Source organism: Streptomyces sp. NPDC029044 (assembly GCF_040637495.1).
Taxonomy (GTDB): Bacteria; Actinomycetota; Actinomycetes; order Streptomycetales; family Streptomycetaceae; genus Streptomyces.
On the sequence record NZ_JBEZWN010000001.1, the window covers coordinates 338,345 to 394,240 of the forward strand.

The 55,896-nt window shown below is 72.0% G+C and carries 54 protein-coding genes (2 of these 54 only partly in view); 26 read left to right on the plus strand and 28 right to left on the minus strand.

Translation table 11 applies throughout. The annotated features are described in order from the left end of the window. From AB0E85_RS01590 to AB0E85_RS01610, 5 genes are all read right to left on the minus strand, one after another. Positions 1-902, minus strand: the beginning of a protein-coding gene (locus AB0E85_RS01590) for an FAD-binding and (Fe-S)-binding domain-containing protein (protein ID WP_361921308.1). The gene continues 2,002 nt to the left of window position 1, outside the view; 902 of the gene's 2,904 nt are visible here — the first part of the coding sequence; the start codon lies at positions 900-902; its stop codon lies beyond the left edge, outside the window. 55 nt (positions 903-957) lie between these two features. Further along, positions 958-1,800 (minus strand): carbohydrate ABC transporter permease, encoded by an 843-nt coding sequence (locus tag AB0E85_RS01595; protein WP_361921310.1) that lies wholly within the window; start codon positions 1,798-1,800, stop codon positions 958-960. Between the two features lie 7 nt (positions 1,801-1,807). Continuing rightward, a complete protein-coding gene (locus AB0E85_RS01600; RefSeq protein WP_361921312.1) occupies positions 1,808-2,800 on the minus strand; it encodes a sugar ABC transporter permease in 993 nt (330 codons plus the stop codon). A 101-nt stretch (positions 2,801-2,901) separates the two neighbouring features. Then, on the minus strand, positions 2,902-4,245 hold the full coding sequence (locus tag AB0E85_RS01605; protein WP_361921314.1) for a sugar ABC transporter substrate-binding protein: 1,344 nt from the start codon (positions 4,243-4,245) through the stop codon (positions 2,902-2,904). An 82-nt stretch (positions 4,246-4,327) separates the two neighbouring features. Then, a complete protein-coding gene (locus AB0E85_RS01610; protein ID WP_361921316.1) occupies positions 4,328-5,341 on the minus strand; it encodes a LacI family DNA-binding transcriptional regulator in 1,014 nt (337 codons plus the stop codon). A 207-nt stretch (positions 5,342-5,548) separates the two neighbouring features. Here AB0E85_RS01610 and AB0E85_RS01615 point away from each other — a divergent pair, with 207 nt between their 5' ends. Together AB0E85_RS01615 and serC are read left to right on the plus strand one after the other, a co-directional pair. Next, positions 5,549-6,898, plus strand: a complete 1,350-nt coding sequence (locus AB0E85_RS01615; protein ID WP_361921318.1) for a mucin-1 — start codon at positions 5,549-5,551, stop codon at positions 6,896-6,898. A gap of 72 nt (positions 6,899-6,970) precedes the next feature. Continuing rightward, positions 6,971-8,089 (plus strand): phosphoserine transaminase, encoded by a 1,119-nt coding sequence (gene serC, locus AB0E85_RS01620; RefSeq protein WP_361921320.1) that lies wholly within the window; start codon positions 6,971-6,973, stop codon positions 8,087-8,089. Between the two features lie 59 nt (positions 8,090-8,148). On the opposite strand, the gene AB0E85_RS01625 is transcribed toward serC, so the two are convergent. Then, positions 8,149-8,820, minus strand: a complete 672-nt coding sequence (locus AB0E85_RS01625) for a formylglycine-generating enzyme family protein (protein ID WP_361921454.1) — start codon at positions 8,818-8,820, stop codon at positions 8,149-8,151. 110 nt (positions 8,821-8,930) lie between these two features. On the opposite strand from AB0E85_RS01625, the gene AB0E85_RS01630 reads away from it, so the two are divergent. Continuing rightward, on the plus strand, positions 8,931-9,176 hold the full coding sequence (locus AB0E85_RS01630) for a hypothetical protein (RefSeq protein ID WP_361921322.1): 246 nt from the start codon (positions 8,931-8,933) through the stop codon (positions 9,174-9,176). An 86-nt stretch (positions 9,177-9,262) separates the two neighbouring features. Here AB0E85_RS01630 and AB0E85_RS01635 read toward each other — a convergent pair whose 3' ends face one another. The 4 genes from AB0E85_RS01635 to AB0E85_RS01650 all read right to left on the minus strand — a co-directional run bounded on the left by AB0E85_RS01635 (position 9,263) and on the right by AB0E85_RS01650 (position 14,532). Then, complete coding sequence (locus tag AB0E85_RS01635) at positions 9,263-10,870, minus strand: alpha/beta hydrolase (RefSeq protein WP_361921324.1); 1,608 nt, start codon at positions 10,868-10,870, stop codon at positions 9,263-9,265. 227 nt (positions 10,871-11,097) lie between these two features. After that, entirely contained in the window at positions 11,098-12,609 is a 1,512-nt protein-coding gene (locus tag AB0E85_RS01640) for a cellulase family glycosylhydrolase (protein ID WP_361921326.1), read from the minus strand. A 148-nt stretch (positions 12,610-12,757) separates the two neighbouring features. Further along, a complete protein-coding gene (locus tag AB0E85_RS01645; protein WP_361921328.1) occupies positions 12,758-13,576 on the minus strand; it encodes an ABC transporter permease in 819 nt (272 codons plus the stop codon). Continuing rightward, positions 13,573-14,532 carry an ATP-binding cassette domain-containing protein gene (locus tag AB0E85_RS01650; RefSeq protein WP_361921330.1) on the minus strand — a complete coding sequence of 320 codons (960 nt, stop codon included), beginning with the start codon at positions 14,530-14,532 and terminating at the stop codon, positions 13,573-13,575. Before AB0E85_RS01650 ends, AB0E85_RS01645 begins: the two co-directional genes overlap by 4 nt. Positions 14,533-14,640: 108 nt before the next feature. Between AB0E85_RS01650 and AB0E85_RS01655 the strand changes: the two genes are divergently transcribed. After that, complete coding sequence (locus AB0E85_RS01655) at positions 14,641-15,414, plus strand: TetR/AcrR family transcriptional regulator (protein ID WP_361921332.1); 774 nt, start codon at positions 14,641-14,643, stop codon at positions 15,412-15,414. Positions 15,415-15,426: 12 nt separating this feature from the next. Here the strand turns inward: AB0E85_RS01655 and AB0E85_RS01660 are convergent, their stop codons facing one another. Further along, positions 15,427-15,891, minus strand: coding sequence for an ester cyclase (locus AB0E85_RS01660; protein ID WP_361921333.1), 465 nt, complete (start codon positions 15,889-15,891; stop codon positions 15,427-15,429). An 80-nt stretch (positions 15,892-15,971) separates the two neighbouring features. On the opposite strand from AB0E85_RS01660, the gene AB0E85_RS01665 reads away from it, so the two are divergent. Beyond that, complete coding sequence (locus AB0E85_RS01665) at positions 15,972-16,439, plus strand: MarR family transcriptional regulator (protein WP_361921336.1); 468 nt, start codon at positions 15,972-15,974, stop codon at positions 16,437-16,439. A 16-nt stretch (positions 16,440-16,455) separates the two neighbouring features. Here the strand turns inward: AB0E85_RS01665 and AB0E85_RS01670 are convergent, their stop codons facing one another. Then, on the minus strand, positions 16,456-17,433 hold the full coding sequence (locus AB0E85_RS01670) for a WD40 repeat domain-containing protein (protein WP_361921338.1): 978 nt from the start codon (positions 17,431-17,433) through the stop codon (positions 16,456-16,458). A 133-nt stretch (positions 17,434-17,566) separates the two neighbouring features. Here AB0E85_RS01670 and AB0E85_RS01675 point away from each other — a divergent pair, with 133 nt between their 5' ends. After that, a complete protein-coding gene (locus AB0E85_RS01675; RefSeq protein ID WP_361921340.1) occupies positions 17,567-18,256 on the plus strand; it encodes an SGNH/GDSL hydrolase family protein in 690 nt (229 codons plus the stop codon). On the opposite strand, the gene AB0E85_RS01680 is transcribed toward AB0E85_RS01675, so the two are convergent. After that, the gene (locus tag AB0E85_RS01680; protein WP_361921342.1) at positions 18,229-18,996 is read right to left on the minus strand and encodes an aminoglycoside adenylyltransferase family protein; all 768 of its coding nucleotides are present in this window, start codon (positions 18,994-18,996) and stop codon (positions 18,229-18,231) included. The two genes, AB0E85_RS01675 and AB0E85_RS01680, sit on opposite strands and share 28 nt — an antisense overlap. An 84-nt stretch (positions 18,997-19,080) precedes the next feature. On the opposite strand from AB0E85_RS01680, the gene AB0E85_RS01685 reads away from it, so the two are divergent. After that, a complete protein-coding gene (locus AB0E85_RS01685) occupies positions 19,081-20,073 on the plus strand; it encodes an aldo/keto reductase (protein WP_361921344.1) in 993 nt (330 codons plus the stop codon). A 313-nt stretch (positions 20,074-20,386) separates the two neighbouring features. Here AB0E85_RS01685 and thpR read toward each other — a convergent pair whose 3' ends face one another. Then, positions 20,387-20,959 carry an RNA 2',3'-cyclic phosphodiesterase gene (gene thpR / locus AB0E85_RS01690; RefSeq protein ID WP_361921346.1) on the minus strand — a complete coding sequence of 191 codons (573 nt, stop codon included), beginning with the start codon at positions 20,957-20,959 and terminating at the stop codon, positions 20,387-20,389. A gap of 25 nt (positions 20,960-20,984) precedes the next feature. Between thpR and AB0E85_RS01695 the strand changes: the two genes are divergently transcribed. Together AB0E85_RS01695 and AB0E85_RS01700 are read left to right on the plus strand one after the other, a co-directional pair. Further along, entirely contained in the window at positions 20,985-21,506 is a 522-nt protein-coding gene (locus AB0E85_RS01695; RefSeq protein ID WP_361921348.1) for a GNAT family N-acetyltransferase, read from the plus strand. Positions 21,507-21,605: 99 nt separating this feature from the next. Further along, positions 21,606-22,193 (plus strand): Uma2 family endonuclease, encoded by a 588-nt coding sequence (locus tag AB0E85_RS01700; protein WP_361921350.1) that lies wholly within the window; start codon positions 21,606-21,608, stop codon positions 22,191-22,193. A gap of 17 nt (positions 22,194-22,210) precedes the next feature. On the opposite strand, the gene AB0E85_RS01705 is transcribed toward AB0E85_RS01700, so the two are convergent. Further along, on the minus strand, positions 22,211-23,590 hold the full coding sequence (locus AB0E85_RS01705) for an MFS transporter (RefSeq protein ID WP_361921352.1): 1,380 nt from the start codon (positions 23,588-23,590) through the stop codon (positions 22,211-22,213). Positions 23,591-23,617: 27 nt separating this feature from the next. Continuing rightward, positions 23,618-24,055, minus strand: a complete 438-nt coding sequence (locus AB0E85_RS01710; protein WP_033312219.1) for a MarR family transcriptional regulator — start codon at positions 24,053-24,055, stop codon at positions 23,618-23,620. Between the two features lie 155 nt (positions 24,056-24,210). Here AB0E85_RS01710 and AB0E85_RS01715 point away from each other — a divergent pair, with 155 nt between their 5' ends. Beyond that, positions 24,211-24,438: a ribbon-helix-helix protein, CopG family gene (locus tag AB0E85_RS01715; RefSeq protein ID WP_161366632.1), complete on the plus strand. Its 228-nt coding sequence runs from the start codon at positions 24,211-24,213 to the stop codon at positions 24,436-24,438. Here AB0E85_RS01715 and AB0E85_RS01720 read toward each other — a convergent pair. After that, the gene (locus AB0E85_RS01720) at positions 24,408-25,859 is read right to left on the minus strand and encodes an NCS2 family permease (RefSeq protein ID WP_361921353.1); all 1,452 of its coding nucleotides are present in this window, start codon (positions 25,857-25,859) and stop codon (positions 24,408-24,410) included. The genes AB0E85_RS01715 and AB0E85_RS01720 overlap by 31 nt on opposite strands. A gap of 117 nt (positions 25,860-25,976) precedes the next feature. Between AB0E85_RS01720 and AB0E85_RS01725 the strand changes: the two genes are divergently transcribed. The 3 genes from AB0E85_RS01725 (at position 25,977) to AB0E85_RS01735 (ending at position 29,971) form a co-directional block, all read left to right on the plus strand. Then, positions 25,977-26,252, plus strand: coding sequence for a DUF2530 domain-containing protein (locus AB0E85_RS01725; protein WP_361921354.1), 276 nt, complete (start codon positions 25,977-25,979; stop codon positions 26,250-26,252). A 346-nt stretch (positions 26,253-26,598) separates the two neighbouring features. Next, the gene (locus tag AB0E85_RS01730; RefSeq protein WP_361921356.1) at positions 26,599-27,444 is read left to right on the plus strand and encodes a class I SAM-dependent methyltransferase; all 846 of its coding nucleotides are present in this window, start codon (positions 26,599-26,601) and stop codon (positions 27,442-27,444) included. Between the two features lie 133 nt (positions 27,445-27,577). Then, the gene (locus AB0E85_RS01735; protein WP_361921358.1) at positions 27,578-29,971 is read left to right on the plus strand and encodes an HAD-IC family P-type ATPase; all 2,394 of its coding nucleotides are present in this window, start codon (positions 27,578-27,580) and stop codon (positions 29,969-29,971) included. A gap of 6 nt (positions 29,972-29,977) precedes the next feature. Here AB0E85_RS01735 and AB0E85_RS01740 read toward each other — a convergent pair whose 3' ends face one another. From AB0E85_RS01740 to AB0E85_RS01755, 4 genes are all read right to left on the minus strand, one after another. Then, the gene (locus AB0E85_RS01740; RefSeq protein ID WP_361921360.1) at positions 29,978-30,832 is read right to left on the minus strand and encodes a hypothetical protein; all 855 of its coding nucleotides are present in this window, start codon (positions 30,830-30,832) and stop codon (positions 29,978-29,980) included. A gap of 217 nt (positions 30,833-31,049) precedes the next feature. After that, complete coding sequence (locus tag AB0E85_RS01745; RefSeq protein ID WP_361921362.1) at positions 31,050-31,958, minus strand: hypothetical protein; 909 nt, start codon at positions 31,956-31,958, stop codon at positions 31,050-31,052. A gap of 184 nt (positions 31,959-32,142) precedes the next feature. Beyond that, positions 32,143-35,277, minus strand: coding sequence for a molecular chaperone Hsp90 (locus AB0E85_RS01750; protein ID WP_361921364.1), 3,135 nt, complete (start codon positions 35,275-35,277; stop codon positions 32,143-32,145). A 553-nt stretch (positions 35,278-35,830) separates the two neighbouring features. Beyond that, positions 35,831-36,757, minus strand: coding sequence for a DUF3027 domain-containing protein (locus tag AB0E85_RS01755; protein WP_361921366.1), 927 nt, complete (start codon positions 36,755-36,757; stop codon positions 35,831-35,833). A 272-nt stretch (positions 36,758-37,029) separates the two neighbouring features. On the opposite strand from AB0E85_RS01755, the gene AB0E85_RS01760 reads away from it, so the two are divergent. From AB0E85_RS01760 to AB0E85_RS01775, 4 genes are all read left to right on the plus strand, one after another. Next, entirely contained in the window at positions 37,030-38,463 is a 1,434-nt protein-coding gene (locus AB0E85_RS01760) for an MFS transporter (protein WP_361921368.1), read from the plus strand. Between the two features lie 76 nt (positions 38,464-38,539). Next, positions 38,540-39,013 (plus strand): DUF2771 domain-containing protein, encoded by a 474-nt coding sequence (locus tag AB0E85_RS01765; RefSeq protein WP_181361449.1) that lies wholly within the window; start codon positions 38,540-38,542, stop codon positions 39,011-39,013. Further along, complete coding sequence (locus AB0E85_RS01770; RefSeq protein ID WP_361921456.1) at positions 38,983-39,693, plus strand: futalosine hydrolase; 711 nt, start codon at positions 38,983-38,985, stop codon at positions 39,691-39,693. Before AB0E85_RS01765 ends, AB0E85_RS01770 begins: the two co-directional genes overlap by 31 nt. Continuing rightward, the gene (locus AB0E85_RS01775) at positions 39,683-40,570 is read left to right on the plus strand and encodes a 1,4-dihydroxy-6-naphthoate synthase (protein WP_361921370.1); all 888 of its coding nucleotides are present in this window, start codon (positions 39,683-39,685) and stop codon (positions 40,568-40,570) included. The genes AB0E85_RS01770 and AB0E85_RS01775 overlap by 11 nt, the downstream gene beginning before the upstream one ends. Positions 40,571-40,575: 5 nt before the next feature. Here the strand turns inward: AB0E85_RS01775 and AB0E85_RS01780 are convergent, their stop codons facing one another. Further along, positions 40,576-40,959 (minus strand): cold-shock protein, encoded by a 384-nt coding sequence (locus AB0E85_RS01780; RefSeq protein ID WP_033312231.1) that lies wholly within the window; start codon positions 40,957-40,959, stop codon positions 40,576-40,578. Between the two features lie 164 nt (positions 40,960-41,123). On the opposite strand from AB0E85_RS01780, the gene AB0E85_RS01785 reads away from it, so the two are divergent. Then, positions 41,124-41,372, plus strand: a complete 249-nt coding sequence (locus tag AB0E85_RS01785; RefSeq protein WP_031110609.1) for a hypothetical protein — start codon at positions 41,124-41,126, stop codon at positions 41,370-41,372. Here AB0E85_RS01785 and AB0E85_RS01790 read toward each other — a convergent pair. Then, the gene (locus AB0E85_RS01790) at positions 41,351-41,974 is read right to left on the minus strand and encodes a haloacid dehalogenase-like hydrolase (protein ID WP_361921373.1); all 624 of its coding nucleotides are present in this window, start codon (positions 41,972-41,974) and stop codon (positions 41,351-41,353) included. The genes AB0E85_RS01785 and AB0E85_RS01790 overlap by 22 nt on opposite strands. A 100-nt stretch (positions 41,975-42,074) precedes the next feature. Then, on the minus strand, positions 42,075-43,064 hold the full coding sequence (locus AB0E85_RS01795) for a hypothetical protein (RefSeq protein WP_361921375.1): 990 nt from the start codon (positions 43,062-43,064) through the stop codon (positions 42,075-42,077). Positions 43,065-43,218: 154 nt separating this feature from the next. Between AB0E85_RS01795 and AB0E85_RS01800 the strand changes: the two genes are divergently transcribed. The 3 genes from AB0E85_RS01800 to AB0E85_RS01810 all read left to right on the plus strand — a co-directional run bounded on the left by AB0E85_RS01800 (position 43,219) and on the right by AB0E85_RS01810 (position 46,365). Continuing rightward, positions 43,219-45,759: a helicase C-terminal domain-containing protein gene (locus tag AB0E85_RS01800; RefSeq protein ID WP_361921377.1), complete on the plus strand. Its 2,541-nt coding sequence runs from the start codon at positions 43,219-43,221 to the stop codon at positions 45,757-45,759. Positions 45,760-45,946: 187 nt separating this feature from the next. Continuing rightward, a complete protein-coding gene (locus AB0E85_RS01805; RefSeq protein ID WP_257784341.1) occupies positions 45,947-46,078 on the plus strand; it encodes a hypothetical protein in 132 nt (43 codons plus the stop codon). A gap of 98 nt (positions 46,079-46,176) precedes the next feature. After that, positions 46,177-46,365, plus strand: a complete 189-nt coding sequence (locus AB0E85_RS01810) for a hypothetical protein (protein ID WP_361921379.1) — start codon at positions 46,177-46,179, stop codon at positions 46,363-46,365. On the opposite strand, the gene istB is transcribed toward AB0E85_RS01810, so the two are convergent. Further along, complete coding sequence (gene istB, locus AB0E85_RS01815; RefSeq protein ID WP_361921381.1) at positions 46,343-47,563, minus strand: IS21-like element helper ATPase IstB; 1,221 nt, start codon at positions 47,561-47,563, stop codon at positions 46,343-46,345. The two genes, AB0E85_RS01810 and istB, sit on opposite strands and share 23 nt — an antisense overlap. Positions 47,564-47,753: 190 nt before the next feature. On the opposite strand from istB, the gene AB0E85_RS01820 reads away from it, so the two are divergent. Next, on the plus strand, positions 47,754-49,397 hold the full coding sequence (locus tag AB0E85_RS01820; protein WP_361921383.1) for a DNA repair helicase XPB: 1,644 nt from the start codon (positions 47,754-47,756) through the stop codon (positions 49,395-49,397). Positions 49,398-49,416: 19 nt separating this feature from the next. On the opposite strand, the gene AB0E85_RS01825 is transcribed toward AB0E85_RS01820, so the two are convergent. Continuing rightward, positions 49,417-49,605 carry a hypothetical protein gene (locus AB0E85_RS01825; RefSeq protein ID WP_161366646.1) on the minus strand — a complete coding sequence of 63 codons (189 nt, stop codon included), beginning with the start codon at positions 49,603-49,605 and terminating at the stop codon, positions 49,417-49,419. 297 nt (positions 49,606-49,902) lie between these two features. Between AB0E85_RS01825 and AB0E85_RS01830 the strand changes: the two genes are divergently transcribed. Further along, the gene (locus AB0E85_RS01830) at positions 49,903-51,942 is read left to right on the plus strand and encodes a UvrD-helicase domain-containing protein (RefSeq protein WP_361921385.1); all 2,040 of its coding nucleotides are present in this window, start codon (positions 49,903-49,905) and stop codon (positions 51,940-51,942) included. Between the two features lie 99 nt (positions 51,943-52,041). Then, the gene (locus tag AB0E85_RS01835; RefSeq protein WP_361921387.1) at positions 52,042-52,710 is read left to right on the plus strand and encodes a maleylpyruvate isomerase family mycothiol-dependent enzyme; all 669 of its coding nucleotides are present in this window, start codon (positions 52,042-52,044) and stop codon (positions 52,708-52,710) included. Positions 52,711-52,830: 120 nt separating this feature from the next. Here AB0E85_RS01835 and AB0E85_RS01840 read toward each other — a convergent pair whose 3' ends face one another. Together AB0E85_RS01840 and AB0E85_RS01845 are read right to left on the minus strand one after the other, a co-directional pair. Then, positions 52,831-53,523: a copper homeostasis protein CutC gene (locus AB0E85_RS01840; RefSeq protein WP_361921389.1), complete on the minus strand. Its 693-nt coding sequence runs from the start codon at positions 53,521-53,523 to the stop codon at positions 52,831-52,833. A 127-nt stretch (positions 53,524-53,650) separates the two neighbouring features. Continuing rightward, positions 53,651-54,331 (minus strand): maleylpyruvate isomerase family mycothiol-dependent enzyme, encoded by a 681-nt coding sequence (locus AB0E85_RS01845; RefSeq protein WP_361921391.1) that lies wholly within the window; start codon positions 54,329-54,331, stop codon positions 53,651-53,653. 47 nt (positions 54,332-54,378) lie between these two features. On the opposite strand from AB0E85_RS01845, the gene AB0E85_RS01850 reads away from it, so the two are divergent. Together AB0E85_RS01850 and AB0E85_RS01855 are read left to right on the plus strand one after the other, a co-directional pair. Next, entirely contained in the window at positions 54,379-55,041 is a 663-nt protein-coding gene (locus AB0E85_RS01850) for a hypothetical protein (protein WP_361921393.1), read from the plus strand. 34 nt (positions 55,042-55,075) lie between these two features. Continuing rightward, positions 55,076-55,896: the 5' portion of a GNAT family N-acetyltransferase gene (locus tag AB0E85_RS01855; protein WP_361921458.1), read on the plus strand. Its footprint extends 238 nt past the window's final position; only the first 821 of its 1,059 coding nucleotides appear in the window; its start codon is at positions 55,076-55,078; the stop codon falls past the right edge of the window.

A 55,896-nucleotide genomic window follows, 5' to 3' on the forward strand; every position in this document is an offset into this window, starting at 1 on the left:
CGCGGCAGCGCCTCCGGTCGGGGCACCAGGTCCGCCGCCATGCCCTCCACCGTCAGCGGGCCGAGGGGCAGCAGGCCGGCCGCCGCCTCCGCCGCCGCGCTCTCGTCGGCGTAGCCCAGCACGGCCAGCGCACGCGCGCGGGGTGCCTCGACCAGGCGGACGACCGCCTCCGTCAGCACGCCGAGGGTGCCCTCCGAACCGCAGAAGGAGCGGGCGACGTCGGCACCGCGCTCGGGCAACAGCTCGTCCAGGGCGTAGCCGGAGATGCGGCGGGGCAGGTCGGGGAAGCCGGTGCGCAGGCGCGCCAGTTCCCCTTCGGCCAGGGCGCGCAGCCCGTCCGGGGCCCCGGCCCAGTCCCGCCCGAGCCGCAGCCGCTCGCCCCGGGCGGTTATGACGTCCAGCTCGCGCACGCTGTCCGCGGTCGTCCCCCACGCCACGGAGTGCGAGCCGCACGAGTTGTTGCCGATCATGCCGCCGAGCGTGCAGCGGCTGTGCGTCGACGGATCGGGCCCGAACCGCAGACCGTACGGGGCGGCGGACTCCTGGAGCCGGTCGAGCACCAGCCCCGGCTGCACGACCGCCGTGCGCCCCTCGGAGTCCAGCGACACGAGCCGGTTCATGTGCCGGGTGAAGTCCAGCACCACGCCCGTCCCCGTCGCCTGCCCGGCGATCGACGTGCCACCGCCTCTCGCGACGACCGGGACCCCCCGCTCCCGGCACAGCTCCAGCACGGCCGTCACGTCGTCCGCGTCACGCGGAGCGACCACGCCCAGCGGCACCCGCCGGTAGTTGGAGGCGTCCATGGTGAGCAGTGCCCGGGAGGTGACGTCGAACCCCACGTCACCCCGGACCGCCCGGCGCAGCTCGGCCTCCAGGGCGGCCGGATCCCCGACATCCGTCATGCGTCCAGCATGCACCCGGCCACTGACAGTGACGGACCGGGGCGCACCGGGTGGCTCAGCCCTTGACGGCGGAGCTGGCCACGCCCTCGACGAACCAGCGCTGGAAGAACGCGAAGACGATCAGCACGGGCAGCACCAGCAGCACGCCGAAGGCGAGGATCTGGCCCCAGTCCGGGGGCTGCTGGCCCTGGAAGACGCTCATCTCCAGCGGCAGGGGGCGCACGGACGGGTCGGACACCATCAGCACCGGCCACAGGAAGGAGCCCCACTGGATCAGGAAGGTGAGGATCGCGACCGAGGCGAACACCGGGCGGGACATCGGCACGATGATCGCGAAGAAGGTGCGCCAGGGCCCCGCGCCGTCCAGCCGGGCCGCCTCCTCGATGCTCGGCGGGATCTTCTTGAAGAACGTGTGGAACTGGTAGATCGCGAAGGCGTTGGCGACGAACGGCAGCGCCTGGATGAACAGGGTGTTGCGCTGGCCGTTGAACATGTAGAACAGCGGCACCGCCACCGACTCGAACGGGATCAGCATCAGCAGCAGGACGAGGGTGAACACCGCGTTCTGCCCACGCCACTTCAGCCGGGTCAGCCCGTAGGCCGCCATCGAGTTGACGATCAGGCCACCCGTCACCACCACGAACGACAGCAGCACCGACACGCCCATGAACTGCCAGAAGTAGCCGGTGCTGTCGGAGTTGAGGCTGTCGAGGACGGCTGTGTAGTTGTCGAAGGAGAGGTGGGTGGGCAGGAAGCCGGACAGGCCGTTCAGGACCTGGTCGGACGGCTTGAGGCTACCGAGGAAGAGGTAGAGCGCGGGGAGGGCGAAGACGAACGCCAGGACGCTCAGGACGGTGTAGTCGAGGACGCGGCGTACGGGGGTGCGGGCCATGGCCATGGTGGAGTCAGTCCTCGTTGTCGGGCCGGACGACGCGGCGCTGGACGATCGTCAGGGCGACGACGATCAGGAAGAACACCACCGTCACGGCCGAGGCCTGGCCGATGTTGTTCTGGTCGAAGGCCGTGGTGACGGCCTGGTACATGACCGTGCGGGTGGCGTCCTCGTCGAGGCCGCCGCCGCGGATGAGGATGTACACCTGGTCGAAGACCCGGAAGGACAGCACCGAGGTCAGCATCGCGACGAAGACGAGGGTGCCGCGGATGCCGGGCAGGGTGACGTGCCGGAACTGCTGCCAGCGCGAGGCCCGGTCCAGCTCGGAGGCCTCGTAGAGCTCGCCCGGGATCTGCTGGAGACCGGCCAGCAGGATGACCATCTGGAAGCCGACGCCCTGCCACACCGACAGCACGATGATCGAGCCCATCGCGGTGAGGCCGTCGCCGAGCCAGTCGAAGGCGCCCCAGTTGCCGAACGTGACCACGTCCAGCGCGGAGTTGAGCATGCCCTGCTCGCTGCGGGCGAGGATCAGCCGCCAGATCACGGCGACCAGCGCCATCGGGAAGACCACCGGCATGAAGAAGAAGGACCGGAACACGCCGATGGCCTTCAGCTTGCGGTTGAGCAGGATCGCCAGCGCCAGCGCGAGCCCCGTCTGGAGCGGTACGACGACCACGGCGAAGGTCAGGTTGTTCAGCAGCGCCCGCAGGAACGGGCCGGACAGGTCGGGGTCGGTGAACAGCCGCCGGTAGTGCTCCACACCGAAGAAGGCGGGCTCCAGCGGCGAGCCGAGGCGGACGTTGTAGAAGGAGAGCACGACGGCGTAGCCGAACGGGATGCCGACGAAGGCGATCAGCCCGCCGACGGCCGGAGCGGACATCAGCAGCCCGTGCAGCAGGTCACGGTTCCCGCGCGAGGGACGTGCGGGCTTCGCGGAGGGCGCGGACGAGGCGGCCTGCGCCCGGCCAGGGGGCGCGGCGTGCGCGGGTTCCACGGTTTTCACGGGAGGGTCCTTCCGGGCGGGGCGGGCGCGGTCGGTACACGGCCGCGTCTTCGCGCGGCCCTGTCACCCATCGGCCCGCCCGGGCCGATACGTCCTGCGGGTTACGGGATCTCGTAGCCGGCGTTGTCGGTGAAGTCCCGGTCGATGGCGCGGGCGGCCTTCTTCAGGGCTTCCTCGGGGTCGGCGCCGCCGTAGATCGAGTTCAGGGCCGTGTTGAACTTGGCGGTGACGGTGGGGTACCCGGCGGTCACCGGGCGGGTGACGGCGACACAGGAGGAGGTGATGTCGCTGTCGCCGCAGGGCTTGGCCAGCTGGTCGGCGAAGAGCTGGAGCGGGCCGCCCTTCTTGTACAGCTCGCTCTTGGCCAGCGCGGTCTTGGTGGCGGGCACCGCGCCGTTGGCCTTCGTCATCGCGCCGACGTTGGCGTCGTTCAGCAGGTAGTCCAGGAAGGTGCCGGCGGCCTTGCCGTTCTTGCTGTCGGCGCCGATGCCCCAGGCCCACGAACCCTGCCCGGTCTTGGGCCCGTCGCCGAAGTCCGGCAGCGGCAGCACGGCGAGGTCGTCACCGAGGGCCTTGCTGTAGGCGGGGTAGTTCCAGTGGCCGACCCAGCTCAGCGCCACCTTGCCCTGGGCGAAGGCGTTGCCGTCGGTGTTGGGGTCGACGTAGGGCTTCCAGGACTGGAAGGTCTTCATCGCGGAGACGGCCTTCGGGCTGTCGAGGGCGCCCTCGGCCTTGCCGTCCTTCAGCAGACCGCCGCCGGCCGACCAGACGATCGGGGAGAAGCCGAAGGTGCCCCACTCGGAGGCCAGGCCGTACTGCTCCGACAGGTCGAGGACCTTGCCGTCGGAGTCCTTGCCCTTCAGCGCGTCGAGGGCCTTGCCGAACTCCTCGGCCGTCCAGGCGTCGTCCAAGCTCGTCGGGTACTTCACACCGGCCGCGTCCAGCAGCTTCTTGTTGGCGTACATGCCGAGGCCTGCGTCGAACATGCCGAGGCCGTAGTGCTTGCCGTCGATCTCGCCCTGCGCCTTGATCGCGTCGGTGGCGTTGCCGAGGGTCTTGGCGGAGACGTGGCCGTCGACGGGGGCGAGCTTGCTGTTGTAGACGAAGTTCGCCATCGTCGGGCCGTCGAACTCCAGCACGTCCGGCAGTTCGGAGGCGTCGGTGGCGGTGATGGTCTTGGTGTAGTCCTTCTCCGGTATGAGCTTCAGCTCGGCCTTGACGTCGCTCTGCGAGGAGTTGAAGGACTTCACCGCGTTCTGGAGCGCCGTCGCCTCGCTCGCCTGGCCCTGGTGGGCCCAGACGCTGATGGTGCCCTTGCCGCTGCCCTGTTCGGCGGAGGTGTCGCTGCCGCCGCTCCCGCCGCCGCAGGCGGCCAGCGCGGCCAGGGGCAGCAGGGCGAGGGCCGTCAGGCCCGTACGGCGGTGTTTTGCGTGGCCGGTGATCATGGTGGTGCCTCCGAGCGGGTGTGCGGTGGGAGCGCGGGCGTGGGGAGGAGCAGGGGGAGGAGAAACGGGTGGGGAGGTACCGCTACCGGCCGGTGTGCGGCGGTGCGGTGGTCTCGCGGAGGATGAGGCGGATGGGCATCTCGACGGGGCGCGGCGACACGGCGTCCCGCCCGTCCAGACGCACCAGCAGCAGCCGGGCCGCCTCCCGGCCCTGGGCCGCGACCGGCTGGGCCACGGTGGTCAGTCCGACCACCTCGGACAGCTCGTGATCGTCGAAGCCGACCACGGACACGTCCTCGGGAACCCTCAGCCGGTGCCGGCGCAGGGCGCGCAGCGCGCCCATCGCCATCTCGTCGGACTGGGCGAACACGGCGGTCGGCGGGTGGCGCAGCGCCAGCAGCTCGGTCATGGCCCGCTCGCCGCCCTCGACCGTGTAGCCGCCGTCGGCTTCCAGGGCGGAGTCGGGCTCGATCCCGGCGTCGGCCAGCACGTCCAGGTAGCCCTGCCGGCGGTCCAGGGGTGTCGTCCAGTGCAGCGGCTCGCTGGCGCCGGAGATCATGCCGATCCGGCGGTGGCCCAGGTTCACCAGGTGCCGTACGGCGCTCTTCGCCCCGCCCCGGTCGTCGATGCCGACCACCGTGAAACCGGGCCGGGCGCCGCCGACCGTGGTCGCCAGCGGCACGCCGAGGGAGCACAGGGCGGCGGCCTCCTCCGGGTCCGGGATCAGCAGGGACAGCACGGCGTCGACCCGCTTGCGGATCGGCAGCTTGGTGAAGAAGCGCTTGCGCGCCTCCGGTGAGCCGAGGTTGTACAGCAGGACGTCGTACCCGGCGGCGGCGAAGACCTTCTCGGCCGCGTCCAGCACCGTGCCGAAGAACCAGCGGCCGACGTACGGGACGACGACGCCGATGGTGTAGGTGCGTCCGCTGGCCAGGCTGGAGGCCGAGCGCGAGGCCGTGTAGCCCAGTTCGGCGGCGGCCGCGACGATCCGGGCCCGCATCTCCTCCGACACTCCCGAACGGCCGCGCAGGGCGCGGGACACGGTGGACGCCGAGACGCCGGTGGCCTCGGCGACATCGGTGATGCTGACCGTCACGGGACGCTCCTTGATCGGGTGCACGCCGCGTGGCCGGGGGTCCTGAGCACGTCGGCGGGAGTGGGAGTGACGAGACCGTAAACCCGCTCACCTGGTTGCGCAAGCGTTTGCGTTCAGATTTACTTCGGCTGACTCTCAGAGGAGCTATCCCCAGCAAGATCACAGCGCACGCGTTTGAGTGCCGCTGTCGGCAGACAGGACCTGTCCATGCGATACGCGCCGCCCGGCCTCTGCGTGAACGACTTCGACCTCCTGCGCCACGCGGACGGCACCTACACCGTGCTGCACCTCCAGGGCCCGTGGACGGCCGAGTTCGACCACCTGCGCATGGAGACCTCCTACGGCCGGGCCACCTCCACCGACCTGGTCCACTGGGCGCCGCAGGGCACGGCCTTCGGCAACGGCCTGCCGGGCCGCTTCGACCAGCAGGCGGTGTGGACGATGCACGCCTTCCCGCACGGTCCCGGCATGGCGATGCTCTACACGGCCGTCTCCGGACTCACCCCGGAAGGCTGGCCCCTTCAGTCGATCGGCCTGGCCCGCTCCGGGCGCACCGACGGCACCGGCTGGCGCCGCCACGGCACGGGTCCGGTCGTCGAGGCGGACGGGCGCTGGTACCGCACGGGCGACCGCATGGGCTGGCGCGACCCCTTCGTCGTACGCGACGACGAGTCCGACGGCTGGGTGATGGCCGTCTGCGCCGCCGACGCCTCCCTGCCCGTCGAGGTCAGCGGCTGTGTCGCCTGGGCCACCTCCGACGACCTGGAGCACTGGACGGTCCACCCGCCGCTCATCTCCCCCGGCGACGTCGACGAACTGGAGTGCCCCGTCCTGGAACGCCTCGACGACGGGAGCTGGCTGCTGCTCGGCTCCATCGGCGCCACCCGGGGCTTCGAGGCGTGGACCGCCCCGCGCCTGCGCGGCCCGTGGACCCGCCGCGGCCCGCTCGGCCCGACCGGCGCGTACGCCCCGCGCGTCGTCGCCGCCCCCGACGGCTCCCGCGTCGTGCTGCACACCACCCCGCGCCGCGTCGGCCTCACCGACGCCGGCGAGCGGTGCCGCGGCATGCTCGCCCAGCCCAAGTCCCTTGCGGTGCCCGCGGATTCGGCGCCCCGCCTGGAGTGGTGGCCAGGCCTGGACCCCTGGCTCGGCGAGGAGACGGACGAGGCGCTGCTGCACGCGGTCGGTGACGTCGCCCTCTCCGGCCGCACCGAGATCACCCTGCGCACGCATGTCTCCGACGGGAACCGGCCCGCACTCACGGTCGGCTGCGACGGCAAGGCCGTGTGGGTCACCGGCCCCGACGGCACCCCCCTCGGCGAGACCCGGCTGCCGGAACCCGCCGCCTCGCTGCGCATCCTCGCCGTCGGTGAGTACGTCGAGGTCTACGCCGACGGCGTCTTCGTCCTCACCACCCTGTGCTACTCCGGCCGCCCCGCCCCCTGGACGGCCACCGCCGAGGGCGGGACCCGCCCCGTCGCCGTCCGCCCCCTCCGGCTGCCGGACCCGCACCGCGACGACGCCTCGGCCGTCTGGCCCGGCCCGCAGCCGCACTGACCTGTCCACACCCCGTCTCACCCGACGGACGACGTTTCGCCCAGGTTTCTGGAAACGGCTACGCTCCCCTGCGTGGCTGAGATCCAGATTCCTGCTGACATCAAGCCCGCCGACGGTCGATTCGGCGCGGGCCCCTCCAAGGTGCGGGTGGAGGCGCTGGACGCCCTGGCCGCCACCGGTACGTCCCTGCTCGGCACCTCCCACCGCCAGGCTCCCGTGAAGAACCTGGTCGGCCAGGTGCGCGAAGGCATCAGCGAGCTGTTCCAGCTCCCCGACGGCTACGAGGTGGTCCTCGGCAACGGCGGCTCGACCGCGTTCTGGGACATCGCGACGCACGGCCTGATCGAGAACAGGTCGCAGCACCTCACCTTCGGCGAGTTCTCCTCCAAGTTCGCCAAGGCCGCCAAGCTCGCGCCCTGGCTGGCCGAGCCGGACGTCATCTCCGCCGACCCGGGCACTCACCCCGAAGCGGTCGCCGAGGCGGGCGTGGACGTCTACGCGTTCACCCACAACGAGACCTCGACCGGTGTCGCCATGCCGATCAAGCGCGTGGCCGGTGCCGACGAGGGCGCGCTGGTCCTGGTGGACGCCACCTCCGGCGCGGGCGGCCTGCCGGTCGACATCGCCGAGACGGACGTCTACTACTTCGCCCCGCAGAAGTCCTTCGCCTCCGACGGCGGCCTGTGGATCGGCGTCTTCTCCCCGGCCGCGATCGAGCGCGCCGAGCGCGTCCACGCCTCCGGCCGTCACGTCCCGGAGTTCTTCTCGCTGCCGACGGCGATCGACAACTCCCGCAAGAACCAGACGTACAACACCCCGGCGCTGGCCACCCTCTTCCTGCTGAACCAGCAGCTGGAGTGGATCAACGGCCAGGGCGGCCTGGACTGGTCGGTCCGCCGCACGGCGACCTCCGCCCGCACCCTGTACGGCTGGGCCGAGGACATCAAGTACGCCAACCCGTTCGTCACCGACCCGGCCAAGCGCTCGCAGGTCATCGGCACCATCGACTTCACGGACGAGGTCGACGCGGCCGCCGTCGCCAAGGTGCTGCGCGCCAACGGCATCGTCGACACCGAGCCGTACCGCAAGCTCGGCCGCAACCAGCTGCGCGTCGCGATGTTCCCGGCGATCGACCCGGCGGACATCGAGGCGCTCACGAAGTGCGTCGACTACGTGATCGAGAAGCTCTGACCTTCTCGTATGAGTGACCTAGGGGCGCCCCGCACGTGTGGGGCGCCCCTCGCTCGTGCTCAGGCCGGTCGTGCGCCCGGCGTGTCCGGCACCGAGCGCGCCACCCGGAACCCCACGTCGTCGATCCGGAACGTCGGATGGCTCCGGCGGCGCACCGAGGCGCGGCAGCTCCAGTGTTCGTCGGACCAGCCGCCGCCGCGCAGCACCCGGTAGGAGCCGTAGACCTCGGGGTCGTAGAGGTCCCAGCACCAGTCCCAGACGTTGCCCAGCATGTCGTACAGGCCCCAGGCGTTGGACTGCTTGCCGCCCACGGGGTGGATGCGGTCGTCCGCGTTGCCGCGGTACCAGGCGATCTCGTCGAGCGGGCCGTAACGGGGGCCGGTGCCGCCGGCGCGGCAGGCGTGTTCCCACTCCGCTTCGGTGGGCAGCCGGTAGCCGTCGGCGGCGGTGTCCCAGTCGGCGCCCCCGTCCCCGGGCCGCACCTCGTACGCCGGGGTCAGGCCCTCCCGCCGGGACAGGGCGTTGCAGAACCGGATCGCGTCGCACCAGGACACGCCCTCGACGGGCAGCAGTTCACCCCGGGACGCGCTCGGACGCTCGCCGGTGACCTCGGCGTACCGGGCCTGGGTGACCTGCACCGCCGACATCCGGAACGGCGCCACCTCGACCGTCCAGCTGCGCTCGGTACGCCGGTCGGACAGCGTCACGGGCCCGGCCGGAATGGCCACCATGTCGTTCAGCACGTCGCCCCCAGCGCGTCTCGTGGTGCCCCGAGTGGCCGCCGGTCGCCCCAAGTCATGGGCGGCGTAGGGACGTTGCGAACCTATCAAGAGGACAACCTGTGGGGCGCCTGTCATGCACCGCACTGTGGTACCTGTCCGTGCCGATCGGCGTGGCCGGTTGCGCAGGCGCCGTCGTGTCCGCCGTCCTCGGGTATCCGATGGTGACCACGGGCGGGGCCCGCTGGGCTCCGGAACTCACCGCGGTGACGGTGGCGGGGTCCACGCTGCCGGCGGTCTGCGTCGGCCTCGCGGGAGGCCAGGGAGTGGTCGCCCGGGCCAGGAGCTGGCGACCGGGCGCCGACTGATCGGCCCGGGCCCACGCGCGCGAGAGGCGCCCGGGAAGCCCCGGGCGCCTCTCCCGTCTCGTCAGGCGATGCTCAGCCGGCCGACGTCACCGACCGAACCCCAGGATCCCCCGCAGGCTGTCACCGACCGCCGTGAGGGCAGGCTGCGTGCTCGGCGCCTGCTGCGTCGCAGGCTGCGGCTTCGGGTCGGGGGTCTTCTTGCACACCGCGTCGGCCACACCGCTGCCGTGCGGGACCTTGCCGTTGGTCAGATAGGTGGCGAGGTACTTGTCGAGGCAGGCGTTGCCGTTCAGCGTGATGCCGTGGTTGCCGCCGCCCTGCTCCACCACCAGGCTGGAGCCCTTCAGCAGCCGGTTCATGGTGACGCCGCCCTGATAGGGGGTGGCCGCGTCGTCCGTCGCCTGGAACAGCAGCACCGGCGGGAGCTTGCTGTTGGCGACGTTCACCGGCTTCAGCGTCTTCGTCGGCCAGAACGCGCACGGCGCGTTGTACCAGGCGTTGTTCCAGGTCATGAAGGGGGCCTTCTCGTACACCGCCCAGTTGTCCTTGCGCCACTGCTTCCAGTCGCGCGGCCAGGACGCGTCACGGCACTGCACCGAGGTGTAGACGCTGTAGCCGTTGTCGCCGGAGGCGTCGACGGCGGCGATGTCGTCGTACGCCTTGACCAGTGCGGCGGTGTCGTGGTCGTTGACGTACGCCGCGAACGTCCGGGCGAGCGTGGGCCAGTAGGCGTTGTTGTAGCCGCCGGGTATGAAGATGTCCTCCAGCTCGGAGGCGCCCACCTTGCCGCCGGCCGGCTTCTTGGCCAGGGCCGCCCGCACGGCGTACCACTTGGCCTCGATCTTCTTCGGGTCGGTGCCGAGGTGGTAGGTGGAGTCGTACTTGGCGATCCACGCCATGAACGCCTTGTGACGCTTGTCGAAGGCGTAGTCCTGCTTGATGTTGGCGTCGTACCAGACGCCCGTCGGGTCGACGATCGAGTCCAGCACCAGGCGCCGCACCCGCTCGGGGAACAGCTTGGCGTAGACCGCGCCGAGGTAGGTGCCGTACGAGTAGCCGAAGTAGTTGATCTTCGGTGCGCCGAGGGCCTTGCGGATGGAGTCCATGTCCTTCACGGCGCTGACCGTGTCGATGTACGGCAGGACGTCCTTGTACTTCGTGCCGCAGGCCTGGGCGAAGGACTTGGCGCGCGCGAGGTTGGCCTTCTCCAGCGCCGGGGTGCTGGGCACGGAGTCGGGGCGCACCGGGTCGAAGTGGCCCGGCTTGCAGTCCAGGGCGGGCTGGCTCTTGCCCACGCCGCGCGGGTCGAAGCCGATCACGTCGTACTGGGCGGCGACCTCCTTGGGCAGGGACGACGCGACGAACGGGGCCAGCGACAGACCGCTGCCACCGGGCCCGCCCGGGTTGACGAGCAGCGGGCCCTGGGACTTGGACGCGGTGTGCGGCACGCGGGACAGCGCCAGCGTGATCTGCTTCCCCCGCGGCTTCGCGTGGTCGAGCGGCACCTTCAACGACGCGCACTGGAGCGTCGGGGCGGCGTCCGTACCGCACTTCTTCCATGTGATCTTCGCCGCGGCGGTCGTCGGGGCGGCGGTGTTCGCGGAGTGTGACGTGCCGGCGTTGGCGGGGGCGGCGGCGAGCGTCCCGGTCAGGACGACCGTGACGCCGCACAGTACGGCTGCGCTTCTTCTCATGGAGTCTCTCGCAACGGTGAGGGGGGTCGGGCCCGTGAGGGACACGGGCCGTGCCGCATCGTTTCGGAAGAGCGCGCCACACACGTACGGATTCGACCAAGACTTGACTGAATCGAGTCATAGTCTGCTCTCAGATACCCCTCAGAAAAGGGGAGTTACGGCAATCCGGACAGGCAGCCCGGCATGGGTACGCCCGGCGAGCACCGGGCGCCCCACTCATTCCGCGATCACGTCGCCGTGCACGTCACACCCGTCGCACCTGCGCCCCCGGGTGCACCACCCAGACCGAAGCTCGCCGAACCTCCCACCGCCACGCTCCCGTTGTGCGCCGCGTTGAGCGCGGTGACGGTCGCCCCGTTCTGGGTGTGCGACGCGTTCCACATGTTCGTGACCTTCTGCGAGCCGCTCCACGTCCACGTCACCTTCCAGGACTTCAGCGGCAGCGTGCCCGTGTTGGTCACCTTCACCTCGGCGTTGAAGCCGCCGCCCCAGTCGCTGCCGACCGTGTAAGCGGCGGAGCAGGTGGCGTTGCCGCCTCCGGGGTCGCCGGGACCGCCCGGCCCGGGGCCGGGGTCGAAGCCCGGGGCCTTGATGGACGCCAGGTACCCGTCCTTCACGGTGTCGACCGTCTGCCAGTCGTCCTTCAGGATGCCGCCGGTGTCACCGGAGTTGGGGTTCCAGGACCAGAACGTCCAGTGGAAGCCGTCGGCCCCGTGCGCGGACGTCGAGCGCAGGTACTTCACCAGCTCGGCCAGCCACTTCTGGTCCACCGGGGGCTGGAGCGTCGTACCGAACTCGCCGAGCCACACCGGGGCGATGTTCTGCTTGAAGATGTAGCCCCAGTACTTGTCCCAGATCCCCGGCATGTTGGCCGGGAAGGACGGGTCGGAGAACCAGGACTGCTGGGCCACCGACGTCGCGTAGTCGTGCGCGGAGTACACCAGCCGGTTCGGGACGTCCAGCTGGACCGGGTGCTGGGCCACGCCCATCAGGTTGCCGCCCCACCAGCCGTTCGTGCCGTTGTACGACTGCACGCCCTCGACCATGATCAGCAGCTCGGGGTTGACCGACAGGACCGCGTTGCCCGCACGCTGGGCGGCCAGGCGCCAGTCGCGGGAGGTGTCGCCGCAGCCCCAGCAGGCGGGGTCGTGCGGCTCGTTGTGCAGGTCGATGCCGACCACGGTGGAGTTGCCCTTGTACCGCGCGGCCAGGGCCTTGAGGTTGGTGATCCATGTCGACTCGGGGACCGACGCCGTGTACCAGAGCGCCGACTGGCCCGCCGCGTCCGGCCGGTGCCGGTCCAGGACGATCTTCAGGCCGGACTGGCCCGCGTAGGCGACGATCCGGTCCAGGACCTGGAGGGACGTCAGCCCCCGCAGGTCCGTGTTCTTGCCGTCGTGACTGATGCTGTCCGGCAGGGTGCCGGGCTTGAGGATGTCGTCGCTGTAGGGCATGCGGATGGTGTTGTAGCCCAGCGACCTCATCTGGTCGATCATGCTCTTGTAGTCGCGGGCCCACAGGCCGTGGACGACGTGGTTGGCGGTCTCGAAGCCGAACCAGTTGACGCCGGCGATACGGACGGGCTGCCCGGCCGCGTCCAGGATCTGCCGGCCGCTGGTGTGCCAGTAGCCGGCGCCGGCGGCCTCGTCGGCGGCATCGGCCCGTGCCGACTGCACGCCGGCCAGCGGTAACAGGAGCGCCGCGGCAACACACAGCGCTCTGCGCAGGGTGCGGAACATGTGGCTGCTTCCTCTCGGTCCTCTGGGGACGGTGAGGCACGGCACCCGGAACTGACTGGGAGCGCTCCCATCATGCCGCGCACCTCCCAGAGAACTGACGTAGCATGAGCACGTCAAGACCCTGGGAGGTGCGCGACGACCGCTACCGCTAACGGCTCAGCTTCTTGAACCGCCGCACGGCCAGCGGCAGGAAGATCGCCGTCAGGATGACCGGCCACACCCCGGCCATCAGCAGCGCGTGCTGCTCGACCCACGTGTCGCCGCCGACCGGATTGCCGAACAGCTCGCGGGTCGCCGCCGCCGTGGAGGAGATCGGGTTCCAGACCGCCACCCAGCCGAGCCAGTCGGGCATGAGCTGCGGTGCGACGAAGATGCTGGAGATCATCGTGAAGGGGAAGGCGACCGCGAAGAGGCCGCCCGCCGCCTCCGGGTTGGGCACGATCAGACCGAGCCACACCCCGATCCAGATCAGCGAGAAGCGCAGCCACAGCAGCAGCCCGAACGCCCCGAGGAAGCCCGCGCCGCCGTCCGGCCGCCAGCCCATGGCGAGCGCGGTGAGCATCATGATCGCCAACTCGGCGCAGGCGACGATGATGTCGGTGACCCCGCGCCCGGCCACCACGGCCGAGGAGGCCATCGGCATCGAGCGGAAGCGGTCGATGACGCCCTTGGTGGAGTCGTAGACCACGACGGTCGCCGTGTTGATGAAGCCGAACGCCATGGTCATCGCGAACATGCCCGGCATCAGGAAGTCCCTGTAGTCGCCGCCGTTCGGCACCTTCATGGCGCTGCCGAAGACATAGCCGTAGAGCAGCACGGACATGATCGGGAAGCCCAGCTGCCAGGCGATGTTGACCGGCTGGCGCTGGTAGTGGGTCAGGCCGCGGCGGACGATGTTCCAGCAGTCGGCGAGCAGCCAGTAGCCGGCGCTCCGCGTGCCGGGGGTGCTCAGGTCGGTGGCGCTCATGCCGCGGACTCCTTCTCGGTGCGGTGGCCGGTCAGGCGCAGGAACACGTCGTCGAGGCTCGGCCTGCGCAGCCCGATGTCCTCGACACGGACGCCCTCGTCCTGGAGGGTCCGGGCCACCTCGGTGAGGGCGGTGACCCGGTCGGCGACCGGGGCGTGCACCCGCAACTCCGTCTCGTCCGCCTCGGGTTCGCCGTCCGAGACCCGGGCGACGACCTTCACCGCCCGCGGGATCTCGGACCGCTCGGCGACCACGACCTCGATACGGTCGCCGCCGACCCGGCTCTTCAGCCCGTCCGGGGTGTCGTCGGCGATGGCCCGCCCCTGGTCGATGACGGTGATGTGCGAGGCGAGCTTGTCGGCCTCCTCCAAGTACTGCGTGGTGAGCAGCACGGTCGTGCCGCCGGCCACCAACGCCCGCACGGACTCCCAGACTTCGCCCCGGCTGCGGGGGTCGAGACCGGTCGTCGGCTCGTCGAGGAAGAGGACGGCCGGGGCGAGGATCATGGACGCCGCGAGGTCGAGGCGGCGTCGCATGCCGCCGCTGTACTTGCCCACGCCCCGGTCGCCGGCGTCGGTCAGGTCGAACTGTTCCAGCAGCTCGGTCGCCCGCAGCCGGGCCCGCTTCCCGCCCAGGTGGAACAGGCGGCCGAACATCTCCAGGTTCTGCCGGCCGGTGAGCACCTCGTCCACCGCCGCGTACTGGCCGGTGAGCCCGATGCTGGCCCGGACCTCGCGCGACTGCCGGGCCACGTCGAGACCGGCGACCGTAGCCCTGCCCCCGTCCAGCCGGATCAGCGTGGACAGGATGCGGACGGCGGTGGTCTTGCCCGCCCCGTTCGGCCCGAGCAGGCCGTGCACCGTCCCCTCGCGCACCGCCAGGTCGAAGCCGTCGAGTGCGCGCTTCTCGCCGTACCGCTTCTCCAGCGCCTCGGCCCGCACCGCGTATCCGTCCATGCCGCCCCCTCCCTTGCGCTCGCGCCCCGTCGGCTCGAACTGAGTACAGCGTACCCGATTACGCGTACGCCGTACCCAATTTTTTCGCGGGGACCTAAGCTGGGCTCCATGACGAGCGGCACGAGTGGCACGGGCGGTACGGAGACCAGCGGCAGCGGCGACATCGCCCGCACCCTCGAACTGCTGTGGGACACCGGGCGCCGCCCCAGCCGCGGCCCCAAACCGGCCCTGACCCTGGACCGGATCGTGGAAGCGGCCGTCCGGCTGGCGGACGCCGAGGGGCTGGAGGGCCTCTCCATGCGCCGCGTCGCCGCCGAACTCGGCACCGGCACCATGTCGCTGTACCGGTACGTCCCCGGCAAGAGCGAGCTGCTCGACCTCATGCTGGACCGGGTGCAGCGCCCCTCCGAGAACCCCGCCGACCTCGGCGACGGGGGCTGGCGAGCAGCCCTGGAGGCACTGGCCCGCGAGACCCTCGCCCTCTACCGCCGTCACCCCTGGCTGCTCCAGGTGAACCAGTCCCGCCCGATCCTCGGCCCCAGCGCCCTCGACGGCATGGAGAAGGTGCTGTCCCTGATCCGCCCGATGGGACTGAGCGACCCCGAGCTGGTCTCGGCGATCATCATGATCGACGGGTACGTCGTGGGGGCCGCGCGTTCGCAGCTGTACCAGCAGGAGGCGGAGCGCCGGTCGGGCCTGACGGACGCCGAGTTCTGGCAGGCGCAGGTGCCGGTACTGGAGAAGGCCATGACGTCGGGCCGTTACCCGGTCATGGCGTCGCTCTCCGAGGACGCCTTCGGCACGGACTTCGACCACTTCGAGTTCGGACTCCAGCGGATCCTGGACGGGCTGGAGGTCCTGGTGGCGGCGCGCAAGGAGTAGGGGCTCGGGCTCTCAGGAACGGGCCGGGCCGTTGGGGCCGGAGACGGCGCCGAGCTGCGTGAGGCCGGCCAGTACGTCGGTGCAGGTCCAGTACTCGACGAACCTGCCGCCGGCGACCCGCAGGATGTCGTGGCCGCTGAAGGCGACCGGGGTGCCGACCGGGGCCGTGGCCCGGTCGAGGCCGCCCGCGTACCGGGCGCGGAGCGTCCAGCGCGCCGCGATCAGGTCGCCCTGAACGATGGGCCCCAGGTCCACGGTGACGGTGATGTCCCCGAACGCCGCCATGGTCTGCTCGATCTCGGGGAGCAGCCGGGCCGGGCCCGTCACCGCTTCCGAGTCGCTGCCGTCGGGCCGCGCCTGATGCACGACGAACCCGGGATCGAGGATCTCGCCGGCGCGGGTGAAGTCGCCACGCCATAACGCGGTCCAGTGGCCGTACAGCTCGCCCATCCGCTCGATGGACAGGGTGGTGCTCATGAGCCCTCCTTGGGTGCAGTAGCATCTGCGTCACGAAGTATCTGCGTGACGCAGTGAATTGAAGGGCGGGACGCCGCGTCGTGTCAATCGAGAATCGCGAGGCTCTGATCGACGCCGTCGCCGTGGCCGCCCGGCGGCAGCACGCCGCGTACAGCCTCTTCAACCAGGCCATGGCGGACCGGCTGGGACTGCATCCGACGGACCTGCAATGCGTGAGCCTGCTCGGTCTCGAACCCGAGCCCCTCACCACCGGGCAGATCGCCGAACTGACGGGCCTCACCTCGGGTTCGGCCACGCGGCTCGTGGACCGGCTGGAACGGGCCGGGCTGGTCGAGCGAAGGCCTGACCCTCACGACCGCAGAAGGACCCGTGTCTCCCTCACCGCCCGGCGCGCACCGGAGGCCGAAGCCGCGTGGGACGCCCCCGGCAGCGCCTTCGCCGCACTCCTCGGCGAGTTCGGCGATGAGGAACTCCGGGTGATCGAGCGCTACTTGCGCCGCTCCACGGAAGTGGGATCCGCTCAGGCCGCACGGCTGCGGGAGCGGTAGCCGGGAAGCCCGGGGATCACCGGCCCCGGCGCATCAGCCGCCGCAGGCCGAACAGGGCGATCAGCACGGCACCCGCGGCGATCGCGCCGGTCTTGAGGTTGCCGCTCAGCCCGTCTCCCCCGCCGTCGGACGTGGCCGAACTCCCGCTTCCGGAAGGCGCGTCCGACCCGCCGCCGCCCGGGGCGTCCTGCGGCTCCACCGGGCTGTCCGCCCCTTCGGCGCCGTACATCAGCTTCTTGCCGTCCGCGGTGTAGGTGACGGACTCCCCCTGCCCCAGGAACGGCACACCGAGCCGTTCCTTCTTCTTGATCTTCCCGCCGTTCCAGTCGTAGGCGATCGCGCCGAAGTAGCTGCGTACGACGAGGTGTTCGCCGTCCGGGGAGAGCGTGGCGTCGGTGGCCTCCAGGTCGGGGACGGCCGCGACGGGCTTGAACGTGTTCGATCCGGAGGGGGAGAGCCGGGCCGGGCCCTCGTACAGGTGCCCGCCCTTCTCGTTCTTGTCGACGATGTAGACGCGGCCGGTCTTCGGGTGCACGACGAGCGACTCGGCGTCCCGCGCGCCGTCGGAGTACTTCACGACGTACTGCGTGGCCTTGATCGTCTGGTCGCGCAGGTTCTTCGGCTCGGGCAGCCGGTAGATCCAGACGTACGGCCAGGTGCCGCCGAGGTTGTCGCCGATGTCGCCGACGTAGATCTGGTCGTCCGGCCCGATGGAGATGGCCTCGACGTCGCGCGGGCTGCCCACGCCGGACATGGTGACGGTGGCGACCGTCTCGCCCGTCGCGCTGTCGACGGCGTAGAGGTACGCCCCGTCGTCACTGTCGTTGTGCGTCCAGTAGATGCCGGGGTGCTGCCGCGAGGCCGCCAGGCCGCTGGACTCGGTGATGCGCGGGTCCTTGATCGTGAACTCCTCGTCGCCGTCGGCGGCGGAGGCGGGCACGGCGAGGGCGCCCGTGAGGAGGGCCGCGGCGAGAAGGGCGAACGGTCTGCGCATGCCCCAAGCCTGCCATCCCGCCCGGCGGTTCAGCGGCGGTTCACCGGGGCCGGGCGATCAAGGAGGACGGCCGGGCCCAGGGCGTGGCCCGACTCACACCCCGCCGGGCGACCTGATCGTTCATGATGAGCGGATGCTCAGGTTCATGCCCGTCGGTGACTCCATGACGATCGGGAGCACGGGTGAACACACATGGCGCTACCGGCTGTGGCAGCACCTGTGCCGTTCCTACGGCGGCCCCTTCACCCTCGTCGGGCCGCGCGAGACGCTCTACGACAAGCTCGCCGAGGCCCCGGTGTCGTACGCCTACGCCGAACCGGACTTCCCGCGCGCGCACCTGGCCGGCTGGGGCGAGGGCTGGCAGCACATGGCGCCGCTGATCGGAGACGCGGTGCGCACGTGCCGCGCGGACGTCCTCCTGGTCGGCCTGGGCCTGATCGACCTCGGCTTCTACACGAACGCCGAGCAGACCGCCGACAACGTCCGGGCCTTCGTGTCCGAGGCGCGGGCGGCGAACCGCCGGGTGGGGATGGTGTGGCTGCCGGTGACCCCGAACGTGCGCGCCCAGACGGACGCGGCCTTCGCCGGCGAGGTCGCCCGCTTCAACGAACTCCTCGCCAAGACGGCGGCCGACCTCGACGAGCCCGGCTCCCCCGTCCTCCTGGCCTCGCCCCCGCCCTCGTACGACGTCGCCACCGACACCTACGACGGCACCCACCCCAACGCGAGCGGCGAGCACAAGATCGCGGCGGCCTTCGCGGAGGCGATGCACCAGGGCTGGGACCTGGCGGGCCCCTACGACGCGGTCCCCTTCGACGCGTAGCTCTCCCCGATCACCCGGACCAGGTGCTCCGCACAGGGCCGGACGTCGAGGTCGCCCCGCTCCTCGTCCTCCTCCCCGAGGTAGACGGCCCGGGCACGGGCGAGGACCGGCCGGTGCTCGGCGGGCAGCCGGGCGGCGGCCCATGCGGCGGCGGCGTCCTTGGACCGGATGCCGCCGGTGTCGAGGGTGCTCCACACGCGGGCCAGGGTGAGCAGTACGTTCCAGGTGTCGGTCGCCAGTTCCTCCATCAGCTCGGGCACCCCGGCGACCATCGCCCGCCGCAGGTCGGCGGCCGGAACCGGGTCGAGCAGTTCGGCGGGCCCGGGCCCCAGCAGCGGAGCGTCGGCGAGCAGCACCATGGTGAGGACGGGGGCGAGGTCCGGGTTCGGCCCGGGGGCCGGGGTCCGCCCGCGCTCGAAGTCCTCCCGCAGCCATTCGCCGTACAGGAACTCGCAGACGGGCGGATACCGCCAGGGCCGTACGCCGTCCTGCGCGACGACGGTCAGCTCGACGGGCCGCAGTCCCTCCCCCACCCCCGAGACCTTCAGCAACTCCTCCACCAGCAGACGGCGTTGCTCATGAACGGTCGACTCCCGCACCACGGCCAGGACGTCCACGTCACTGTGCGGACGCAGGCCGCCGAGGGTGGCAGAGCCGTGCAGGTAGACGCCGAGCAGGGAGTCACCGAAGGTCGTCCGGAGGAGCTGGACGAGATGGTCGGTGTACGGCTGCTCGGACATGTGCCTCCCCGGCGTCGTGGTCACCGTACCGGCCCGAATTTCGTGCTTGCTTGGAGCGCACTTCAAGACGTTGGCTTGGGGACCATGAAGTACACGCAGCTCGGACGCACGGGACTCAAGGTCAGCCGGCTCGTCCTCGGCACCATGAACTTCGGCCCCCAGACCGACGAGGCCGACAGCCACGCCATCATGGACGCGGCGCTGGACGCGGGCATCAATTTCGTCGACACCGCAAATGTCTACGGCTGGGGCGAGAACAAGGGCCGCACCGAGTCGATCATCGGCAACTGGTTCGCCCAGGGCGAGGGACGGCGCGACAAGGTCGTCCTCGCCACGAAGGTCTACGGCAACATGGGCGCCGACGGCCCGGCCTGGCCCAACCACGACAAACTCTCCGCGGTCAACATCCGGCGGGCCGTGGACGCCAGCCTCAAGCGGCTCCAGACGGACTACATCGACGTCTACCAGTTCCACCACGTCGACCGGGCCACCCCCTTCGACGAGATCTGGCAGGCGATCGACGTCCTGGTCCAGCAGGGCAAGATCCTCTACGTCGGCTCGTCGAACTTCCCCGGCTACAAGATCGCCCAGGCCAACGAGATCGCCGCCCGGCGCGGCGGGACCATCGGCCTGGTCAGCGAGCAGTGCCTGTACAACCTCGCCGAGCGGCGCGCCGAGATGGAGGTCGTCCCGGCCGCGCAGGAGTACGGCCTGGGCGTCATCCCGTGGTCGCCGCTGCACGGCGGTCTGCTGGGCGGCGTCATCAAGAAGGAGGTCGAGGGCGGCCGCCGTGCCTCCGGCCGCGCGGCCGACGCGCTCGCCGACGCCGGCACCCGCGCGCAGATCCAGTCCTACGAGGACCTGCTCGACAAGCACGGCATCGAGCCTGGCGAGGCCGCCCTGGCCTGGCTGCTGACCCGCCCCGGCGTGACCGGCCCGATCGTCGGCCCGCGCACCGCCGAGCAGCTCGCCTCCGCCGTCCGCGCGTCCGAGCTGGAGCTCTCCGAGGAGCTCCTGACCGGCCTGGACGAGATCTTCCCGGGCCCGGGCCCGAGCCCGGAGGCCTTCGCCTGGTAGACACGTCCCCCTCAGGGGCGCGGAAGCATGTGGCTCCGCGCCCCTCAACGGGGTCGCGGGGGACGGCGCGCGTACCACTCATCGCCCGGGGGCAGTCGCCCCCAAGGGGCGCGGGGAACTGCGCGACCGGCCCCCACCGGCCCACAGCCGAACGACGACCGTCGGCAGCCCCACGGCCGGCCGGCGAAGCACACCGACCGCGGCCCCCGCCGCCTACCTCCCGAGCACGGAAGCCAGGGCGACGACGAGGAACATCAGCACGAGCACACCGGCCATGATCCGGTTGCGGGTTTTCGGGTCCACGACACCGAGCCTAACCGGCGCCCCCGAGTGCCCAGCGCCCGACCGCCTCGTACCGGGGCTGCTCCCCCGGAACTCCCGACGTCGGCAGATTGCTCCGTACCAGGCACAGCTCCCGCACGGTCCAGGTCCGGCCCGAGAACCCCGCGAGGACGTCCAGGAAGGGCCGCACGTCCGCCGCCTCCCGGCTCCGCGCCACGGTCAGATGGGCCTTGTACCGCCGGTGCTCCCCCATCGGCACCCCGGCCTTGCGCGCGGCAGCCTCGGACCGCTCGGCCAGCAGCCGGAGGGCCGCCAGGTCACCCTCGGCCCCCGCCCACAGCGCCCTCCCGTGCCCGAACTGCCCGCCACCCCGCACGGCCAGCGAGAACGGCTCGGTCCGGCGCGCGGCCCGCTCCAGCCGCTCCGACAGCTCCGGGACGAGACCGTCGTCGACCTCACCATAGAAGGCGAGCGTGAAGTGCCAGCCGGGACGGCCGGTCCAGCGCATGGCGTCGGCGCCCGGCAGTGCGCGCAACTCGTCCACCACACCGCCGAGTTCACGGCACACTTCGTCAGGGGGCAGCAGGGCCGCGAAGAGTCTCATGGGGCCAGCCTGGCACCATGAGGCCATGCGGATCACCATCCGGGACGGCGGGCCCGACGACATTCCCGCGATACTCGGCATGCTCGACAGCGGCGTGGAGTGGCTGGTCTCCCAGGGGCGCACGGGACAGTGGGGGACCCAGCCCCTGTCCCAGAGCCAGAAGACGGTGGAGTCGGTCCGCCGGTACATGGCGGAGGGCAGCGTGTACATGGCCGACGTCGACGGCGTCCCGGCCGGCACCCTCACCCTCACCGGCTCGGCGGGCGCCTACCTGTCCGACCTCGCGCCGCCCGGCGAACCCGAGCGCTACATCCACTGGCTCGCCTCCGACCGCCGCTTCAAGGGGCACGGCGTGGGCAGCGCCCTGATCGCGCACGCCGCCGAGGAGACCCGCCGCGCCGGGATCTCCCTCCTGCGCGTCGACTGCTACGCCGGTGACGACGGCAAGCTCGTCCGGTACTACGAGGCCAACGGCTTCACCCGCACCGAGGCCTTCACGGTCGGCGAGAACGACTGGCCGGGACAGTTGCTGGCCCGCAGGGTGTAGGCACGTCCCCCGGAGCCGGGCGTGTCCCGGTCACCGCGCGCATCGTTGTACCCGCGCGGCCGGCTCCGTAAGCGGGTGCGGCCGAGGCAGAGCGCCACGATGACCGTCCTTGACGACAGGATCGAGATGGCCGACAGCAGCGGTGAACTCACCCTCGACACGATGTTCGAGTGGGTGGAGGCGATGCCGGTCCCCGGGGGCTACAAGGTCGAGATCGTCGGAGGGCACATCTTCCTGGCGCCTCAGCGGGACACCCACTGGGACATCATCGCGAACCTCTTGGAGCACCTGCGCGCCAAATATCCGCGCAAGCGCGTGAAGTCCGACGTACGCGTCGACTACCCGGGCCACCTCAACGGCTTCGCCTCCGACATCACCGTCATGGCCGATGGCTCGGCGAAGAACGCCAGGGGCCTGTGGCGCTACCAGGACGTCGAGTTCGTCGCCGAGGTGATCTCCAGGAAGACCGGCGCCAACGACTACGGCCCCAAGAAGGACGCCTACGCTGCCGCCGGTGTGCCGGTGTACCTGATCGTGGATCCGTACACCGGCCGCTGGCATCTGCACACCAAGCCCAAGGACGGCGAGTACCGGGGCGAGCTGAGCCTGGACTTCGGGGACGAGATCGACCTGACGGGCACCGTGGTCGGGCTCGTCCTCGAGACCGGCGATTTCCCCCGGGACTGACGCCGCCCCACGCCGCCCTACGCCGCCGGGGCCAGCGCCTCCTGCTGCTCCCGGGGCACGAACCGCACCCGGGGGTGCCCCCGGTGCCAGCCCACCGACAGCCGGAGGTTGCCGACGCGGGCCAGGATCAGCCCGATCACCGCCGCGGCGAGTGCCGCCACCGCGCCGCCGGCCGCGAGGCCGACCCGGGCGCCGTAGGTGTCGGTGATCCAGCCGACTATCGGGGCACCGACGGGTGAGCCGCCGAGGAAGACCATCATGTAGAGGGCCATGACACGGCCGCGCATGGCCGGGTCCGTGGACATCTGGATGCTGGTGTTCGTCGTGACGTTGACGGTCATGCCGAACAGGCCCAGCGGGATCATGAGCAGGGCGAACATCCACAAGGTGGGTGTCGTGGCCGCCACGACCTCCAGCGTGCCGAAGACCAGCGCCGCCGCGATCAGCAGCCGCAGCCGGGCCGTGCCCCGCCGTGCCGCGAGCAGCGCACCCGCGACCGAGCCGACCGCCATCAGCGTGTTGAACATGCTGTACGCGCCCGCCCCCGCGTGGAACACGTCGTCCGCGAAGGCCGACAGGTAGACGGGGAAGTTGAAGGCGAACGTGCCGACGAAGCCGACCAGGACGATCGGCCAGATCAGTTCCGGGCGGCCGGTGACGTAGCGCACGCCTTCGCGCAGCTGCCCCTTGGCGCGCGGGGCGCGCTCCACGACGTGCAGCTCGCGGGCGCGCATCAGCAGCAGGCCGGTGAGCGGCGCGATGAAGGACAGGCCGTTGAAGAGGAAGGCGTAGCCGGTGCCGACGCCGGTGATGAGGAGGCCCGCGACGGCGGGGCCGACCAGCCGGGCGGACTGGAAGTTCGCCGAGTTCAGGCTGACGGCGTTCTGCAACTGCCCCGGGCCGACCAGCTCGGAGACGAAGGACTGCCGGGCGGGGTTGTCCACGACGGTGGCGAGACCGACGGCGAACGCGGCGACGTACACGTGCCACACCTGGACCTGGCCGGTGAGGGTGAGGACGGCCAGGGCGATCGCGGTGAGCGCCATCGAGGACTGCGTCACGAGCAGTGCGGGCCGCTTGCGCAGCCGGTCGACGAGGACACCGCCGTAGAGGCCGAAGAGCAGCATCGGCAGGAACTGAAGCGCGGTCGTTATGCCGACGGCGGCGGAGGAGCCGGTGAGGCTGAGCACCAGCCAGTCCTGGGCGATGCGCTGCATCCAGGTGCCGATGTTGGAGACGACCTGCCCCATGAAGAACAGGCGGTAGTTCCGCACCTTCAGGGAGGAGAACATCGAGGACTTGCGGGCGGGCCGGGCGGAGGCGGGTGCGTCGAGGGCGGGCGGGGAGTCGTGGGGATCAGGTGCGGGGGCGGAAGCTGCTCCGGTTCCCGAACTCAAAGGGTTCGCCTCCTTGGTGCATACGGCTTACAGGTGCGCGAGCTTCTCCAGCACGGGGGCGGCGGCGCGGAGTTTCGCCCACTCGTCCTCGTCGAGGTTCTCCACCAGCGTCGCCAGGAACGCGTTCCGCTTGGCGCGGCTCTCCTCGAGCATGGTCTCGGCCTGCTCGGTGCGCGTGACGACCTTCTGACGCCGGTCCTCGGGGTGCGGCTCCAGCCGGACCAGGCCCTTGGCCTCCAGCAGCGCCACGATGCGGGTCATCGACGGCGGCTGGACGTGCTCCTTGCGGGCGAGCTCGCCCGGCGTGGCCCTGCCGCACAGGGACAGGGTGCCGAGCACCGACATCTCGGTGGGGCTGAGCGATTCGTCGACCCGCTGGTGCTTGAGCCGACGGGACAGCCGCATCACTGCGGAGCGGAGGGAGTTCACGGCGGCTACATCGTCGCCATGGCTGAGGTCCGGCATGTTCCTTAGCGTAACTCATTACTCTCGCTAAAGACCAGCGGTAACACGCCGGACGGCCCGTGACGCCCGCCACTGAAGCGTGACATCACTCATATGGGTGATCCCTCGGCGGAACCACGCCCACCGCACCGAACGGTGCCGAGACCCTCATGCCCATGGGGACCAGCGTGCTCAGCCTGCGAATAGACCACGACCTGCTCGAACGGCTCCGGCACCATGCCGCGAAAAGCGGAATGAGCGTCCAGGACTATGTCGTCCGGACGCTCATTCGCAATGACTTCGACCAGCGGTTCCAGGCCGCCGTCGAGGAGACGGAGAGGTTCTACGGCTCGTCCGACTCCGAGGACGAGGATCAGGTCAGACCCAGCGCCGGCATCAGGTAGTAGAAGGCGAACACCGCCGCCACCGCGTACATCGCCGACGGCACCTCCCGGCCCCGCCCGGCCGCCAGCCGCAGCACCACGAAGGTGATGAAGCCCATGCCGATGCCGTTGGTGATCGAGTAGGTGAACGGCATCATCAGCATCGTCACGAAGGCCGGGACGGCGATCGTGTAGTCCGCCCAGTCGATCTCCTTGACCGATCCGGCCAGGATCAGGAAGCCGACCGCGACCAGTGCGGGCGTGGCCGCCTGGGAGGGGACCATCGTGGCGACCGGCGTCAGGAAGAGCGCGGCGGCGAAGAGGCCGCCCGTGACGACGTTGGCGAGACCGGTGCGGGCACCCTCGCCGACGCCGGCCGTGGACTCGACGAAGGCGGTCGTCGCGGAGGAGGAGCTGGCTCCGCCGGCGGCCACCGCGAGGCCGTCGACGAAGAGCACCTTGTTGATACCGGGCATCTGCCCTTCGCCGTCGGTCAGCTTCGCCTCGTCGGAGACGCCCATGATCGTGCCCATCGCGTCGAAGAAGCACGAGAGCAGCACGGTGAAGACGAAGAGCACGCCGGTGAGCATGCCGACCTTGTCGAAGCCGCCGAACAGGCTGACCTGCCCGATCAGCCCGAAGTCGGGGCTCGCGACCGGGTTGCCGGGCCACTTGGGCGTGGTCAGGCCCCAGCTCGGCACCGTGGCGACCGCGTTGATGACGACCGCGAGGACCGTCATGGCGACGATCGAGATCAGGATCGCGCCGGAGACCTTGCGCACGATGAGCGCCAGGGTCAGCAGCACGCCGAGCACGAAGACGAGGACCGGCCAGCCGTTCAGGTGCCCGTCGCCGCCCAGCTGGAGCGGGACGGTGGTCTGCGCGGCGTCCGGGATCCGGGAGACGAAGCCCGCGTCGACCAGCCCGATCAGCATGATGAACAGGCCGATACCGATGGAGATGGCCTTGCGCAGCCCGTAGGGCACGGCGTTCATGACGCGCTCGCGCAGCCCCGTCGCCACCAGCAGCATGACCACGAACCCGGCGAGGACCACCATGCCCATGGCGTCCGGCCAGGACATCCGCGGGGCGAGCTGGAGGGCGACCACGGAGTTCACGCCCAGGCCGGCGGCCAGGGCGATCGGGACGTTGCCGATGACACCCATGAGGAGGGTGGTGAGCGCGGCGGTCAGGGCCGTCGCGGTGACCAGCTGCCCGTTGTCGAGCTGGTGGCCGTACATGTCCTTGGCGCTGCCGAGGATGATCGGGTTCAGCACGATGATGTAGGCCATCGCGAAGAAGGTGGCCAGACCGCCCCGGACCTCGCGGGACAGGGTGCTGCCCCGTTCGGAGATCCGGAAGAAGCGGTCGAGTGCGCCGTACGTGCGCCCGGCTCCCGGCTGTTCAGGGGCGGGGACCTTGGCAGGAGCCGAGGAGGACATGTGTTTGGTGTTTCCTACGAAGAGAAGTGGTCAGACACAAACCGTTTCAGTATGAACATATAAGGCCTCGATCGGCCATCTCCGCGCGTAGACCCGATCTCCTCGTAAGCTGTCCCCATGGCGAAGTGGACCCCCAGACACGAGGCGCCGGAGCCCCTGGAGGGCCCCGTGGTCGCCACCATCACCGGCGGCACGATCCTGTGGTTCGTCCTCTTCCTGGTCCAGCTCCCCTTCTACGGCTGGTTCGACGACCACGGCCACACCTGGTGGGTGTGGACCTGCCTGGCCGGCGCCGGGCTGGGACTGATCGGCATCTGGTACGTCCGCAAGCGCGACGCCGCGATCAAGAGAACGGCCGCCCAGGACACGGCGGCGTCCCCGACGGCCCCGTAGCCCCGGCGACGCCCCGGCGACGCCCCGCCGCGCCACCGCCGCGCCACCGCCGCGCCACCGCCGGTCCGCAGCCGCCGTACGACGCGAGGGGCCGTGTCGGGGGGGTCCGCCCGCAGCGGTTGGCGCGTCGACGAACAATCAGTCGGCACGCAACCCCATCGCGCCGTTCCGAGGACGGACACCCCCCGGCGCGGCCCCGACCCACCACCCGGCGGCAGGCAAAGCCGCACGCACCCGCGCCCTCCGACGAGACACCCGCCCGCCCCCTCCCTACGCTCAGGAGATGGCGGCGAACGCTCGAAACCGTCGCGCGGGACCCGCCGCCGGACCGGTGAGGAGCGCAGCGATGACGATGCAGAACAGCGCGGTCGAGGCCGACCGTGCCCTGAAGTCCAAGCACCGGGCGATGTGGGCCCAGGGCGACTACCCGTCCCTGGCCGCCGAGGTCATCCCCGAGCTGGGAGCGATCCTGGTCGAGGCGTGCGGGGTGCGCCCCGGCCTGCGCGTGCTGGACGTGGGCGCCGGCTCCGGGAACGCCGCGATCCCGGCGGCCCTGACCGGCGCGGACGTGGTGGCCTCCGACCTCACCCCCGAGCTGTTCGAGGCCGGCCGGCGGGTGGCCGAGAAGCAGGGTGCCCACCTCACCTGGCAGGAGGCCGACGCCGAGGCCCTGCCCTTCGGCGACGCCGAGTTCGACACCGTGCTGTCCTGCGTGGGCGTCATGTTCGCCCCGCACCACCAGCAGGCCGCCGGTGAACTCGTCCGGGTCTGCCGCCCCGGCGGCACCATCGGGCTGCTCAGCTGGACGCCCCAGGGCTTCATCGGCCGGATGTTCGCCGCCATGAAGCCGTACGCGCCGCCGCCCCCGCCCGGGGCCCAGCCGCCCCCGCTGTGGGGGGACGAGGACCACGTCCGCGCCCTCCTCGGCGACCGGGTCACGGACGTCCGCGCCGAACGCCGCACGGTCCGGGTGGACCGCTTCGCGACGCCGGAGGCGTTCCGCGACTACTTCAAGGAGCGCTACGGCCCGACCATCAGCATTTACAAGAACATCGCCGGCGAGCCCGAACGCACCGCCGCCCTGGACGGCGCCCTGGTGGACCTCGCCCGCGACGCCGACCAGGGCACGGGCTCGGGCGGGACCGTCCTGGAGTGGGAGTACCTGCTGTTCACGGCCCGCCGGGCGGGCTGACACCGGGGCGTGGCACCGGGGTCCCACGGCGTACAACTGCCGTACGACCGCGGCACGAAGTCCGTCCTTCCCAGGTCGGATCTTCGCCACATTCAGCGGGTGAAGCGGCAAATCCGCACGTACCGTCGAATGCATGACGCATCTCGACGCGGGTGCCCGGCCCGACTCCGCACGGCCGGCGACGGTCACCTCCCGCGAGACCGGCCTGACCGGTGCTCAGGTCGCCGAACGGGTGGAGCGCGGGCAGGTCAACGACGTGCCGGTGCGCAGCAGCCGGTCCACCGTCGACATCGTCCGTGCGAACGTCTTCACCCGCTTCAACGCGATCATCGGCGTGCTGTGGCTGATCATGCTGGTGGTCGCCCCGATCCAGGACAGCCTCTTCGGGTTCGTGATCCTCGCGAACACCGGCATCGGGATCGTCCAGGAGTGGCGGGCGAAGAAGACGCTGGACTCGCTCGCGCTGATCGGCGAGGTACGGCCCACCGTCCGCCGGGACGGGGATGCCACGCAGGTCAGCACGTCCGAGATCGTGCTGGACGACCTGATCGAGATCGGCCCCGGGGACAAGGTCGTCGTCGACGGCGTCTGCGTCGAGGCCGACGGTCTGGAGATCGACGAGTCGCTGCTCACCGGCGAGGCCGACCCGGTCGTCAAGCAGCCGGGCGACCAGGTCATGTCGGGCAGCTTCGTGGTCGCGGGCGGCGGGGCCTTCCAGGCGACGAAGGTCGGCCGGGAGGCCTACGCCGCCCAGCTCGCCGAGGAGGCCTCGCGCTTCACCCTCGTCCAGTCCGAGCTGCGGTCGGGCATCTCCACCATCCTCAAGTACGTCACGTGGATGATGGTCCCGACCGCGATCGGGCTGATCATCAGCCAGCTGTTCGTGAAGGAGAACGCCTTCGACGACTCCGTCGCCCGCACGGTCGGCGGCATCGTCCCGATGGTCCCCGAGGGGCTGGTCCTGCTCACCTCGGTCGCCTTCGCCATCGGCGTGATCCGTCTCGGGCGCAAGCAGTGCCTGGTGCAGGAGCTGCCGGCGATCGAGGGGCTGGCCCGGGTCGACACGGTCTGCCTCGACAAGACCGGCACCCTCACCGAGGGCGGCATGGACGTCACCGAGCTGCGGCCGCTCCAGGGCGCGGACGAGACGTACGTACGCAAGGTGCTCGGCGCGCTGGGCGCCTCCGACCCGCGGCCCAACGCCTCCCTCAAGGCGATCATCGACACCTACCCGGCCGCCGAGGACTGGCGCTGCACCGAGTCGCTGCCGTTCTCCTCGGCACGCAAGTACAGCGGCGCCGCGTTCAGCGAGGGCGACGGACAGGCCGGCCGGTGGCTGCTGGGCGCGCCCGACGTGCTGCTGGCGGAGGACGATCCGGCCCTGGCCGAGACCGGGCGGCTGAACGAGCAGGGCCTGAGGGTGCTGCTGCTCGCCCGGGTCGCGCGGGACCTGGACGATCCCGAGGTGACGAAGGGGGCGAAGCCCACCGCCCTGGTCGTGCTGGAGCAGCGGCTGCGGCCGGACGCCGCGGACACGCTGCGCTACTTCGCCGACCAGAACGTCCGGGCCAAGGTCATCTCCGGCGACAACGCGGTCTCGGTCGGCGCGGTCGCCGCCAAGCTCGGCCTGTCCGGCACGACCGTGGACGCGCGCCGGCTGCCCGCCGAGCAGGACGGAATGGCCGAGGCCCTCGACGGCGGCACGGTGTTCGGGCGGGTCACCCCGCAACAGAAGCGGAACATGGTGGGAGCGCTTCAGTCGCGCGGGCACACGGTCGCGATGACGGGCGACGGGGTGAACGACGTGCTCGCCCTGAAGGACGCGGACATCGGCGTGGCGATGGGCTCCGGCTCGGAGGCGACCCGGGCGGTGGCGCAGATCGTGCTGCTGAACAACAGCTTCGCGACACTGCCGTCGGTGGTCGCCGAGGGGCGCCGGGTCATCGGCAACATCACGCGGGTGGCGACCCTGTTCCTCGTCAAGACGGTCTACTCCGTGCTGCTGGCCGTCCTGGTGGTGTGCTCGCAGGTGGAGTACCCGTTCCTGCCGCGCCATCTGACCCTGCTGTCGACGCTGACCATCGGCATCCCGGCGTTCTTCCTGGCGCTCGCGCCCAACAAGGAGCGGGCGAAGCCGAACTTCGTGCGGCGGGTCATGCGGTACGCGATCCCGGGCGGGGTCGTGGCGGCGGTGGCGACCTTCGCGACGTACCTCCTCGCCCGCGAGCACTACACGGGGCCGGGGGCGCTGGACGCGGAGACCAGCGCGGCGACGCTGACGCTGTTCCTCATCTCGATGTGGGTGCTGGCGATCATCGCCCGGCCCTACACCTGGTGGCGTGTCGCCCTGGTCGCCTCCATGGCGGGGGCGTTCCTGGTGGTGCTGGTCGTGCCGTGGCTCCAGCACTTCTTCGCGCTGAAGCTGGTCGGGATGACGATGCCGTGGATCGCCGTCGGCATCGCGGCGGTGGCGGCGGCCGCCCTGGAACTGTCGTGGAGGTGGGTGGACCGCCGCTTTCCCGCGTAGCCGGAGCTACTTCACGTCGACGTAGTCGCCCGTGGCGTTGACCGCCGGGGTGGTCGTCGTGCCGGCGAAGCTGAAGCGCCAGTAGCCGTCGTACTGGGCGGTGGCGGTGGCCTTCAGGTTGCCGTACTTGTCGGAGTACACCGTCTTGAGCGTGGTGTACGTGCTGGTGCCCGCCTTGCGGAACTGGAGCTTGACCGGCTGGTTGGTGTAGCCGTGGTAGGCGTTGTCCTCCCAGTTGGCGCGGGACAGCTTGCCGGTGGACGTGATCGTCTTGCCCTTGTAGACGGGCTCGGGGCCGGCGTTGACCGTCAGCTTGGAGTAGCGCTGGACCTTGGTGGTGCCCAGGCCGCCCTGCATCTTCTCCTCGTCGTTGCTGGTGACGGCGAGGGCACCGGCGCCCCAGGTGCCGGCGTCGGAGTTGTACAGGTCGCCGTCGGCCGGGCGGATGTTGATGACGCCCTTGCAGTTGAGGACGGTGGACGAGGCGGCGGTGCAGGTGGCCGGGTCGTCGCTGATGAAGAGGTTGTCCGCGTTGTCCACCGAGGAGCCGTGGTAGATCAGCGGGCCGGTGGCGAAGTTGTCGGAGCCGGTGTCGAGGTCCGCGGCGTGGGTCACGGTGTAGGTGACCGGCACGCTCACCACGTTGGTGGTGCCGACGACGATGTTCTTGCCGCTGTTGACCTTCACGTTGGAGAAGGTGACGTCGAGGGTCGACGCGGTGGTGGCCGCGCCCGCGTCGGCCGCGGCGGAGCTGAAGGCCTGCTTGCCGGACGGGGCGTCCGCGGCCTGCGCGGCCGGCACGGCGAGGGCGGAGAGGGCCAGGGCGCCGGCGACGGCGGCCACGGTGGCTCGGATGTGCATGTGTTCCCCAGGTGGAGAAGTGATCTAGGAGTCTGTTGACTCACGCGATCAGATCCACGAGCGCGTCGCGGGGTTGTAGGGCGCGGACCGGGTTTTGCCGTCTCATCCGCAACGTTTGACACATGCGTGGCATCGGCGCCCCGGAAACGGCGCCGCCGGCCCCGGCATGGCTCCGGGACCGGCGGTGTCGTCGCGTGGACGCTCGCTCGGGGCGGTGTTACCGCACGTCGACGAAGTCACCCGCGGCGTTGACCGCCGGGGTCGTCGTGGTGCCCGCGAAGGAGTAGCGGAAGTAGCCGTCCGTCGAGGCCTTGACGGTGGTCTTCAGCTCGCCCGTGGAGTTGGACTTGATGGTCTTCACCGTGGTGTAGGTGTTGGAGCTCTTCTTGCGGAACTGGAGCTTCACCGACTGGTTGGTGTAGCCGTGGTACTTGTTGTCGTCCCAGTTGGCACGGGACAGCTTGCCGGTGACCGTGATGGTCTTGCCCTTCTTCACCGGCTCGGGCGAGGCGTTGACCGTCAGCTTGGAGTAGCGCTGGAGCTTGAAGGAGTTCGTCGGGTCCTTCACCGCGACACCGACGTTGTCCAGGTTCGGGTTCTCCGGGTCCTCGCCGTTGAACGCGACCGCGAACGCGGCGGCCTTCCAGGAGCCGGCGTCCTCGTTCAGCAGCGCGTACGGGTCGATCTCGACGGTGGCCTTGCAGCTGGCGACGGTCGCGGAGGAGTCCGTGCAGGTCGCGTCGTTGCTGTCGAAGAAGAACGCCGTCTCCTCGAACGAGGCACCGCGGTACAGCTCGACACCCGCGAAGAAGTCCGCGGCGTGGATGTCCACTTCCTGACCGTGGGTCAGGGTGAAGGAGACGGGGACCTTGACCAGGTTGGTGGTGCCGACGGCGATGTTCTTGCCGTTGTTGACCTTCACGTTGGAGAAGGTCGCGTTCAGGGCGATCGCCTCGCCGTCCACGGCGCCGGCGAAGGCCGACCGGCCGGAGTCGGCGTGGAGGACCTCGCTGGCGGCGGCGATGTCCGCGGGAACCTTCGGCTCCGCGGCCTGCGCGGCCGGCACGGCGAGGGCGGAAAGGGCCAGGGCGCCGGTGACGGCGGCCACAGTGGCTCGGATACGCATGCGTTCTCCAGGTGGAGAGGGGCCCCGGTGCTCGTCGTCGGCTCTCGGGGCCCAAGTGATCGTGGAGTCTGTTGACTCACGTGATCAGATTCCTGAGGGATGCGCTTGGTTGTACGACTGGTGAAAAATTTGTGCGGAAGTTTTCATCAACGGCCGTACGCCTGCCCCGGATCGGCCGAACGGCTCAGTCGAACCACCGGTCCCGCGCCAGCTCCTCCGTCCGGGACGGGTCCTCCAGCAGGGCCGCCACCTCGAACCGCCGCGGCCACTGCCCCGCCGCCCAGGCGAGTCCCGCGGCGACGCCCTCCAGGGTGGCCGCGTGCAGGACGCCGTCGTCGGTGAGCCGCCAGTCGATCTCCACGCCGTCGACGACGAGTTCCTCGTGCTCCACGTAGGAGGACGGGGTCCGCCGGCCGAGCAGCACCCGCACCGGCTCCGGGACGTCGTGCTCGGTGCCCTCGGACGTGACCTCCCCGCTGACGGACTCGCTCAGCCGCCGCACCTGGAACAGGTCGGCCAGTTCGGCGGCACGGGACGGCGGCACGGGAAGCAGCGGCACGCCCTCGGTGAACGGCAGCAGGTCGGGCGAGTCGCACACCACGGCGTCGGCCGCGTCGACGACCTCCACCCGGCCGTCGGTGACGGCCCGCAGGTCGTCCGGCAGGGTCACCTGCTCCGGGTCCAGCTCGGCCAGCGACCCGTACAGGGCGTGCAGTTGAGCACCTGTCACCTCCCGTTCGGGGTCGGCGAGCCGGTCGAGCAGTTCGGCGGCGCCGCCGGGCTCGTCCAGCAGCGCGGCGACGGAGGTGCGCACCCCCAGCGCCCGCAGCACCTGTTCGTCCTCGAACCCGGTCGCGTCGGCCTCGTCGTAGAGCCCGCGCAGCAGTGGGTCGCCGCCGGAGGCCCGCAGGCCGGCCGGGCGGCGGCCGTCGAGGACGGGGTTCCCGCGCAGCCACCACGCCGTGTACGGCCGGACGACCTCGTGCGTGCCGTCCGGCAGCAGGATCCGCACGGGCTGCACGATGGCGTCCCGCAGGGGCGGCCGGGACAGCAGCGTCAGGGCCTGTGTCCACTTGTCCTCGTCGACGAGGTCGAGGTCCCGGACGGCGACGATCTCGGTGGCGACCGGCGGCACCGGGCTGTCCGGGAAGCGGTCGAGGATGTCCTCGCACCACACGTCGACGGCGTCCAGCAGTCCCGCGTCGTCCGGCTCGGCGAAGTCGCCGTCGCGAGGCTCCAGTTCGTCCGGGTCGAGGACGACGTCGGTGGCGCGGACGACCGCGAAGTTCACCAGGACACCGCACGCGGCGAGCGGCTGCTCGCCCCACTTCTCGGCCAGTTCGGCGTCCACGCAGGCCAGTTCACCCTCGCGCATGACCTGGGCGAACGGGCCGCCGGGGAAGACCAGTTCGCAGGCCGGGGCCGGTTCGCCGTCCTCGTCGGGCAGGGCGAGCGCGCCGAGCCAGGGCTCGTCACCGGGCTCCAGAGCGGCGTCCCGCACCAACGCGAGGACGGTGTCGGCCAGTTCCTCGGCGTCGAGGGAGTCCTCCTCCCAGTTCACCCCGCCGTCGTCGTCCAGGGACGCGGCGACGGCGGCCCGGACCTGCGGGGTGGTGAGGACGGCCCGTGGGGTCGCGGGCAGGGCGCCGAGCTTCTCCAGGAGGGGGTGGGCGGCGTCCGGGTGGGCGACCTTGAGGCCGAGCCGGGCCAGCACCTCGGGGTCGATCCGCCCGGTCTCCGTGCCGGGCAGCAGGATCTGCCGGGGCCCGATGGTCGTCCGGCCGTCGGCCAGCGGGACCGGGAGGCCCGACAGGCGGTCCGGGTCGATCCCGGCCAGGCTGTCGTAGAGCCGCCGCCACCAGCCGGGGTCCTTCTCCAGCCCGGCGAGGCGGTCGATCGCGTCGGTCAGCGGGACGCGGGCGACGCCCAGGGTGCGCAGCTCGGCGCGCCGTTCCAGCCCGGCGGGCAGGAGGGTGGGCAGCACCTCGGCGAGCACCCGCACGGTGTCCGCGCCGGCACCCTCGACGATCTCGGCGTCCCGGGGCCGCAGCGACTCGGGCACCTCCTCGCCGTCCTCCGTGTGCGGCTCGACGGCGGGCGGGAGGAACGCGGTGCGCGGCAGCCGCTCCAGGATCGCCTGGCGCAGGGCGCCGTCCAGCTCGCCCCGGCCGAGCGGGCCGGGCACGAGGTCGATGATCCCGGTGGTCACCGGCCGCCAGGCGCCGAGGAGTTCGGCGTAGGAGTCGGCCGCGCGTCGGACGAGGAAGTCGGTCAGCGGGCCGGGGGCGGCGTGCCGGCGGGTGGAGTCCAGCGGGAACGAGGCGATGAGCAGCGCCGGGACGCCGAGCGGTTCGTCGCTCGGGGTGGGGGCGTGCACGACCGCGCTGGTGCGGGGCCTGGCCGGGCTGCCGTCGCTGTCCACGGGCACGGCCCAGGTGACGGACCAGTGGGGCCGCAGCCGCTCCTCGACGGGCCGGCCGGCGAGGAGGTCGGGGGTGAGAGGGCCGTGGGCGGCGGCGGTGCGCCAGTGGGTGACGCCGTGGGCGGAGTCGTCGACGACGGTGAAGGCACCGTCGGTGCGGCGGGTGAGGGTCCGCGGGCTCTCCCCGTTGATCTCGACGACGAGCTCTTCGAGTCCGGGGAGGGTGAGCAGCAGGGCGTCGTCGACGGCCCGCAGGAGCCGCTCGGCGAGATCGGCGGCGGCCGCGTCCCGCAGCGGCAGGATGACGGCGGTGTCGTACGGGGCGGGGGCGGTGCCCTCGGCGGCGTACGGCAGCCGCAGCAGGGGCACGTGGCCGTCGCGCCGCCGGACCTCGTCCCCGAGGCCGGGGCTGTGCCGGGCGGTCTCGGCGGCCAGTGCCCTGGCCTCGGCGAGGGACCACCGGACACCGCCGTGCCGGCCGACGACGGCGGGCTCGTCGGTGACGGAGAGCACGGCGGCGAAGCCGACACCGAACCGCCCCACGGAAGACGTGTCGCGTGGGTCCCGCTTGGCCGAGGCCCGCAGCGTGGACAGCGACTCGACGCCGGCCGCGTCCAGCGGGGCGCCGGTGTTGGCGGCGACGAGGACCCCGTCGCGCAGGGTGAGCCGCAACCGCCCCGACGCCCCGGCGCGGGCCGCGGCGTCGGCGGCGTTCTGGGCGAGTTCCACGACGAGCCGGTCGCGGTAGCCGCCGAGGACGAGGTCCTCCTCGGCGTTGGCGTCCTCACGGAACCGGGCGGGGCTGGTGGCCCAGGCGTCGAGGACACCGCGCCGCAGACGGGCGGTACCGAACGGATCGGCCCCCTCGGCGGCGGGCCGCACGAACTTGCTGCTCACGTTCCGTTCCTTCTCCTCGTGGACGTGAGGACGAAGGTACCGCCTGGGAAGCCCCCACCGTGCCCCCGCCCGACGCGGACGGCCGAGGGCGACCGGACCCCTGCCCGGGCGACCGCGGACGACTCGGCCGCGCACGCCCCCAGCCGCGAGCGCCCCCCGACGACCCAGCGGCACCCGGCCCTCACCCGAGCGAACCCCCACGGGTCGGCGACCGGCGGACCCCGCTGCCGGGCCAACCGCCTCGACGGCCCGGCCGGGCACTGACCCCGAAACCGTGCGGGCCGCAACGGCCCGGCAGCGCACGGGACGCCGCCCGCACGAACCGCCCGATCACTCAACGGCGCACGGCACCCCACCCGAGCGAACCCCGATGGACCGGCGGCGTGTGGACCCCGCTGCCGGGCCAACCGCCTCGACGGCCCGGCCGGGCACTGACCCCGAAACCGGGCGGACCGCCTCCGGCCCGGCAGCGCACGGGACGCAGTGCCGGGCGGGCCGCCTACGGCCCGGCAGCGTACGAAACCCGCTGTCGCCGGGCCGGTCGTCGGTGGGACTACGAGTGCCCCAGTTCCTCCGTGTCCTGGTCCGCCGTCGGCGTCACCGAGCCCGAGTCCGGGGCCGGGCGCAGCGGGAAGGGATCGACCCGGGTCTCGTCGATGACCGGGGCGGGCGGCTGGGGCGGCCGGGGCATGACGGCGGCCTCGGAATGGCCGCCGCAGCCGTAGGCGAGGGAGACCAGACGGCCGTCGGCCGGGGAGAACTCGTTGGCGCAGGCGCCGAAGGCCTGGCCGAGGGAGCCGCCGATGGGGACGAGGAAGCCGCAGCTGACGCAGGCGGCGGGGGCCGACTGGGCCATGGGCGTCTTGGGGCCGAACGCCTCTTCCCAGCGGTCGGCCGCGGTGTGCAGGCCGTAGCGGGACAGGACGCGGGCCCGGCGCATGCCCAGTTCCTCGGCGACCGCCGGGATCGAGCCCCGGGAGGGGGCGAGGCTGAAGCCGGACGGGGGGCCCGCGGTGAGGTCCGCGTCCTCCGCCTCGACCAGGTCGGCCATCTCGTGCGACACGGGGGACTTGGGTGCCGGCTCGTCCTCGCCCGTGTAGCCCGGCTCCAGCCGGAGGTCCTCGGCGTCGGTGGGCAGCAGATCGCCCGGCCCCATGTCGCCGGGACGCAGCCGCTCGCTCCACGGCACCCACTCGGGGGCCAGCACCGCGTCCGGGCCGGGCAGCAGGGCCGCCTCGTCCACCGTGACGATCTTCGCGCGGGACGCCCTGGCCACCGTCACGGCCCAGCGCCAGCCGCGGTAGCCGAGCTCCAGGCACTGGAAGAAGTGGGTGACCACGCGGTCCCCCTCGGAGACCACGCCCACGTGTTCCCCGACGATTCCCGGCGCGGCGGCCTCCTCGGCTGCGGCGCGCGCGAGGTCGACGGCCTCGGCGCACAGGCGGTCAGGGGTGCGGCTTCGCGTTGTCGCTGCGCTCACAGGTATCGCTTCTCTCCATACGCCGTCTCACGAGTGCGCCACTCCCAGCGCGGGGGCGGACGGAGCGGACCGGGGGACCGCGTCGACATCCTTCATCCATTTTGCGGGATGGCTGAGATACGCACGCTACCCTTCCGCCCCACGTCGCGTACACCGACGGTCCTGTTGCGCCGTCCGCCGGACCGCGAGCCGGCGCCCCGGACAGTCACCCCACAGGCCCTATACAAGCGGTAATGGCACTACCCACAGCCTTATCGGGGCACTATGACGACGTGGCAGCCGCGAAGACACCCCCGGGCGCCACCGGGACCGGTGGGTCGAAAGGGGTCAAGGGAAGCAGCCGACTGAACGGACCGGGCCGTCTGGGCGGCTCCCTCCGTGCGGTCGGCCGTGCCCTGCACTTCCCCGTGACCGGCACCGCCCGCGGCATCCGCAAGGCGACCCACGCGCACGGCGCCGGCGAGTCCGGCCTCGGCAAGCTGATCGAACTGCACGGCGTGAACGGCGCCGGCGACGTCATGATCACGGTCGCCCTCGCCTCCACCGTCTTCTTCTCCGTGCCCACCGACGAGGCCCGCGGCCGCGTCGCCCTGTACCTCGCCATCACCATGGCGCCCTTCACCCTCCTCGCGCCCGTGATCGGCCCGCTCCTCGACCGTGTCCCGCACGGCCGCCGCGCCGCGATGGCCGGCGCGATGCTGGCCCGGGCGCTGCTCGCGATCGTCCTGTCCGGCGCGGTCGTCAGCGGCGGCCTGGAGCTGTACCCGGCCGCGCTCGGCGTCCTCGTCTCCTCGAAGGCGTACGGCGTGGTCAGAAGCGCCGTCGTGCCCCGGCTGCTGCCGCCGCGCTTCTCCCTGGTGAAGGCCAACTCGCGCGTCACCCTCGGCGGTCTCCTCGCCACCGGCATCGCAGCGCCCATCGGCGCCGGACTCCAGCAGATCGGCCCGCGCTACCCGCTGTACGGCGCCTTCGTGCTCTTCGTGGCGGGAACGATCCTGTCGTTCACGCTGCCGCCGAAGGTCGACTCCGCCAAGGGCGAGGACCGCGCCCTGCTGGCGGCGGACGAACAGCACCTGCACGGCCCGCACCGGCGGCCGGTCAAGCGCCCCGGGCTGCGCACGGTCGGCCCGGCCGTCACCCACGCCCTGGCCGCCAACGCCGCCATCCGCTGCCTGACCGGGTTCCTGATCTTCTTCCTGGCGTTCCTGCTGCGCGAGCACCCGGTCTCCGGCCAGAGCGCCGCGGTGTCGCTGGGGATAGTGGCCGTCTCGGCGGGGGTGGGCAACGCGCTCGGCACGGCCGTCGGGGCGTGGCTGCGTTCCCGGGCGCCGGAGATCATCATCGTGACGGTCGTGGCCTGCGTGGCGGGCGCGGCGATCACGGCCGCGGTGTTCTTCAGCGCGGTCCTGGTGGCCGCGCTGGCCGCCGTCGCCGGGTTCGCCCAGGCCCTGGCCAAGCTCTCCCTGGACGCGCTGATCCAGCGGGACGTGCCCGAACTGGTCCGGACGTCGGCGTTCGCGCGTTCCGAGACGCTGCTCCAGATGTCCTGGGTGCTGGGCGGGGCGGTCGGCATCGTGATGCCGCTCAACGGCACGGCCGGGCTGGCGGTGGGCGCGGCGATCGTCGGCGCCGGGTGGCTGACGACCGTGCGGGGGCTGCTGGGCTCGGCCCGGCGCGGGGGCACGGGGCGGGCGCGGGTGGCGTAGGGCCCTTCTGATGGATCTGCGAGGCTGCCGTACCCCACGTGGGCGGTGCGACCGGCGGGCCCGATAGCCTTCGCCCATGAACACGTTGCAATCCGTTGTGCGACGCCGCCGCGCCGTCGCCGTCGCCGGCGTCGTATCCGCCGGACTGCTCGTCCTGTCGGCCTGTGACAAGCCGACGCCGATGGCCACGGTCACCGTGGGCAGCGACTCGGTGAACTCCGAGGCCACCTGCGGTGGCGAAGGCGACGCCCTGAAGCAGTCCGATCTCGCCGGGTGCCTGAAGGACAAGGGCATCAAGAGCATCTCCGTCGACCCCGACGAGACCGTGCGCTTCGGTGTCGACCCGGAGATCGCCGACAAGGGCTGGACGATCCTGATGAACGGTCAGCCGCTGACCGACTCCAGCACGAAGACCTACCGCACGATCCCGGGCAGCGTGTTCTTCAACGCCCAGTACGGCGCGCAGGGCAACTCGACGCTGGTCTCCATCAAGGAGGGCGAGAAGGACGCGTCCGGCCTCTGGAACTTCAAGCTCAAGAAGGACGCCTGATCGCTGCCGCTGGGCTCGGCAGGGTCCTTGTCGCCACCGCCGTTCCCGTGGAGCGGGACGCGGTGGCCGGGGCTTGCCCCGGTGACAGTGGCATCGAGGTGATCGCCGTCGGTGTCGGGCCCGCTCTCGCGGCTGCCTGTACCGCCTCCGCCCTCACCGCCGCCGCCCTGCGGGGCGAGCCGTACCGCCTCGTCGTGTCCGCCGGGATCGCAGGCGGGTTCCAGCCGGAGGCTCCGGTGGGGTCGCTCGTCGTCGCGGACGGGATCGTCGCCGCCGATCTGGGGGCCGAGACCGAGGACGGGTTCGTGCCGGTCACCGAGCTCGGTTTCGGGACCGTCAGGCATCAGCCGCCCGCGGATCTCGTACGACGGGTCGCCGGCGCCGCCGGGGCCCGGACCGGGGCCGTGCTCACGGTGTCGACGGTCACCGGGACGGCCATCCGGGCCGCCGCGCTGCGGGAGCGGCACCCCACCGCCCTCGCCGAGGCCATGGAGGGCTTCGGCGTCGCCGAGGCCGCCGCGTCGCAGGGGGTGCCCGTGCTGGAGATCCGGGCGATCTCCAATCCCGTCGGGCCGAGGGACCGCGCCGCCTGGCGCATCCCGGAGGCTCTGGCAGCCTTGACCGAGGGGTTCGGGAAGCTCACGCCCGTACTGGAGAGTTGGAACCGGCATGACAGTTGAGCAGCTGCAGATCGCCTACTCGCCCTGCCCGAACGACACCTTCGTCTTCGACGCCCTGGCCCATGACCGCGTGCCGGGTGCTCCCGCCCTCGACGTGACCTTCGCCGACATCGACGTCACCAACGGCATGGCCGAGCGCGGCGAGTTCGACGTGCTGAAGGTGTCGTACGCGGTACTGCCCTACGTCCTGGACGACTACGCCCTGCTGCCCTGCGGGGGCGCGCTGGGGCGGGGCTGCGGGCCGCTGGTGCTGACGCGGGAGGCGGATGGTGGGGGCACCTCCCTGCTCGAGCGAAGCCGAGAGCTTGGGGGACTCACCCTGCGGACCGTCGCGGTGCCCAGTGAGAAGTCCACCGCCTATCTGCTGTTCCGCCTGTGGGCCGCGGACATGCTGGAGGGCGGGGTCGGCGAGATCGTCGTCATGCCGTTCCACGAGATCATGCCGGCCGTGCGGGACGGCAAGGTCGACGCGGGCCTCGTCATCCACGAGGCGCGCTTCACGTACCGGAACTACGGGCTGCACAAGCTCGCCGACATGGGCGAGCACTGGGAGGACACCACCGGGCTGCCGATCCCGCTGGGCGCGATCATCGCCAAGCGGTCGCTGGGCGAGCAGAAGCTGCGGCTGCTCGCCGACTCCATCCGCACGTCCGTGCGCGCCGCCTGGGACGACCCCGAAGTGTCCCGCCCGTACGTCATGGAGCACGCCCAGGAGATGGACCCGGCCGTCGCGGACCAGCACATCGGGCTGTACGTCAACGAGTTCACCGCCGGCCTCGGCGAGGACGGCTACGCGGCCGTGCGCGGGCTGCTCACCCGCGCGGCGGCCGAAGGGCTCGTCCCGCCCCTCGGCCCGGACGCGCTGCGTTTTCCCTGAGGCCTTCAGACGTCCAGCTGGTCGGCGACCGCGCGCAGCAGACCGGCGATCTTCTTGCCGGCGGTCTTCTCGGGGTAGCGGCCCCGCTCCAGCATCGGCGTGATGTTCTCCAGGAGCGTCGTCAGGTCCTGGACGATCGAGGCCAGCTCGTCGGGCTTCTTGCGGGTCGCGGCGGCGACGGACGGGGTCGGGTCCAGGATCGCCAGGGACAGTGCCTGGTCGCCGCGCTGTCCGGCGACGACGCCGAACTCCACGCGCTGACCCGGCTTGAGCGTGTCGACTCCGGCGGGCAGGACGGAGGAATGGACGAAGACGTCACCGCCGTCGTCGCGGGAGAGAAAGCCGAAGCCCTTCTCGCTGTTGAACCACTTGACCTTGCCGGTAGGCACGTCTGTCCTCGTCCTCGTACTCGTCGGAAAACTGCTTCTGGAAACGGCTCTTGATAGCACTCGGGCGGGTCGTACGGACCCGCCGGTACCCAGGCTAATGCTCTTGCAGCCGGTGACAAGACGTCACCCGGTTGTTCCTTCGCGCTGGGAACTACCCTGGTCGGGTGCGTGACAAAACCCAAACGAATTCCGCCGCTCCCGGTGACCGCCTGGTCCGTGCCGGAGCCGTCGTCTTCTTCATCGGCGCCCTGGCCACACTGGTCACGGTCGCCCCGTTGTTCCTCGGGACGACGCCCTTTCCGACGTACATGTTCGGATTGAGCATGCTCATGGCAGTCGGATTCCTGATGGCCGGCGCGGGAGTGCTGCGTTCCGTGGCGGCGGGACGCCGTCAAGCGCGCGCGGGACGGTAGTCCGAAAGCCACCGCGGGAATTCGGTCAGATCGGTGAGGACGACGTCCGCGCCCGCGGCCCGCAGTTCCTCCGCGGGGCAGGGACCGGTCGCCACCGCGACCGAGAGGGCCCCGGCGGCCCGGGCACCGCGGACGTCCCCGACGTGGTCGCCGACGTAGACGCCCGCGTCGTGCTCGCGCAGCGCCTCCGCCTTCTGCTCGGCCCACAGGTCGCCGATGACGGCGTCGGGCTCGATGCCCAGGTGGGCGAGGTGCAGTTTGGCGTTGGGCTCGTACTTGGCGGTGACGACTATCGCGCGTCCGCCGGCCTCCCGTACGGCCGCGATGGCCTCCCGCGCGCCGGTCAGGGCCGGGGTCGCGGTGATGGCGATGGTCGGGTACATCTCCCGGTACAGGTCCGCCATGGCCGGGATCTCCTCGGCAGGGAACCAGTTGATCAGCTCGTCGGCCAGCGGCGGCCCGAGCCGCGTGACCGTCAGGTCGGCGTCGATGTACGTGCCCGTGCGTTCGGACAGTGCCTGGTAGCAGGCGCGGATACCGGGCCGGGAGTCGATGAGGGTCATGTCGAGGTCGAAGCCGACGGTGAGTGCCATATCGGCCATTGTGCCCAGGCGGGGTGAACGGCAGACGTCGGCCCGTGGCCGGCCGGCGGGAGCGCCGTGACCGGCGCCCGTGGCCGGCCGAAGGAAGCGCCGTGACCGGTCAGCGCGAGCGCTGGGAACGCCACACCAGGAACAGCGCCGACGCCACCGCCGCTGCGCGCACCACCCACGGCCAGGCCTGCGCCACCGCGGCGTTCATGTGCCCCTCGGCGATCGGGTCGCCCCAGCGGCCGTTCATCCGGCCCCACAGCCACACCAGGCCCCCCGCCACGGAGAGGCCGGGCAGGATCACGACCGCCCACTTCGTCTCGGCCGGGGTCAGGCGGCGGGACGCGTACGCGATGAGCCAGCCGAGCAGGAGGACGAACCAGTTGCCGAGCACGGCACCGGCGACGAGCAGGCCCGCGGCGATCAGCAGGAGCGGGTTGCTCCAGCTCCCGGCGGACAGGCGCGGGAGACGGCGCCGGCCCCCCTGCTCGGCCACCTCCGCCGCCTCGACGACCGGCTCCGCTTCCTCCGTGTCCGGCTTCTCCTTCTCCGCCTTCCGCGGCGCCGGCGGCTTCAGCAGTTCCGGCAGCTCCACGCCGCCCACGAAGCCCGGCACCTCGTCACCCACGCCGAAGGGGCTGCTGTCCACCCGCCACCAGTCCGGCTGGACCGCGCTGTCGCCCAGCTCGTGCCCGGCGGCCAGATGCGGCGGGGCCGGGCCGTCGGAGGGCGCGGGCTGCGGCTCCTCGGCGGACCGTGCCGGGCGGGGACGCGGTACGACACGCCGCATGACGCCCTTCGCCCGCTCCTGCGGTTCTGCCTCGCGCTGCACGGGGACGGAGGCGGGAGCGGCGTCGCGCGGCTCCCCGGCGGCGCCGCCCGCCGCGGCGGTCACGATGTCGTCGGGGCTGCCCAGCCGCGACAGGATGCGGCGGACGGCGGCGGGTGAGTCGACGGTGGCCTTCGCACGGCGTTTGTCGATCTCGTTGCGCAGGTCCGCGACCAGTCGCATACGGGTGGCCGACGACAACTGCCGCTGCTGGGCCACGTCGCCGACGCGGCTCAGATACTCGTAAACGACCTGGTCGCTCTCAATCCCCACGAAGTCCCCTCCGGGGCGGGTGCGTTGCGTGACGCCGTCGGACGACGGTACCGCGAGCACCCGCGGGGCGGCCAAAGCCCGTCCCGCGTTCGGGGGAGGCGAAGCGGCTCACAGTCGGCCCGGCCTCCGGGGGCGACCCGCTACCGTGGACCGGATGAGCACCGAGGACAGGCCCCCGGCCCCCCGCTCCCTCGCGGAAGCGCTCCGCGCGCGGGGCGACGCCGCGCTGGGCGTGCTCCTGCGCAGCCGCCCGGATCTCATCACACCCGTCCCCACCGACCTCACCCAGCTCGCCACCCGCGCCGGCACCCGTGCCTCGGTCGTGCGGGCCCTGGAGCGGCTGGACCGGTTCGCGCTCCAGACGGCGGAGGCCCTGGCCGTGGCGGCGGACCCGGCGGCCTACGGCGAACTGCTCGGGCTCATGGCGGGGGACGACCCCGACCCGGCCGTGGTCGCCGCCCTGCCGCACGCCGTCGGCCTGCTGCGCGAGCAGGCCCTGGTGTGGGGGGACGACGACCGGCTCCGGCTGGTCCGCACGGCGCGTGAGCTGCTCGCCCCCTCGCCGCAGCACCCCTCGCCGACCGGGCTCGGCCCGACGGTCCAGGAGGCCACCGCCGGGATGTCGCCGGGGCGGATCCAGGAGATCGTCGGGGCCGCCGGACTGGCCTCGACGCACGACTCGGTCTCCGCCGTCACCGCCCTGGCCGGGCTGTTCACGGACCGGGCCCGGATGTCCGCGCTGCTCGCCGACGCCCCGGCCGACTCCCTCGACGTGCTGGAACGCCTGGTGTGGGGGCCGCCGTACGGGCAGGTCACCGCCGACCCGGCGCCCCGGCTGCGCTGGCTGCTGGACCGCGGACTGCTGCTGCCGACGGCACCCGGGACGGTCGTCCTGCCGCGCGAGGTCGCCCTGCACCTGCGGCGGGGCCTGGCGCACCGGGCGCCCGAGCCGGTGCCGCCGGTCGTGGAGGCGGCCGCCGTCCACCGTCCCCAGGTTGTGGACAGCGCCGCGGCCGGGCAGGCCTACACCGCGCTCGCGACCGTCGAGGAGCTGCTGAAGGACTGGGACGAGGGCGGGCCGGCGGTGCTGCGGGCCGGTGGGCTGAGCGTGCGGGACCTGAAGCGGACCGCGGTCGCCCTCGACGTGCCCGAGCCGGCCGCCGCGTTCTGGGTGGAGCTGGCGTACGCGGCGGGCCTGATCGCCTCGGACGGCGAGGCCGACGAGCGGTACGCGGCGACCCCGGCCTACGACGAGTGGCTGGAGCAGCCTCCCGCCGAGCGCTGGTCGCGGCTGGTCACGGCCTGGCTCGCGGCGACCCGGACGGCCGGTCTGGTGGGCGGTCGGGACGCCAAGGACCGCACGTTGTCGGCGCTCGGGCCGGGCCTGGACCGCTCGGCGGCGCCGGAGGTGCGGCACCGGGTGCTGGCGCTGCTGGCCGGGTTGCCGGAGGGCGCCGCTCCGGCCGCCGGATCGGTGCTGGCCCGCCTGAGCTGGGAGCGGCCCCTGCGCGGCGACCGGCGCGAGGACGACCTGCGCGGCCGGCTCGCCGAGTGGGCCCTGTCCGAGGCGGAGCTGCTGGGCGTCACGGGCCGGGGCGCGCTGTCGGCCCAGGGCCGGGCGCTGCTGGGCGCGCCCGCGGCTCCGGCGCCGAGCCCGGAGGGGGAGCCGTCCGGCCCGGGGGACAAACTGCCCGTCCACCACCATCACCGCCCCGCTCCGCTCGCTCCCCTCTCCCCCGCCGAGCAGGCCGTCGCCTCGGCCGCCGCGGCCCGGCTGCTGGCACCGCTGCTGCCCGAGCCGCTGGACCACGTGCTGCTCCAGGCCGACCTGACGGCGGTGGCGCCCGGCCCCCTGCAACGGCCGCTCGCGGACATGCTGGGCGTGCTGGCGGACGTCGAGTCCAAGGGCGGGGCGACCGTCTACCGTTTCACGCCCGGCTCGGTGCGGCGGGCGCTGGACGCCGGGCAGGCCGCCTCCGACCTGCACGCCTTCCTCGCCGCGCACTCCCGCACGCCGGTGCCGCAGCCGCTGGCGTACCTGATCGACGACGTGGCCCGCCGGCACGGACACCTCCGGGTCGGCGCGGCCTCGGCGTACGTGCGCTGCGACGACGACGCGGTGCTCAGCGAGATCCTCGCCGACAAGCGGGCCGCCGGGCTCGGGCTGCGCCGGCTCGCCCCGACCGTGCTGGCCGCGCAGGCCGACCCCGCGGGGCTCCTGGAAGGGCTGCGGGCGATGGGGTTCGCGCCGGCCGCCGAGTCCGCCGAGGGCGACGTGCTGATCACCCGCGCCCTGGCCCACCGCACCCCGCCGCGCACCGCGCCCGAGCCGGTGCCGGACGGCCCGCCGGTCCCCGACGACACCCTCCTCACGGCCGCGCTGCGCGCCATCCGGGCCGGCGACATCGCCTCCACCACCCCCCGCAAGCCCGGCACGGCCCCGGCGGCCAACGGCGAGCTGCCCCGCACCGGTGCCGCCGAGACCCTGGCCACCATGCAGGCCGCCGTCCTCACCGGCGAGGCCCTGTGGATCGGCTACGTCAACGCCGAGGGGGCCGCCAGCCAGCGGGTCATCGCCCCGGTCCGCGTCGAGGGCGGCTTCGTCACGGCGTACGACCACACCGCGGACGAGGTCCGTACGTATCCGCTGCACCGGATCACCGGGGTCGCCGAACTCGCCGACGACGCGGACTGACGGCGACTCGCGGCGGGCTGACGGCGACTCGGGGCTGTCACCCGTTCGGGTGCATGCGGGCGTTCATGCACGCCACGCCGGGCAGGTCCCCCGCTCGGGCGACCTTCCCGGGCGTGCCGCATCACGCCGGGTGCGCGGGGGCAGCCACGGGGTGTCCTGTGAGCTTCGCCGAAAGGAAGTCCCCCGCATGCGCGTTGTCCGTCGAGTCGCCGCCGTCCTCGCCACCGCCGCCCTGATGACGTTCGGGGGGCTCGCCACCCCGGCCTCCGCGGTGAGCATCGATGTCGCCGGCCTCGTCCTGGAGACACCGCAGATCTGATCCCCCTCCCGCGCACCCGTCGGGCCGGTCCGGGCGCCCCGGACCGGCTCGCGGTGCGGCCCCCCGTCCCCCGGTCCTGGAAAGGCCTTGCCGTCCTCATGCGTGAGAACCTGCCCGCCGTCGCCGTCTGTGCCCTCGCGCTCGTGGGGGTGCTCGCACCCTCCGCCGCCGGGGCCTCCGCGCCGCCGCTGCCCCTGCCGGTCACCGCGGTGGAGCCGCTGGTCACCGAGGGGGTCTCCATCGAAGGCCCGCTCGTGCAGAACGTCAGTCTGCCCACGCTGAAGTAGCGCGGCGCGTCCGGTAGCTGTCGCCGTCCAGCCGCACGATCTCGGCGTGATGGGCGAGGCGGTCGGTCAGCGCCGGGGCGGACGGGCCGAAGACCTCGTCCCAGCGGCCGAGCGGGCGGTCGCTGGTCAGGATCAGTGAGGCCCGCTCGTAGCGGTGTGCGACGAGCTGGAAGAACAGGCCCGCGGTCGCCGCGTCGCAGGGCGTGTAGCCCACCTCGTCGACGATCAGGAGGGGGTGATCGTCGAGAGAGCGGAGCTCCGCGTCGAGCCGGCCGGCGGCCCGGGCTTCGGAGAGCCGGGCGGCCCACTCGGCGGCGGTCGCGAACAGCACCCGGTGCCCGGCCTGACAGGCCCGCACGCCCAGGGCGACGGCCAGGTGGGTCTTGCCGGTGCCGGGCGGCCCGACGAAGACCACGTTGCGCCGGGCGTCGACGAAGTCCGCCTTGCCGAGCCGCGCGAGGACCTCCCGGTCGAAGCCGCGGGGATGCTGCTGGTCGAACTCCTCCAGCACCTTGCGCGCCGGGAACCCGGCGGCCCGGATCCGTGCCTCGGCGTCGGCGTCGGGGTCGGGTTGTGGGGGGACGGCGGCGGCCGGGGTCCTCCCGGATTCCGGTTCCGTGTGCTGCCCGCCGCCCTGGTCGGAGGCCTGCGCGGGCGCGGCCGGTGCGCGGTCGGCGTGGCCGCGGTCGGTGTGGGCGACCATCGGGCCCGACATGTAGGCGAGGATCGCGGCCGACGCGATGAACGCCATGTGGATCACCGTCCCCCACAGCAGGGCGTGCCGGGAGGTGTGGTGGACGTCCACGAACATCTGGAGCAGGTGCACGGAGGAGATGCCCACGATCGCCGTGGCGAGTTTGACCTTCAGCACGTTGGAGTTGACGTGCGAGAGCCATTCGGGCTGGTCACGGTGGCCCTGGAGGCCGATGCGCGAGACGAACGTCTCGTAGCCGCCGACGATCACCATGATCAGCAGGTTGGCGATCATGACGACGTCGACCAGCTTGAGCACCGCGAGCATGACGTACGTCTCGGTGGCGTGTCCGCTCACGCACATCAGGATTAAGGTCCACAGCTCCTTGAAGAACTTGTAGACGTAGACGCCCTGGGCGGCCACCAGCCCGAAGTACAGGGGGGCCTGGAGCCAGCGGGTGGCGAACAGGGCGTAGCCGAGCGTGGTGGTCGTCGGATTCTGCACCTTCGCCATTCTTCGGGGCCGCGATGGAAAAACTGAATTCACACCACACGTTGGGATGAATAGGCATTCAGTACGACCGGACGCACAGATCACACCACCTGACGCGGTGGATCAGGCACACTTGACGTTTGGCCGAGGCGTCGCGCTGTCGAGCCGTCCGAGCCCTCCGGCCGTAGAAAGGGTGCCGCGCGTGAATGGTCCGCTGATCGTCCAGTCCGACAAGACCCTGCTCCTGGAAGTCGACCACGAGCAGGCCGACGACTGCCGCCGGGCCATCGCCCCGTTCGCGGAACTGGAGCGGGCGCCGGAGCACATCCACACCTACCGCGTGACCCCGCTGGGCCTGTGGAACGCCCGCGCGGCGGGGCATGACGCCGAGCAGGTCGTGGACGCGCTCGTGCAGTACAGTCGCTACCCGGTGCCGCACGCGCTGCTCGTGGACATCGCCGAGACGATGGACCGCTACGGCCGTCTCACCCTGTCCAAGCACCCGGCGCACGGGCTGGTCCTGACCACCACCGACCGCCCGGTGCTGGAGGAGATCCTCCGGTCGAAGCGGATCACGCCGCTGGTCGGCGCCCGTATCGACCCGGACACGGTCGTCGTGCACCCCTCCGAGCGCGGGCAGATCAAGCAGACGCTGCTGAAGCTCGGCTGGCCCGCCGAGGACCTCGCCGGGTACGTCGACGGCGAGGCGCACGCGATCGAGCTGGCCGAGGACGGCTGGGCGCTGCGGCCGTACCAGAAGCAGGCCGTGGAGAACTTCTGGCACGGCGGGTCGGGCGTCGTCGTCCTGCCCTGCGGCGCCGGGAAGACGCTGGTCGGCGCCGGGTCGATGGCCCAGGCGAAGTCGACCACCCTCATCCTGGTCACGAACACCGTCTCCGCCCGGCAGTGGAAGCACGAGCTCGTGAAGCGGACGTCGCTCACCGAGGACGAGATCGGCGAGTACAGCGGGACGAAGAAGGAGATCCGGCCCGTCACGATCGCCACCTACCAGGTGCTGACGACCCGGCGGAAGGGCGTCTACCCGCACCTGGAGCTGTTCGACTCCCGGGACTGGGGGCTGATCGTCTACGACGAGGTGCACCTGCTGCCCGCGCCGGTCTTCAAGTTCACCGCCGACCTCCAGGCGCGGCGGCGGCTGGGCCTGACCGCCACCCTGGTCCGCGAGGACGGCCGCGAGTCGGACGTGTTCTCCCTGATCGGCCCCAAGCGGTTCGACGCGCCGTGGAAGGAGATCGAGGCGCAGGGCTACATCGCGCCCGCCGACTGCGTGGAGGTCCGGGTCAACCTGACCGACTCCGAGCGGCTCGCGTACGCCACGGCCGAGACGGAGGAGAAGTACCGCTTCTGCGCGACGACCGCGACGAAGCGGAAGGTGACCGAGGCGATCGTGCGGCGGTTCGCCGGGCAGCAGATCCTCGTCATCGGCCAGTACATCGACCAGCTCGACGAGCTCGGGGAGCATCTGGGCGCGCCCGTGATCAAGGGCGAGACGTCGAACGCGCAGCGGGAGAAGCTCTTCGACGCCTTCCGCGAGGGCGAGATCAGCGTGCTCGTCGTGTCCAAGGTCGCGAACTTCTCGATCGACCTGCCGGAGGCGACGGTCGCCATCCAGGTCTCGGGCACCTTCGGCTCCCGGCAGGAGGAGGCCCAGCGCCTCGGCCGGGTGCTGCGCCCCAAGTCCGACGGCCACCAGGCGCACTTCTACTCCGTGGTCGCCCGGGACACCATCGACCAGGACTTCGCGGCCCATCGCCAGCGCTTCCTGGCGGAGCAGGGCTACGCGTACCGGATCATGGACGCGGACGAGCTGCTGGCGGAGAGCTGACGGGGCCGGGCCGGTCCGCTCACTTGCGGCGGACCACGCCGACTTCCTCTCCGTACTGACCGAGGACGACCACGTCGAAGGCTGCGCCCGCGAAGACCTTCACGGCGCGCAGGGCATCGCCGAGGCGGTGGCGGTGGCTGCCTGCCACGGCGGTGGCGCCGGGCGGGCGGCCCGGTGCCGGGGCGGGGGAGATGGTTGCTGCGCTCATGTCTCCATGGTGCGTTTTCGTCCGTAAAGCCCGCGTCGGTCTCCGGGCCGAACTGTGCGGTGGTCCGTGTACGCCCGTGGGGCGACCCGGCCCCCTCAGGGAGGAGGGCCCTTTCCCCTAGGGGATGAGGGAAGAGCGACGGTAGAGAAGGGCGCAGAAAACCGTTCGCGGCCGGCGCCCCCGCTCCTCTAAGATCTCCGCTCTTGCCCGCCTCCCTCACGGAGTGCCGCCGACCGGACGGAAACCGGCCGGCATCTCACCGCCCACTCTTTCGCAGGTCCCTCCGGAGGCACCCCCTTGTCCACGCCCGTCGACGACCCGCTCGCGCGTGAGCGCTCCCACCTTTCCGCGTCCCGTTCCGCCCTGCGTGCCATGCGCGAGGGCGTCGAGGCCCTCGACATCAGCGACGTCACCGCGAACTGGGTCAACGCCGAGGCGCTGGCTCACCAGATCGAGGAGCGCATCAAGGCGCTGGCCGACCTCAGCGGCACCCCGCTGTTCTTCGGCCGGCTCGACTACCTGCACGCCCCCGGCGCCGAGGGGGCCGAGGGCGCGGAGGGTGAGCGCTTCTACATCGGGCGACGGCACGTGCACGACCACGACGGCGACCCCATGGTCATCGACTGGCGCGCGCCGGTCTCGCAGCCGTTCTACCGGGCCTCCAAGAAGGACCCGATGGACATCGCGCTGCGCCGCCGCTTCGGCTACACGGGCGGCGACCTCACGGCGTACGAGGACGAGCACCTGTCGGACCCGGGGGAGGCGGCACGGACCAGCAAGCTGCTCCAGCAGGAGATCGAGCGGCCGCGTGTCGGCCCGATGCGGGACATCGTCGCGACGATCCAGCCCGAGCAGGACGAGATCGTCCGCTCCGGCCTCTCCGGCACGGTGTGCGTGCAGGGCGGCCCGGGCACCGGGAAGACCGCCGTCGGCCTGCACCGGGTCGCCTACCTCCTCTACGCCCACCGCGAGCGCCTCGCCCGCACCGGCACCCTGGTCATCGGCCCGAACCGGTCCTTCCTGCACTACATCGAGCAAGTCCTGCCCGCTCTGGGCGAGTTGGCAGTCCAGCAGGCCACCGTCGACGACCTCGTCGCGCACGTCGAGATCAAGGGCGCGGACGACGCGACGGCCGCCGTGGTCAAGGGCGACGCCCGGCTGGCGCAGGTGCTGCGCAGGGCCCTCTACGCGCACGTCACGATGCCCACCGAGCCGGTCGTGGTCGTGCGCGGCTCCCGCCGCTGGCGGGTACCGGCCTACGAACTGGAGGACATCGTCCGCGAGTTGCTAGACCGCGACATCCGCTACGGCGCCGCCCGCGAGGCCCTGCCGCAGCGCATCGCGCACGCCGTGCTGGTGCAGATGGAACGGTCGGGTGAGGCGCCGGACGACCGGGTGCAGGACGCGGTGGCCCGCAACAGCGCGGTCAAGGCGGCGGTCAAGGCGGTCTGGCCGGCCGTCGACCCGGCCAAGCTGGTGCTGCGGCTGCTGTCGGACGCGGAGTTCCTCGCCGTCCACGCCGACGGCATCCTCGACGGGGACGAGCAGAAGGCGATCCTCTGGACGAAGCCGGCGCGCAGCGTGAAGTCGGCCAAGTGGTCACCCGCGGACGCCGTCCTGATCGACGAGGCCACCGACCTGATCCAGCGCACGCACTCCCTCGGGCACGTCGTCCTCGACGAGGCGCAGGACCTCTCCCCCATGCAGTACCGGGCGGTCGGCCGCCGCTGCACCACCGGCAGCGCCACCGTCCTCGGTGACCTGGCGCAGGGCACGACGCCCTGGGCGACCCGGAGCTGGCAGGAGGCACTGGAGCACCTCGGCAAGCAGGACGCGCTGGTGGAGGAACTGACGGCCGGCTTCCGCGTCCCGACGGACGTCATCACGTACGCCTCCCGGCTGCTCCCGCACATCGCCCCCGGCCTCACCCCGGTCGTCTCGATCCGCGAGAACCCGGGCCACTTCGAGGTCCGGCCGGTGACGGGGACGGCGGACGTGGTCGACGCCTGCCGGGTGTCCCTCCGCCACGAGGGCTCGACGGGCCTGATCGCGGCGGACGCCCGCGTGCCCGAACTGGCCGAGGCGCTGACGGAGGCCGGCATCCCGTACCTCGGCCCCGGCGAGGAGACCACCCGGGACACCCGCCTGACGCTGGTCCCGGCGTCCCTGGCGAAGGGCCTGGAGTACGACTACGTGGTCCTGGACGACCCCCGGGCGGTGGTCGACGGCGAACCGGACGAACGCACGGGCCTGCGCCGCCTGTACGTGGCCCTGACGAGGGCGGTATCGGGCCTGACGGTGACCCACACGGCCCCGCTGCCGGACCAACTGGCTTAGGGCCCAAGCGCATTCGATCCAATTCACACGGGTGCGGTCGATGAGTCCGGGCGGCGGCGGGAGTCTGATGGAGGACACCCGATCTCTGGAGGCCGCCCCATGACTGAACCACACGTTCTGGAAACCCGGGAGGCTCTGGAACGGGCGATCCGCGTCGAGCGGTCCGCGCTCGCTCAGGACCTCGTCGGGCTCAGCGAGGCGCAGTGGGCGAAAGCTTCACTGTGTGAACGCTGGACCGTCGAGGAGGTCGTGGCCCATCTGACGGCGGGTGCGCGCACGAGCTTCGGGCGCTGGCTGCTGAGCATGCTGGCCGCTCGGTTCGACTCCGGTCTGCACAACGACCGACGACTCGCACAGCACCGTGGTGCCACGCCTGAAGAGACCTTGCGGCGCTTTCGCGAAGTCGTCGCCGGGCCTGCCGGGCCGACCGGACATACGGCGGCCTGGCTGGGCGAAATCGTCGTCCACAGCGAGGACATCCGTCGGCCATTGGGGCTCGTGCGGACGCCCCCCGTGGCCACGACGACCGCCGTGGCCCGGTTCTTCGCCGGTCGCGATTTCACCGTCTCCAGCAACACCGCGATCGCGGGCTTGCGGGTCGAGGCCACTGACGGACCGTTCAGCACCGGCTCGGGGGATCTGCTCCGGGGACCGACCCTCTCCCTGGTGATGGGCATGGCAGGCCGTGCAGCGGCTTGTGAGGACCTTGAGGGGGACGGTGTGGCCGTCCTGCGCGCCCGCCTGCGCTCGGGTGGAGGAGCGAACTGAGGGCGGCCCGGGTGGGCGTGGGGGGTCCCCCTGCTCGAGTGAAGCCGAGAGCTCGGGGGAGGCACCCCGTCGGGCTCGGCTGCGCACCCACCCGGCCCCAGCCCCGACGCGGAGTACCTCTCAGACGCCGTCCACCGCAGCCCGCCACGCCGCAACCGCCTCGGTGGACACCGGCTCGCCCCACCCCCGGGGCCGAGCCGCTCCGCCGATGTGGAACCCGCCCACCCCGGCCGCCGACAGCACCGGCACATGCTCCAGCCGCAACCCGCCCCCCACCAGCAACCGCTGTTCATACCCGGGTTCCCCGGACCGCCCGGCCTCGGCGAGCAGCACGGGCAGGCCCTCATCGACCCCACCCGCAGCCCCGGCCGTCAGATACGTGTCCAGCCCCGGCATCCCGTCCAACTGCTTGCGCAGGGCGTCCCGGTCGGCGGCCCGGTCGATGGCCCGGTGGAACGTCCAGGGGCATCCGTCCAGCACCGCGACCACCCGCTCCACGGCGGCCAGATCAACCGCGCCCCCTCCGTCGAGGAACCCCAGCACGAACTCCTCCGCCCCGGCCTCCCGCAGCTCCGCGGCCGTATCGGCGAGCCGGTCGACATCCCCCGCCGCGAACCCGTCCGCCAACCGGATCATCACCCGCAGGGAGATGTCGACCGCACGCCGGATCCCGGCGACGGTGGCGGCCGACGGTGTGAGCCCGTCGGCCGCCATGTCGGTGACCAGTTCAAGGCGGTCCGCGCCTCCCGCCTGGGCGGCGACCGCGTCCTCGACACCGAGGGCGATCACCTCCAGGACTGCACGCTTGCTCATGGGGCCCCTTCGTCGGCATGGCGTCGGCGTTCGGACGCCTGACGGATGCGACAGGTCTAGTCCAATCAAAGACTACGCTGCCCACTCCCACGCCTTCCGAAGCCCCCGGAACCCCCGGAGCCCCGCCTCAGCCGTAGATGTTCAGCTCCTTCGCCTCCACCCCGGCCAGCTCGAACGCCGGCGCCCCGTCGACCGGCCGCCCCGTGTACAGCCGTACGAGCGTCGGCCCGTCCCCGATGAAACGGCCCGGGGGCCGCTCCCCGCCGCTCTCCCCCAGCCGTAGCGGCTCGTCGAGGTCGTCGAGGTCGGCGTGCAGCGGCACGTGCCCCCGCTCGCGGGTGATCCGGGCGAGCAGCGCGAGCGCGTCCGGCAGCCCGGCCCCGCCGTACGCCCCCGGCTCGCCGAGGGCCTCGCGGACGTCCCCGGCGTGCACCCACTCCCCGACGGCGAGGCCGTCCAGCCTGCCGCCGGCCCCGGCGATCGCGGGCCCGGCCGCGCCCATCCCCCGCTCCAGCTCGTCGATGACCTGCGCGTCGCTCCAGTCGGCCCGGTCCGCGATGTCCCGGTCGTTGGCCTCGGGGGAGAACACGCCCTCCTCGAACCGGCCCTCCGCCACCCGGGTCAGCGCGGCCGAGCAGTGCGCCAGCACGTCCCGCACCGTCCAGCCCGGACACGCGGGGACCGGCAGCGCGAAGTCCTCTTCGGCCCGGCCCCGCAGCAGCGGGATCAGCGCGTCACGCTCGATCGTCAGCAGCCGCCCGGGCTGCTCGGGGTCCCGTACGTCAGGCACATCAGCAGGTGTCGTCATGACCCCCACGCTAGGTGCCCGATGCCGCTCAGCGGGAGAATGCCCCCATGGCCGATCTCGACTCCCTGCGCACCCGCTTCGCCCGCACCCTGGAAGCGGCCCGGGGCCCGGCCGGTGGCCCGGACCCGGCTCCGTACGCCGATGCCCTGCTCACCCGCTGGCAGGAGCCCCAGCGCCGGTACCACACGGTCGGGCACCTCACGGCGGTCCTCGACCGCGTCGACGAGCTGGAGCGGTACGCGCACGACCCGGATGTGGTCCGGCTGGCCGCCTGGTTCCACGACGCGGTCTACCTGCCCGACCGCTCCGAGAACGAGGAGCGCTCGGCCCGCCTCGCCGAACGCGCCCTCGCCGAGGCCGGCGTGCCCGACGCGAAGACCGCCGAGGTGGCCCGCCTGGTCCGGCTCACCGTCACCCACGACCCCGCCGACGACGACCCCGACGGCCAGGTCCTGTGCGACGCCGACCTCGCGGTCCTCGCCTCGCCCCCGTCGGCGTACGCCGCCTACACCGCGGCCGTCCGCGAGGAGTACCACTTCGTCCCCAGCGACGCCTTCCGCGCGGGCCGCGCCGCGATCCTGCGCCAACTCCTGGACCTGCCCCGCCTGTTCCGGACTCCGCACGGTACCGCCGAGTGGGAGGCCACGGCCCGCCACAACCTCACCGCCGAGCTGGAAATGCTGTCGCTCCCACCCCACGACGCCTCGTAGCCTCCCCACCATGTGGACAACGGGAGCGGAACAGGTGGAGCAGGCCGTCGCCGAGTGCGTGAGCCTGCTGGGGGCGGTCACCGAGCGGGACTGGGAAGGGGTACGGGCGGGGCGGCTGGAGTGGAGCTGCCGGGAGACCGCGGTGCACATCGCCGAGGACCTCATCGCGTACGCGGGGCAGCTGGCGGGACGGGAGCAGGACGGGTACTCGCCGTTCGAGCTGTCGCTGGAGGAGGGGACCGACAACGCGGGCGCGGTGCGGGTGATCGGCGCGATGGGCGTCCTGCTCGCCGCCGCGGTCCGCACCACCCCGCGGGACGTGCGGGCCTTCCACCCGTACCCGTTCCGCAGCGCGAACCGTGACGGGTTCGCCGCGATGGGCGTGGCCGAGGTGCTGCTGCACACGCACGACATCTGCGAGGGGCTGGGCCTGTCGTACGAACCGGCGCCCGAGCTGTGCGACTTCGTGCTCACCCGGCTCTTCCCGCACGTCCAGCCCGGCCCGACCCCGTGGCCGACCCTGCTGTGGGCCACCGGCCGCGGGGAACTGCCCGGCCGCGCCCCGGTCACCGGGTGGCGCTGGAACAACAACCTGGTGATCGGCACCGAGCGGCTCACCCTGGAGGGCGTCACCCCCGCGGCGGCCGACGACCTGTCCACGGTCGGCGACGGCGGCTTCGAGTGGATCGAGGGCGGCCCGGTCGAGGGCACCCGGGTCGGCGCCGGGCTGATCCACAAGCAGTACGAGGACGGGGTCCACCGCCCGGAGTGGGGCATGTACGTGCTCGTCCGGCGCGAGGACGGCCGCGCGCTCGGCGCCATGGGCTTCCACGGCGTCCCGGACGAGGCGGGGCG

Coding starts and splice junctions, on each gene's coding strand:
- AB0E85_RS01595 (WP_361921310.1), bottom strand. CDS start 1,800: ATGGCCATGGCCCGCACCCCCGTACGCCGCGTCCTCGACTACACCGTC.
- AB0E85_RS01605 (WP_361921314.1), bottom strand. CDS start 4,245: ATGATCACCGGCCACGCAAAACACCGCCGTACGGGCCTGACGGCCCTC.
- AB0E85_RS01615 (WP_361921318.1), top strand. CDS start 5,549: ATGCGATACGCGCCGCCCGGCCTCTGCGTGAACGACTTCGACCTCCTG.
- AB0E85_RS01625 (WP_361921454.1), bottom strand. CDS start 8,820: ATGGTGGCCATTCCGGCCGGGCCCGTGACGCTGTCCGACCGGCGTACC.
- AB0E85_RS01635 (WP_361921324.1), bottom strand. CDS start 10,870: ATGAGAAGAAGCGCAGCCGTACTGTGCGGCGTCACGGTCGTCCTGACC.
- AB0E85_RS01640 (WP_361921326.1), bottom strand. CDS start 12,609: ATGTTCCGCACCCTGCGCAGAGCGCTGTGTGTTGCCGCGGCGCTCCTG.
- AB0E85_RS01645 (WP_361921328.1), bottom strand. CDS start 13,576: ATGAGCGCCACCGACCTGAGCACCCCCGGCACGCGGAGCGCCGGCTAC.
- AB0E85_RS01650 (WP_361921330.1), bottom strand. CDS start 14,532: ATGGACGGATACGCGGTGCGGGCCGAGGCGCTGGAGAAGCGGTACGGC.
- AB0E85_RS01655 (WP_361921332.1), top strand. CDS start 14,641: ATGACGAGCGGCACGAGTGGCACGGGCGGTACGGAGACCAGCGGCAGC.
- AB0E85_RS01660 (WP_361921333.1), bottom strand. CDS start 15,891: ATGAGCACCACCCTGTCCATCGAGCGGATGGGCGAGCTGTACGGCCAC.
- AB0E85_RS01670 (WP_361921338.1), bottom strand. CDS start 17,433: ATGCGCAGACCGTTCGCCCTTCTCGCCGCGGCCCTCCTCACGGGCGCC.
- AB0E85_RS01675 (WP_361921340.1), top strand. CDS start 17,567: ATGCTCAGGTTCATGCCCGTCGGTGACTCCATGACGATCGGGAGCACG.
- AB0E85_RS01680 (WP_361921342.1), bottom strand. CDS start 18,996: ATGTCCGAGCAGCCGTACACCGACCATCTCGTCCAGCTCCTCCGGACG.
- AB0E85_RS01685 (WP_361921344.1), top strand. CDS start 19,081: ATGAAGTACACGCAGCTCGGACGCACGGGACTCAAGGTCAGCCGGCTC.
- thpR (WP_361921346.1), bottom strand. CDS start 20,959: ATGAGACTCTTCGCGGCCCTGCTGCCCCCTGACGAAGTGTGCCGTGAA.
- AB0E85_RS01695 (WP_361921348.1), top strand. CDS start 20,985: ATGCGGATCACCATCCGGGACGGCGGGCCCGACGACATTCCCGCGATA.
- AB0E85_RS01700 (WP_361921350.1), top strand. CDS start 21,606: ATGACCGTCCTTGACGACAGGATCGAGATGGCCGACAGCAGCGGTGAA.
- AB0E85_RS01710 (WP_033312219.1), bottom strand. CDS start 24,055: ATGCCGGACCTCAGCCATGGCGACGATGTAGCCGCCGTGAACTCCCTC.
- AB0E85_RS01715 (WP_161366632.1), top strand. CDS start 24,211: ATGGGGACCAGCGTGCTCAGCCTGCGAATAGACCACGACCTGCTCGAA.
- AB0E85_RS01720 (WP_361921353.1), bottom strand. CDS start 25,859: ATGTCCTCCTCGGCTCCTGCCAAGGTCCCCGCCCCTGAACAGCCGGGA.
- AB0E85_RS01725 (WP_361921354.1), top strand. CDS start 25,977: ATGGCGAAGTGGACCCCCAGACACGAGGCGCCGGAGCCCCTGGAGGGC.
- AB0E85_RS01730 (WP_361921356.1), top strand. CDS start 26,599: ATGACGATGCAGAACAGCGCGGTCGAGGCCGACCGTGCCCTGAAGTCC.
- AB0E85_RS01735 (WP_361921358.1), top strand. CDS start 27,578: ATGACGCATCTCGACGCGGGTGCCCGGCCCGACTCCGCACGGCCGGCG.
- AB0E85_RS01740 (WP_361921360.1), bottom strand. CDS start 30,832: ATGCACATCCGAGCCACCGTGGCCGCCGTCGCCGGCGCCCTGGCCCTC.
- AB0E85_RS01745 (WP_361921362.1), bottom strand. CDS start 31,958: ATGCGTATCCGAGCCACTGTGGCCGCCGTCACCGGCGCCCTGGCCCTT.
- AB0E85_RS01765 (WP_181361449.1), top strand. CDS start 38,540: ATGAACACGTTGCAATCCGTTGTGCGACGCCGCCGCGCCGTCGCCGTC.
- AB0E85_RS01775 (WP_361921370.1), top strand. CDS start 39,683: ATGACAGTTGAGCAGCTGCAGATCGCCTACTCGCCCTGCCCGAACGAC.
- AB0E85_RS01790 (WP_361921373.1), bottom strand. CDS start 41,974: ATGGCCGATATGGCACTCACCGTCGGCTTCGACCTCGACATGACCCTC.
- AB0E85_RS01800 (WP_361921377.1), top strand. CDS start 43,219: ATGAGCACCGAGGACAGGCCCCCGGCCCCCCGCTCCCTCGCGGAAGCG.
- AB0E85_RS01805 (WP_257784341.1), top strand. CDS start 45,947: ATGCGCGTTGTCCGTCGAGTCGCCGCCGTCCTCGCCACCGCCGCCCTG.
- AB0E85_RS01810 (WP_361921379.1), top strand. CDS start 46,177: ATGCGTGAGAACCTGCCCGCCGTCGCCGTCTGTGCCCTCGCGCTCGTG.
- AB0E85_RS01825 (WP_161366646.1), bottom strand. CDS start 49,605: ATGAGCGCAGCAACCATCTCCCCCGCCCCGGCACCGGGCCGCCCGCCC.
- AB0E85_RS01835 (WP_361921387.1), top strand. CDS start 52,042: ATGACTGAACCACACGTTCTGGAAACCCGGGAGGCTCTGGAACGGGCG.
- AB0E85_RS01840 (WP_361921389.1), bottom strand. CDS start 53,523: ATGAGCAAGCGTGCAGTCCTGGAGGTGATCGCCCTCGGTGTCGAGGAC.
- AB0E85_RS01845 (WP_361921391.1), bottom strand. CDS start 54,331: ATGACGACACCTGCTGATGTGCCTGACGTACGGGACCCCGAGCAGCCC.
- AB0E85_RS01850 (WP_361921393.1), top strand. CDS start 54,379: ATGGCCGATCTCGACTCCCTGCGCACCCGCTTCGCCCGCACCCTGGAA.